Below are 57671 nucleotides of genomic sequence, written 5' to 3'. Positions count from 1 at the left end.
GTCGACTACCTGAGCTCGACCTCGACCCAGGGCAAGAGCGTCATCAGCGTGCGCCTGAAGCTCAACGCCGACTCCAACAAGGCCCTCACCGAGATCATGGCCGCCGTCAACCAGGTCAAGTACCGCCTGCCCGAAGGCGCCTACGACTCGGTGGTGGCCAAGTCCTCCGGTGAAGGCACGGCGGTGATCTACATCGGCTTCTCGAGCAAGGACATCGGCCTGCCGGCGATCACCGACTACATCTCGCGGGTGGTGCAGCCACGCGTGGCGGCCATCGACGGCGTCGCCGAGGCGCAGATCCTCGGCGGCCAGAAACTGGCCATGCGCCTGTGGCTGGACCCGGCGCGCATGGCCGCGCGCAACCTGTCGGCCAGCGACGTGGCCGAGGCCATCCGCCAGAACAACTTCCAGGCCGCCCCCGGGCAGACCAAGGGCCAGTATGTCTCGGCCAACATCAACATCAACACCGACCTGACCAGCGTCGACCAGTTCCGCCAGATGGTGGTGCGCCGCGACGGCGACACGCTGATCCGCCTGAGCGACATCGGCACCGCCGAGCTCGGCGCCACCTCCTACGACACCAGCGGCATCATGGACGGCGAGCCGGCGGTGTTCATCGGCCTGCACGCCACCCCCGCCGGCAACCCGCTGACCATCGTCGGCGCGGTGCAGGAGATGATGCCGCAGATCCGCGAGACCATGCCGCCGGGCATGACCGCCAACATCGTGTTCGAGGTGGCGCGCTTCATCCAGGCGTCCATCGACGAGGTGGTCAAGACCCTGATCGAGGCCGTGGTGATCGTCGCCGTGGTGATCTTCCTGTTCCTCGGCTCGCTGCGCAGCGTGCTGATCCCGCTGGTGACCATCCCGCTGTCGCTGATCGGCGCGGCGGCGATCATGAGTCTGTTCGGTTTCAGTATCAACCTGCTGACCTTGCTGTCGATGGTCCTGGCCATCGGCCTGGTGGTGGACGACGCCATCGTCGTGGTGGAGAACGTCCACCGCCATATCGAGGAAGGCAAGTCGCCCTTGCAGGCGGCGCTGGTCGGTGCCCGCGAGATCGCAGGCCCCGTGATCGCCATGACCCTGACCCTGGCCGCGGTGTACGCACCCATCGGCCTGATGGGCGGGCTGACCGGCGCGCTGTTCAAGGAGTTCGCCTTCACCCTCGCCGGCGCCGTGGTGGTGTCCGGCGTGGTGGCGCTGACCCTGTCGCCGGTGATGAGCGCCTTCCTGCTCAACCGCCAGGCCAGCGAAGGACCGATGGCCCGTGGCGCCGAGCGCTTTTTCCAGTGGCTGGGCAAGGGCTACGGGCGTGTGCTGGACGTCTCCCTGCACCACCGCTGGCTGACCCTGGCGATTGCCGCAGGAGTCTTCGTCAGCCTGCCGATCCTCTACCTCGGCGCCCAGCGCGAACTGGCGCCGGTCGAGGACCAGGCCCAGGTGCTGGCAGTGGCCAAGGCGCCGCAGTACGCCAACATCGACTACACCGAGATGTACGCGCACCGCATGGACCGCCTGTTCGCCACCTTCCCGGAAACCGACATCACCTGGGTGGTCAACGGCAACGACGGCCCGCGCACCGCGTTCGGCGGCGCCAACCTGAGCACCTGGGAAAAGCGCCAGCGCAGCGCCGACCAACTGCAGGCCGAGATCCAGAAAGCCGTCGGCGAGATCGAGGGCGTGGCCATCTTCGCCTTCCAGCTACCGCCGCTGCCCGGCTCCACCGGCGGCCTGCCGGTGCAGATGGTGATCCAGAGCTCCCAGGACCACCGCGTGGTGTTCGACGCCATGGACAAGATCAAGCAAGCGGCCATGGCCAGCGGCCTGTTCGCCGTGGTCGACTCCGACCTGGACTTCAACAGCCCGCTGGTCAACATCAACATCGACCGCAGCAAGGCCAACGACCTGGGCATCAGCATGCAGGCCATCGGCGACGCCCTGGCGGTGCTGGTAGGCGAGAACTACGTCAACCGCTTCGCCCTCGACGGCCGTTCCTACGATGTGATCCCGCAGGTGGCACGGGCCCAGCGCCTGTCGGCGGAAATGTTGGTCGGCCAGTACGTCAAGGCCGCCAACGGCGCCCAGGTGCCGCTGTCGACCCTGGTCAGCTTCGACATGTCGATCGAGCCCAACAAGCTGACCCAGTTCAACCAGCTCAACTCCGCCACCCTGCAGGCGGTGCCGGCACCGGGCGTGAGCATCGGCGACGCGGTGCAGTTCCTCGCCGCCCAGGCCAATGCCCTGCCCACCGGCTTCAGCCATGACTGGCTGTCCGATGCGCGCCAGTTCGTCCAGGAAGGCAGCGCCCTGGTGGTGACGTTCATCTTCGCCATCCTGGTCATCTACCTGGTGCTGGCGGCGCAGTTCGAAAGCCTGCGCGACCCGCTGGTGATCCTGGTCAGCGTGCCGATGTCGGTGTGCGGCGCGCTGATCCCGCTGTACCTGGGCTACGCCACGGTGAACATCTACACGCAGATCGGCCTGGTGACCCTGGTCGGCCTGATCAGCAAGCACGGCATCCTCATGGTCGAGTTCGCCAACGAACTGCAGCAGGCCGACCAGCTCGACCGCCGCACGGCCATCGAACGCGCCGCGCAGATTCGCCTGCGGCCGATCCTGATGACCACCGCGGCCATGGTGGTGGGCCTGGTCCCGCTGCTGCTGGCCAGCGGCGCCGGTGCCCACAGCCGCTTCAGCCTGGGCCTGGTGATCGTCATCGGCATGCTGGTCGGCACGCTGTTCACCCTGTTCATCCTGCCCACCGTGTACTCGCTGCTGGCCAAGGACCACCGCGCCAGCGAAGACCCACGCCTGCAGGAACTGGCCGCCTACACCCAGCCGGCCTGACCCCTTCGCCCGCCCTCCCCTGTGGCAGCCGTGATCGGCTGCCCCTGGGAGCGGCCGGCCCGAATTAAGAGAAACGACATGCTACGTAAGACCCTTCTGCCCCTGCTGCTCCTGGCGCCCCTGGCCCAGGCCGTTGCCGCCGAGCGTGCGACGCTGATGTCGGTGTACGCCCAGGTGGTTGAGCACAACAGCGACATGGCCGCCGCCCGCGAGAACTACCTGGCCCGCCGCGAGGCCGTGCCCCTGGCCCGCGCCCGCCTGCTGCCGCAGGTGGCCCTGGATGCCGAGGCCGGCGACGTGCGCAGCGACCGCCGCCAGGTCGAGCAGCGCAGCGGCAGCCTGTACCGCCTGAGCCTCGACCAGCCGTTGTTCGACCTCAGCCGCTGGTTCGACTTCAAGGCCGCGCAGTCCGAGAACGAACAGGCCGAACTGGACTTCTCGGCGTTCCAGCAACAGCTGATCCTCGACACCGCCAGCAGCTACTTCGACACCCTGCTGGCCGAGGACAACCTGGCCACCGCCAAGGCCGAGCTGCGCGCCTTCGACCGCCAGTTGCAGCAGACCCGGCTGAGCTATGACGCCGGCCTGTCCGACCAGAACGACATGCTCTCGGCCCAGGCCAGCTTCGACCGCGCCAGCGCCAACCTGATCGACAGCCAGCGCCGCAGCGAAGACGCCTACCAGGCGCTGATGCGCCTGACCGGCCAGGCGCAACCGGCATTGGCCGGGATCCGCCACAGCCTGCCGGTGCAGGCGCCGGTGCCCGAGCGCGCCGACGCCTGGGTCGAGCAGGCCATGGCGCAGAACCTGCGCCTGCGCGCCAGCCAGGCCGCCGTCAGCCAGGCCGGCCAGACCCTGCGCAGCAGCAAGGCCGATCACCTGCCGACCTTCAACCTGGCCATGGGCTACGCCGAGGGCGACAGCGACCTGATGGACTCCAGCGCGCACTTCGGCCAGCGCCCCGGCAACCAGCGCGACAGCTCGGTGATGGTGCAGATGAAGCTGCCGCTGTTCAGCGGCGGCGGCACCAGCGCGCGGGTGCGCCAGGCCACCCATGAGCTGGCGCGCACCGAGTACGGTCGCACCAGCCTCGAGCGCGAGGTGCTGGAAGGTTCGCGCAACGCCTTCCGCGCGGTGGTCAGTGATGTCGAGCAGGTGCGCGCGCGGCGCCAGAGCATCATCTCCAGCCAGGGCTCCTTGCGGGCGACCGAGGCGGGGTATGAGGTGGGCAGCCGCAACATCGTCGATATCCTCGATGCGCAGCGCGACCTGTACAACGCGGTGCGCGACTACAACGTCTCGCGCTATGCCTACATCGTCGACAGCCTGCGGCTCAAGCAACAGGCCGGCAGCCTGAGCCCGGATGACCTGCGCGAATTGGCGGGGTATCTGAAGCTGGATTACGAGCCGGAGCGGGACTTCCTGCCGAGTGATCTGCGGGGTTGACTGGGAGCACTGCCCAGTTCGATCTTTCACACGAAGTAGGTGGCCGCCGTACGCGGGGTGAGAAACCGACGCACTGAAGCCGGCCAGACCAAAGTCTGCCCGCGTACGGCAACCATGAAGCATTGACCTGGCAGCGCCCGAATCGCGGGGCAAGCCCGCTCCCACGACAGCACTTTGGAGCGAGAAACAAATGGTGGCAGCCGTGCACGGGGTGAGAAACCGAGGCGCAAGAAAAACTCGGCCAGACCGAAGTCTGCCCGGGCACGGCTGCCATAACTGGATTGCCGATACTTTACGCCTCGGGTTCTCACGCCCGGTCACCTGGTGTGGCGACCCAGTGAAGTTATCTGCGGGGTATTTCCCCGACAACGCGGCGGCTTCCGGCAAGCGCGTAGGGTAGATCCCAAGCTTTGCTGGCTGAAGCATTTGGTTTCAGGTTCGGAAAGATCTGACAGTCTTCGAGATGGCTGGGGGGCTGCCGCTTAGGGCGCAAAGTACCAGCGTGGGAGCGGGCTTGCCCCGCGATCACCGGCGAAGCCGGTGCCAAACACCGCATCGCGGGGCAAGCCCGCTCCCACGCTGCCCCAGTTAAATCAAAGAATTGTATTTTGCTTCATGAAAGCGGCCTTGTGCCGCGAAAGGGCTGCGCAGCAGCCCCGGCTACCGCCCCAACAATCACCCCGGCCGATACTCCCGACACCGCTCCCGCAATATCTGCGCCAGCAACCGCACCTCGGGACTGTGCCGGTACTCCTCGGGATACCCCATGTACATCGGCACCTCCCGCTCCCGCTGATGCTGCAGGTTGACCCGCACCAGCCGCCCTTGCGCCAACCCCTGCTGCACCCGATGCTCCGGCAACCAGGCAAAGCCCATCCCCCGTTCGACGAAGCTCTCGGCCGCCGCCAGGCTGCTCACCGTCCAGCGCTGCGAGGTCCCCAGCCAGCCACTGTTCTGCGAATTGCGCGTGCCGGAATCGCGGATCACCACCTGCCGGTGGTTCTTCATGTCGTCCAGGCTCAACTCCCCCTGCGCCTCGCTCAGCGGGTGGCTGGCCCCCACCACGCAGACCAGCGAGACATTGAGCAGGAACTCCTGCAGGTAGCCGGAAGGCAGGCTGCTGGCGATACCCAGCTCGACCTTGCCGTCTTCGAGCAGCTCGCGGGCCCCGGACAACGCCGTTTCGTACAGGCGGATACGGTGATCCTTGTACTCCAGGGCAAACTCCTGCAACGCCTGCTGCAGCAATTCGATGGGGAACAGCACATCCACCGCCAGCGCCTGCTCGGTGAACAGCCCGGGCTGGTACTGGTTGGCCAGGTGCTCGAGCTTCTGCGCCGCCCCCAGCAGGTGCTTGGCCTGGGGCAGCAGGGCCTTGCCCAGGGAGGTGAGCACGGCCTTGCGGCCTTCGATGATGAACAGCTCCTGGCCCAGGAGCATTTCCATGCGGTTGACCGAGTGGCTGATGGCCGACTGCGACTTGTACATGTGCTCGCCGGCCTGCTGGAAACCGCCGCACTCGACCGTGCAGACGAACGCGCGCCACTGATCGAGACTGATCTTGGAAAACACCACTACCTCCTTGTGTACCCGAAAGCCGGGCGACGAATCCTGTGTCCTGCGGCGTTGTACCACAGCTGTGCCCGACACATGAAGACCATGCCGCGATGCGCGCACTTTTTGTCACTATTCGCCCGGCGCGGTTCATGCGACAACAACCTCCCTCACGGTGCCCGGCACTAATGGATGAATAATGGACAAGGAAGTCCCGACCATGCAGATATGCACAAGCGATACGGCATAAATATATAGCCAAAACAACAGGTCAATCAGGCGATAACACCGCCATAAAATTTTCATATTAAAACAATTGAAAATTTTAATTGCCCAATTGTTCGACAATCCGCTCATCACCCCTTTGCACAAGCCTCGTGGAATCACGGGGCGCACGCCTGCGCGCGATAAATAAACGCCGAACTTTCCACCCTCAAAAAACCATGAACTGGCGTCATCAATCCCATCGGAATTATTCGCTTTTTTTGCCAAAAGCTTCAGCCGCAATAATTAAATGGCCAGCAGGGCCTGGCACCGGAACAACAAGACCGGTTGTGTATTTTGGGATTTTTTCAACAGTGAAAAATAATTGGGCATACACATGAAAATCGGCATTGATGATATTGGGCTGTCTGTACCGCAACACTTTTTCGCACTGGAAGAACTTGCCGAACGGCATGGTATCGATCCGCAGAAATACCTGGTCGGCATCGGCCAGGAGTTCATGGCCGTGCCGGCCCCGGACGAAGACATCGTGACCCTGGCGGCCAACGCCACCCTGCCGCTGCTCGATGACGCCACCCGCGCCTCGATCGCCACGGTGATCCTCGCCACCGAGAGCGGCATCGACCAGTCCAAGGCCGCCGGCCTGTTCGTCCACAGCCTGCTCGGCCTGCGTGCCGACTGCCGCGTGGTGGAGTTCAAGCAGGCCTGCTACGGCGCCACCGCCGGCTTGCAGATGGCCCGTGCGCTGGTCGCCCAGCGCCCTCACGAGAAGGTGCTGGTGATCGCGACCGACATCGCCCGCTACGAGCAGAACTCCGAAGGCGAATGCACCCAGGGCGCCGGCGCCGTGGCCATGATCGTGGCCGAAAACCCGCGCCTGCTGGAACTGCACCCGCACCAGGGCCGCTACAGCCTGGACGTCTCGGACTTCTGGCGGCCGAACCTGCGCAGCACCGCGCTGGTCGACGGCAAGCTGTCGATCGAGGTCTACCTGGAGTCGCTGCGCAACGCCTGGCAGAGCTACCGCGCCGACGGCGGCCTGGGCCTGGAAGACATGAGCTTCCTGTGCTTCCACCAGCCGTTCACCAAGATGGCGAAGAAAGCCTTCTCGGTGTTCGAGGCGATCGAGCCTGAAGCAGCCAAGGCCCTGGGCGAGAAGGCCTATTCCACCAGCCAGCTGTACGGCAAGGCCATCGGCAACTGCTACACCGCCTCGCTGTACATCGCCCTGCTGTCGCTGCTGGACAACAGCGACGAGGACCTGACCGGGCGCAACATCGGCCTGTTCAGCTACGGCTCGGGCAGCGTCGGCGAGTTCTTCAGCGCCACCGTGGTGCCGGGCTACCAGGCCCATTCGCGGCGCAAGGCGCATGCGCGCATGCTGGCCAGCCGCACCCGCCTGGGCCATGAGCAGTACAGCAGCTGGTTCTACGGCGACAACCACCCGGCCGTGGCCGACTACAGCACCCCGTACGTCACCGGCGGCGCGTTCCGCTACGGCGGTTGCGAGGGCTATCGCCGTCAGTACGAGAGCACCGCCCTGTCCCTGAAGATGGCGAGCTGACGACCATGAGCGACGTGCTGCTGAGCTGGCCGCAACCCGCGGTCGCCTGCCTGACCCTGAACCGTCCGCATGCCGGCAACGCCCTCGACGAGGCCCTGCTCGGGGCCTTGCACGAGCAGCTGCAGGCCCTCGCCGAGCACCCGGGGCTGCGCGCCCTGGTGCTCGACGGCGCCGGCGAGCACCTGTGCACCGGGGCGGACCTGGAGTGGATGCGCCGCAGCCGCGACTTCGACCATGCGCGCAACCTGGAGGACGCCAGCCTGCTGGCCAACGTCCTGCAGCGCCTGGACGACTTCCCGGTGCCGGTGTTGATGCTGGCCCGCGGCGCGGTGTTCGGCGGGGCCCTGGGCCTGCTGTGCTGCGCCGACCACGTGCTGGCCGCCGAGGATGCGCGCTTCTGCTTCAGCGAGGCGCGCCTGGGCCTGGCCCCGGCCTTGATCAGCCCCTACGTGGTGCGCGCCATGGGCGTGCGCCAGGCACGGCGCTACATGCTCTCGGCCGAGGTGTTCGGCACCGAGGATGCGCTGCGCCTGCAGCTGGTCCACCGCCTGGTGCCCGCCGCCGAGCTGGAGCAGGCCCGCGACCGCTGGCTGGCCACCCTGCTGCAGACCGGCCCCCAGGCCAGTCGCGAGATCAAGCAGATGCTGGCGCGCCTGGCAGGCCGCGACCACCTGCTCGACGAGCAGGGTTGCAACCTGCAGCTGATCGCCCGCCTGCGCACCTCCAGCGAGGGCCAGCACGGTCTTGCCGCCTTCTTCGAACGCAGCCGCCCCGACTGGGCGCAATGAACCCTGGGTGCGCGGACCACGAAGCCCGCGCCGTTCCGGCGTCGCCGACGACGCCCGACCTATGAGAAAAGGATTTTGCCATGTGTGGTTTCATCGGTGTCTACCAGTCCAAACGCAACAGCATCAGCGACCAGTCGATCCTCGACGCCCTGGCCGCCATCAATCACCGCGGCCCCGACGAGCACAGCCTGTGGCGTGACCCGGGCGAGCGCGCCGTGCTCGGCCACACCCGCCTGAGCATCATCGGCCTGGACAACGGCATGCAGCCGATCGTCGCCGATGAAGGCGACCTAGCGGTGATCGTCAACGGCGAGTTCTACGACCACGAACGCATCCGTACCGAACTGCAGGCCGAAGGCGCGATCTTCAAGACCGCCTCGGACAGCGAGATCGCCCTGCACCTGTACCGCCGCTCCGGCATGGCCGGGCTCAAGGAGCTGCGCGGCGAGTTCGCCATGGTCCTGTTCGACCGCCGTCGCCGCCTGATGCTGGCGGTACGCGACCGCCTGGGCATCAAGCCGCTGTTCTACACCCAGCACGAAGGCAACTGGTACTTCGCCTCCGAGATCAAGGCCCTGCTGGCCGCCGGCGTCAACCCGACCTGGGACGAGAACGCCTACGCCAGCCGCGCCTTCTACCTGCGCGACCACACCCTGTTCGAAGGCGTGCGCAGCGTGCAGCCGGGCTGCTGGGTGATGGTCGACCACGGCGGCCTGCACAGCGGCCGCTACTGGGACATGGAATTCGCCCGCCGCGACACCCCGGCGCCGAGCGACGAGGCCGGCATGATCGAATCCGTGCGCGCCGCCATCGAGGAAGCCGTGCGCCTGCGCCTGCGCGCCGACGTGCCGATGGGCGTGTACCTGAGCGGCGGCATCGACTCCTCGGCGATGCTGGGCATGGCCACCGCCCTCAAGGGCGAGCCGCTGGACGCCTTCAACCTGTCGTTCACCGACATGGACGACTACGACGAGAACCGTTTCGCGCGCATGGCCGCCGAGCACAACGGCGCGCGCTTCCACACCATCGAGATCACCCAGGACGACCTGGCGGACAACTTCGAGCAGGCGGTGTGGCACAACGAGACGCCATTCTTCAACGCCCACGGCGTGGCCAAGTACATCCTCAGCAAGGAAGTGCGCAAGGCCGGCCTGAAAGTGGTGCTGACCGGCGAAGGCGCCGACGAAGTGTTCGCCGGCTACCCGCACTTCCGCCGCGACATGCTGCTGTACAACAACGAACAACAAGACCCGAAAGTCATCGACCTGCTGCGCCAGCGCATCCAGGCCAACGAGCAGGGCTACACCAACGCGCACATGCCCCACGACATCCACTGGATGGTCGAGCAGCTCAAGCACGGCGTGTCGTGGCTGGACAACCAGGCCGGCTGGTTCAAGGCCCTGGAGAGCCTGTACCGCGGCGACTTCCGCGATCACTTCAGCGGTGTCGACCCGTACCGCCAGTTCTTCGACCGCCTCGACCACGGCAAGCTCGCCGACCGCGACCCGGTGCACAACTCCATGTACCTGTGGGCCAAGTCGTACCTGCCGAACTTCGTCCTCACCACCCTGGGCGACCGCATGGAGATGGCCAACAGCATCGAAGGCCGCGTGCCGCTGCTCGACCACCACGTGGTCGAACTGGCCTGCCAGCTGCCGGTGTGGATGAAGGTGCGCGGCGCCACCGAGAAGTACGTGTTCCGCGAAGCCATGCGCCCTTACCTGCCCAAGGCCCTGTACGAGCGCAAGAAGCACTATTTCCGCGCCCCGCCGGCCACCCTGCAGCAGCAAGGCCGCCTGTGGCAGCTGGTGCAGGACACCCTGCACAGCCGTGACCTGGACGCGCTGCCGTTCTTCGACGCGGCCAAGGTCCGCACCCTGCTCAAGCAGCTGCCGACCCTCAGCGCCCAGGAACAGGGCCTGCTCGACCCGATGCTGATGGAGCTGACCAGCCTGTGCCTGCTGCAGCGCCGCTACCGCATGAGCGGCCAGAGCTGGAACACCTTGAGCGAGGTGGCCGCATGAAGATCGCGATCATCGGCGCCGGCCTCAATGGTCTGGCCTGCGCCCTGATTCTCAAGCGCTTCGGCCTCGAGGCCACGGTGTACGAGCGGGCCCATGGCCCGCGCGACTCGGGCACCGGCATCTACGTCTGGCCCCAGGGCGTGCAGGTGCTGCGCTTCCTGTTCAACGACACCGGCTTCATCGGCCGCGGCAAGGCCATCGAGTTCCTCGACACCCATGGCCGCGACGGTCGCCTGATCCACAGCCAGCCGGTGCGCCCGGACGGCCTGGGGATCCCGGCGCCGGCGGTGATGTTCCCGCGTCCCGAGCTGTTCGGCCTGCTGCGCGAACGCCTGGCCCCCGGGCAGATCCGCTACCAGATGGGCTGCGAGAAGGTGGAGAAGGTCGGCGAACAGGCGCGGGTCACCTTCAGCAACGGCGAACAGGAAGACTTCGACCTGGTGATCGGCAGCGACGGCGTCGGCTCCACCGTGCGCCAGTGCCTGGAACCGGGCCTGACGCCCTACGACACGGGCCTGGTGGCCAGCCGCGGCATGGTCGAGTTCGACTCGCCGCTGCTGCTGCCCGACCGTTGCCAGATCTTCGCCTCGGAGTTCTCGCGGGTGGTCACCTACCCGCTGGCCGCCGACCGCCCGTACCGCTACTGGTTCGCCGCCTACCAGCACCGCAACCAGCCGCTGCTCGACCGTGACGGCCTGGTACAGCTGTTTGCCGACCTGCCGCCGGACGTGGTGCGGATGATGGAAGCCACCGAGCACGAGCAGATCCTCACCCACAAGATGATGGCGCTGACCGGCGCCGGTTGCTGGCAGAACGGCCGCGTGGTGATGCTCGGCGACAGCATCCACGCCATGCTGCCGACCCTCGGCTACGGCCTGACCCTGGGCCTGGAGAACGCCTTCATGCTCGCCCAGGCCCTGGTCGGCTGCTGCGACGAGCGCCTCGACAGCGCCCTGCAGCGCTACGAGATCCGCGCCGCCGAGCGTTCGCGGGTGATGCTGGAAGTGATGCGCGACATGACCGACCTGTACTACTTCGAGGAGGACAGCGCCATGACCTCCTCGCGGATCCGGCCGATCGTCGAGCGTTTCCACGACCTGGCCCTGACCACGGTGTTCTGAGGAGATCGCCATGAGTGACGCATACCGCCAGCGCCTGCAGGCCTTCGTCAGCGAGCGCATCACGCCGAACGTGGCGGCCTGGGAGCAGCTCGGCGCCTACCCGGCCACGCTCAACCGCGAGGCCGGCGCCGCCGGCCTGCTCGGCCTGGGCCACGACCACCGCCAGTTGCCGGACGACCCGCGGGCCGTGGCGGTGCTGATCGAGGAACTGACCCGCAGCGGCGCCCAGGGCATCACCATGGGCCTGGGCTCGCACTTCGTCAGCCTCAAGGCGGTGCAAGCCACCGGCCACCCGATCGTCCACGACCTGGTGCCGGCAGTGCTCGATGGCCGCCAGAGCATCGCCCTGGCGATCACCGAGCGCCAGGCCGGTTCCGACCTGCGCGCCCTGGAGTGCCGGGCCACGCGTCAGGCCGACGGCTACCGGCTGAACGGGCACAAGGCGTTCATCTGCAACGCCACCCGTGCCGACTGGCTGCTGATGGTCGGCCACTGCGAGGACGGCCTGGCGCTGTTCCTGGTCGAGGGTTCCGCCGCCGGCATCCGCCACACCCCGCGCCAGGCCCTGGGCTGGCGCTGCCTGCCGCTGGCCGACCTGGAGCTTGTGGACGTGCCAGCGCTGCGCCTGACCGGCAAGGGCGGTGTCGGCCGTCTGCTGCAGGCCAGCCTGCAGCAGGAGCGGCTGAACCTGGCGGTGATGGCCATCACCAGCGCCGACATGGCCCTGCAGGCCGCCATCGACTGGTGCAAGAGCCGCCAGGTCGGCGGCAAGGCACTGTTCGACAAATCGGTGATCCGCCAGCGCCTGGCCGAGCACTACGCGCAGCTGACGGTCAGCCGCCAGTTCGTCGACACCTGCGTGGCCCGCCAAGCCGAAGGCACCCTGGACGCGCACCAGGTGGCCATCGCCAAGAACAGCGCCGTGCAGACCCTGGAAACCCTGGCCCGCGACGCCGTGCAACTGCATGGCGCCCACGGCTGCGTCGAGCCCTCGCTGGTCGAACGCATCCACCGCGACGCCCGCCTGCTGGCCATCGGCGGCGGCACCCACGAAATCATGCTGGAAATCATTGCCCGGCACCTGTGAAGGATCACACCATGAGCACCATCAGCGACCACGCCGCCGCGCACTCGCGCGCGCTGCTCGAACACGCCTACCAGCGCTACTGCGGGCTGGAGATGCTGGAACAGTCCCCCGGCCAATGCACCTGCCGGCTGACCGTCACCGATGCCATCGACAACCTCAGCCAGACCCTGCACGGCGGGGTGATCTACTCGATGCTCGACGTCACCAGCATGCTCGCCACCCTGCCCTTGCTGGGGCCTGACGAGTACGCCCTGACCAACAGTTTCAACACCCTGCTGCTGTCGGCCACGCCACGGGACACCGAGGTGCTGTTCCACGCCAAGGTGATCCGTGATGGACGCAACCTGATGTTCACCCAGGCCGAGGCCTGGCGGGTCAACGCCGACGGCAGCCAGACGCGCATCGCCAGCGCGCAGCTGAGCAAGTTCAGGCTCAAGCGCGAGTGGTAATGGCGTAATAACTCATCACGTTCATCGCGGGGCAAGCCCGCTCCCACGCGATATCTGGGAGCGGGCCTGCCCCGCGCTCGTTCCGGCACAGAGCCCCTGGCGATACATGACAACCTTAAGGGTAATACCCTGATTATCTGCGCTTTTCACTCCCGCCCGATTGCTCAAGACTGGCTGTCACACACATCACTGAAAGGATTCTCGCAATGAATCACAAGGTCCTGGTCATCCGCTCCTCGATCAAGTCCGATGGCGGCTTCTCCGGCCAACTGGTGGACAACTTCCTCAAGCAGCTCAAAGAGGTCAACCCCGAAGCTTCGGTGGCGGTACGCGACCTGCACGCCCAGCCCATCCCGCACCTCAATGCGGTGACCATGGACGCCCTGTTCGGCGGTGACGCCAGCAGCATCGAGGCGGCCGCGGCACTGAAGCTGTCCAACGAGCTGATCGAAGAGATCCAGGAAGCCGACCGCGTGGTGATCGGCCTGCCACGCTACAACTTCGGCGCACCGTCGATCCTGCACACCTGGGTCGACTACATCGTGCGTGGTGGCGTCACCTTCACCTATGTCGACGGCGCCCCGGTCGGGCTGCTGGATGACAAGCCGGTGCACGTGCTCAACGCCAGCGGCGGCGTCTACAGCCAGGGCACCGATACCCTGGCCGGCTGGCTGTCGCAGACCCTGGGCTTCGTCGGCCTGAACAGCGTCGAATTCATCTACGCCGAAGGCCTGGGCATGGGCGAAGAAAGCCTGGCCGCGGGCCTGGCCGCCGCCAACCTGAAGATCCAGCACAGCATCGCCGCCCTCGGCGAGCGTCCATGCCCAAGCCTGGCCACCGCCGTAGGGAGGTAAGATGACCCGCAGCCAAGACAACCCGTCGGTCCAGGAACTGTTCCTCAGCGAACTGGTGGCCGAGCCCAATCGCTACCACCTGTACATCTCCCACGCCTGCCCGTTCTCGCACCGGGTGCACCTGGTGCAGAGCCTGCTGGGCCTGGAAGACGCGCTGGACGTCACCTCGGTGGCGGCCCGCCGCCACGACCAGGGCTGGGAGTTCGACGAACACGACCAGGACCCGCTGCACAAGGACGTCACCCTGCTGTCGAGCCTGTACGAGCGTTCGCGCCCGGGCTTCACCGGCAACCAGTCGGTGCCGGTCCTCTGGGACCGCCAGCAGAACCGTATCGTGCACAACGATTCGGCGGAGCTGGCGCTGCAGATGGCGACCCGCCTGCTGCCCCTGGCCAAGACCCCGATCGACCTGGTGCCCGACCGCTCCAGCTGCGACATCGTCGAGCTCAACCAGTGGCTGCACACCAACATCAACCGCATGGTCTACCACATGGGCTTCGCCCCGGACCAGGAGAGCTACGACCAGGCCTTCCAGCAATTCTTCGCGGCCATGGACACCCTTGAACACCGGCTGCGCAAGCAGCCGTACCTGGTGGGCGGCAAGCTGAGCCTGTCGGACCTGTTCCTGCTGCCCACGCTGATCCGCTACGAGGCGGTGTACTACGTGCACTTCAAGACCAACCACAAGACCCTGGCCGAGTACCCGGCGCTGTACCAGTACCTGGTGCGCCTGACGCAGATCCCGGCGATCTACCGCACCATCGACATGGCGCATATCAAGCTGCATTACTACTACTCGCACAACCACATCAACCCGACCCGGATCGTGCCCCAGGGGCCGGCGTTGAGCTGGTTGAACTGAGCAGTCGGCGTTTGCGGTCTTTTCGCGGCACAAGGCCGCTCCTACAGGAAGCGCATCCCCCTGTAGGAGCGGCCTTGTGCCGCGAAAGGGCTGCCTCGCAGCCCCGGCGGTTGAAGCCGAATACCGACTCCGGACGACTTCAACACCTTGAGGCTGTTACACGCCAAGACCACGCCGATCTTACAAACTGAACCTCATTCAGGCCTTGCCACGCCGCGGCCGCTGGCCGGCCGGAACCACCAGCCCTGCTGCATGCCCGCCGCCGCCAGCAGGATCAGCCCCACCCCCAGCCACTGCACCGCCGCCAGGCGATGGTCGAAGGCCACCCAGTCGACCAGGATCGCCGCGATCGGGTAGATGAACGACAGCGCCCCGGTCAACGCCGTGGGCAGGCGCTGGATGGCGCTGTACAGCAGCACGTACATCAAACCGGTATGCACGATCCCCAGCGTCACCAGGCTGCCGAGCGCCGGCAGTTCACCCGGCAGTCCACCGAGCTTCACCCAGGGCGCCAGCAGCAATACGCCGGTGCTCACCTGGATCAGCGCGATCAAGTGCGGTGGCGTGCCGGTCAGGCGCTTGATGATCAACGCCGCCACGGCGTACAGGAACGCCGCGCCCAATGCCAGGACAATGCCCAGCAGGTACTCGTCGCCACTGGCCTGCCCCGCGCCATGGGCGCTGACGATGGCCAGCATGCCGAGGAACGCCACGCTCAACCAGGTCAGCTTGGCCAGGGTGATCTTCTCGCCGAGGAACAGCGCGGCCAGCCCCACCAGCATGAACGGCTGGACGTTGTACACCGCGGTGCCGATGGCGATCGAAGCCCGCGAGTAGGAGGCGAACAGCAGCACCCAGTTGCCGACGATCGCCACGCCGCTGGCCACCGCCAGCAGGAAGGTGGCGCGGGTCAGCACACCCGGTTTGAGAAAGCCCATGGCCGCGCAGATCAGCAGCAAGGTGCCGGCGCCGAACACGCAGCGCCAGAACACCACTTCCAGCACCGGCTGCCCGGATACCAGCACGAACCAGCCGATGGTCCCGGAGATCAGCATGGCGGCGATCATTTCCAGCGAGCCACGGCGCAGCGAATTGTCCATCTCACACCTCCTGTCGATGATGGGCACAGTATGCGGAGGGTCGAGGGCGACCTTCCAGCGGATAACCAAGGCATATCTGTGCTTGCGCCTTTACTATCAAGGCAGATCTTGAAAATCACCTAACGAGGCTGCCATGACCGATGCCATCGACCAGTTGCTGATCAACGCCCTGATGGAAGACTCGCGCCGCTCGCTCAAGGCCCTGGCGCAGATCAGCGGATTGTCGGCGCCCAGCGTCAGCGAGCGCCTGCGCCGCCTGGAAGAGCGCGGCGTACTGCGCGGCTATACGGTGGAGGTGGACCCGCGCTGTTTCGGCTACCAGTTGCAGGCGATCGTGCGCATTCGCCCGCTGCCGGGGCAGTTGCAGGAGGTGGAGCGGCAAATCGTGGCCATTCCCGAGTTCACCGAGTGCGACAAGGTCACCGGCGAGGATTGTTTCATCGCCCGCCTGCATGTGCGCTCGATGGAGCAGCTGGACACGCTGCTCGACCGCCTCAACGTGCTGGCCGAGACCAATACGGCGATCATCAAGAAGACGCCGGTGAAGCGGCGGTTGCCGCCGATGGCGTGAGGGAGGTTTTGCAGTTGCAGGCCTTATCGCGGGGCAAGCCCGCTCCCACGCAGTCGGCCCGGCCAAAACTTGTACACATGAATGTCACCATAAGTGCCATTTTTGTGTGCACTTTTGACCGGTAACGCCCCATTAAGTTACATACTCCAATCAACTAAATCTGACCATTCGATCAACTAAAATGTCGAGCAAAAAATATTACCTGTTCATTTGGTCAGCTTATATTTCCTTTATTTCATCCACTTATCTTTCAAATAGATAGATTCAAAATAGTAGCAACCTGAAAGCGAGTTGATCGCTGGCATGGAACTGGCTTTTATGTGTTTGCGTTTTGTATACAAGTTTGACGAAACATAAATACACAAGAACCCGCAGCGTCGCCCCACCGGCGACCGTTGCGCCCAGAACCCAGTGATGCCAACGCCTGCACCGACGAGATGGCGAGCCCGTGCGCCAGCGCCCGCTCATCGCAGTCACACGCATCAGGAGCCGCCGGAATGAGTAGCAGCCTCCCCCTTGCCCCTGAACTTTCCGTTGCCAGCACCCATCCCTCGACCACCGCCCTCGAAGGCCTTCCGGCCGATCTCGAACTGAGCCCGCGCCTGCATAACCGCGACCTCGCCCCGACCAAACTGGCAGGCCGCCGCTGGGGCGGCTACAGCATCTTCGCGTTGTGGACCAACGACGTGCACAACATCGCCAACTACTCCTTCGCCATGGGGCTGTTCGCCCTCGGCCTGGGCGGCTGGCAAATCCTGCTGTCGCTGGCGATCGGCGCGGCGCTGGTGTACTTCTTCATGAACCTGTCCGGCTACATGGGGCAGAAGACCGGCGTGCCGTTCCCGGTGATCAGCCGCATCGCCTTCGGCATCCATGGCGCGCAGATCCCGGCGCTGATCCGCGCGGTGATCGCCATCGCCTGGTTCGGTATCCAGACCTACCTGGCCTCGGTGGTGCTGCGGGTGCTGTTGACCGCCGTGTGGCCGCAGGTGGCCGCCTATGACCACGACAGCATCCTCGGTCTGTCGAGCCTGGGCTGGGTGTGCTTCGTGGCGATCTGGCTGGTGCAGCTGGTGATCCTCGCCTACGGCATGGAGATGGTGCGCCGCTACGAGGCCTTCGCCGGGCCGGTAATCCTGCTGACCGTGGCCAGCCTGGCAGTGTTCATGTACTTCAAGGCCGATGCGCGCATCGCCTGGTCGGTCGCCGAGCCCCTGAGCGGCTACGAGATGTGGCGCAACATCTTCGCTGGCGGCGCGCTGTGGCTGGCGATCTACGGCACCCTGGTGCTCAACTTCTGCGACTTCGCCCGTTCCTCGCCGTGCCGCAGGACCATACGCGTCGGCAACTTCTGGGGCCTGCCGGTGAACATCCTGGTGTTCGCGGCGATCACCGTGGTGCTGTGCGGCGCGCAGTTCCAGATCAACGGCCAGGTCATCGACAGCCCGACGCAGATCGTCGCCAGCATCCCCAGCACCGCATTCCTGGTACTGGGCTGCCTGGCCTTCCTGATCGTCACCGTGGCGGTGAACATCATGGCCAACTTCGTCGCCCCGGCCTTCGTGCTCAGCAACCTGGCGCCGCGCCACCTGAACTTCCGCCGCGCCGGGCTGATCAGCGCCACCCTGGCGGTGCTGATCCTGCCCTGGAACCTGTACAACAGCCCGCTGGTGATCGTGTACTTCCTCTCGGGCCTGGGCGCCCTGCTCGGCCCGCTGTACGGCGTGATCATGGCCGACTACTGGCTGCTGCGTAAGGGCCGCATCAACGTGCCCGAGCTGTACAGCGAGAACCCCGCCGGCGCCTACCACTACACCCGCGGCATCAACCTGCGCGCCCTGGCCGCGTTCATCCCGGCCGCGCTGCTGGCCATCGTCCTGGCCCTGGTGCCCAACTTCCACGGCATCGCGCCGTTCTCCTGGCTGATCGGTGCCGGTATCGCCGCCGCCGTCTACCTGCTGATCGCGCCACGCAACCGCCAATACCTCGATGTCAGCGGCGAATGCATCGCCGTCGACCACAGCAGCCACTGATTTCAGGGAGATCCGTCATGCGTATTCTGATCGCCAACGTCAACACCACCGAGGCCATCACCGAGGCCATTGCCGAGCAAGCGCGCAGCGTGGCCGCGCCCGGTACCGAGATCGTCGGCCTGACCCCGTGGTTCGGCGCCGAGTCGGTGGAGGGCAACTTCGAGAGCTACCTGGCCGCCATCGCAGTGATGGACCGGGTGCTGGCCTACGACCAGCCCTTCGATGCCGTGATCCAGGCCGGCTACGGCGAGCATGGCCGCGAAGGCCTGCAGGAGCTGTTGGACGTGCCGGTGGTGGACATCACCGATGCCGCCGCCAGCACTGCCATGTACCTGGGCCACGCCTACTCGGTGGTGACCACGCTGGACCGCACCGTACCGCTGATCGAGGACCGCCTCAAGCTCTCCGGACTGTATGAGCGCTGCGCCTCGGTGCGCGCCAGCGGCCTGGCGGTGCTCGAGCTGGAAAGCGACCCACGGCGCGCGGTGGAAGCCATCGTCGAGCAGGCCGAACGGGCTGTGCGCGAGGACAAGGCCGAAGTGATCTGCCTGGGTTGCGGCGGCATGGCCGGGCTCGACGAGCAGATCCGCCAGCGCACCGGGGTGCCGGTGGTGGACGGTGTGAGCGCGGCGGTGACCATTGCCGAATCACTGGTGAGGCTGGGGTTGAGCACCTCCAAGGTGCGCACCTACGCTACGCCGCGGGCGAAGAAGGTGGTGGGCTGGCCGATGCGTTTCGGTCGCTGATCTGACCATCGCGGGGCAAGTCGCATCGGCGCACTGCCGCACCCACGCCTTCGTGGGAGCGGGCTTGCCCCGCGATCAGATCCGCACAGTCAGCGCAGCAACTGCGCCAGTCGCTCGCCACTGCCACAGGCCAGGGTAAACCCCAAGGCCCCATGCCCCAGATTCAGCCACAGGTTGCGATACCGTGTGGCCTCGATGATCGGCACTCCGGTCGGCGTCGCCGGCCGCATCCCAGCCCACTCCACCGCCTGCTTGTAATCAGCGGCCTCCGGCAGGGTCTCGCGCGCCAGCCGTCGCATGCTCGCGAGCCTGCCGGCATCCACCGACTCGTCGTAACCGACGATGTCCACCATCGCCGCCACACGCAGCTGATCCTCCAGCCGGGCATAGACGATCTTGCGCTCGTAGTCGGTGATACTCACATCGGGCGCCCGATGCACGGCGCCAATCAGCGCGGTCAGGCTGTAGCCTTTCAAGGGATAGACCGGCAAATTCAAGCCCGGCAATGCCAGGCCGGCGCTACGGTGCCCGGCGCTGAGCACCAGGCGCTGCACTTCCAGCCGTTCGTTGCCCAGCTCAAGGGCCAGCGCCTGATCATCGTGCGCTATCAGCCGTGTCACCGGTCGCCCCAACAGCAACCTGCATTGTCCCGACGCCTCCAGGCGCTCGGCCAGACGCAGGCAGAAACGGTGGCAATCGGCGACTTCCTCGCCTGGAGTGAACACACCACCAACGAAGGGTGCATCGACCAGCGCCGGATCGAGTCCACGCAGTTCGGCGGCATCCAGTGTTCGCTGGCTGTGGGGATCAAGCAAGTTTTGGCGCCCGTGGTCGAATGCACGCTGGGTACGGAATGCGACCAGCTTGCCATTGCGCCGCCAGGCGAAATCATCGAGGCCGTCCTCCTCGCGCCAGCGCTGCAAAGCCGCCTGGCTTTCGAGCGCCAGGCTCAACAGCCGAGCGGCATTACGGCGATTGACGGAGGTGCGGCAGGCCATGACGAAAGCCGCCAGCCAACGCCACTGCGCTGGGTCCAGACGCAACCGAAGGCGCAACGGCGAGTCCCCCTGCAACAACCAGCCAAGCGCCTGCCACGGCACACCGGCATCGGCCAGTGGAGCCACATAGTGATACGAAAGTTGCCCGCCGTTGGCAAAACTTGTGGCGCTGGCCAGGCTGTCGCGGGCCTCGACCAGGTCGACCTGCCAGCCGTCGCGCACCAGCGCATAAGCCGTCGCCAGGCCGACCACCCCGCCGCCGATCACTGTCACCCGCTGGTTCATGCGTCCATTCCCGTCCCGGCCTGATGGCCAGACAGTAACAGCAGGTCAGGTCGGGCAGCCAGGCTTGCATCCTTGGACAATAGAAAATGCCGCGGAAGCGACGCGAAGGCTTGAATCAGCGCACTGCGCGAACGCTGTCATTCCACATGCTTATAGCGGTCACGATAGACAACCAGGCACACACCCAGCACGATGGCGAAGGACTTCCACAACACCACATCAACCCCATTGAGCGTTTCACGGTGCAAGAACAGCATGCCGAGCGCCCCGGCAATGAGCAGACTCACGCCAAGCCAGGTACGCATGCGGGGTGACCTCAGCCAACGATCAATGGCGAAGCCTATGAATAGCGACAGGATGATCTGAACAGGATCCTCGTACATTAACGATTCTCACGCTGTGACGATCATCGAGATCGAAGTGTGTTGAGGGCCAATACCACCTTTGACCTTGGCATCGATTGAAACCAGAACATCACCCGAGTGATAGGTTGGCAGACGATCCGCCACAAATGCAGCAGTAGCGGTTTTGGCAAGACCACCCGATATGAAACCGCCAGCGAGCAACCCGACCGTCGAACCCACGGCCGCCGACACCAACCCGGTTACAGTCCAACGCTGAGCATTCAACGCATCGCCCTGAATGCGGTTCAGAGGCAGCGATATAGCGACTGAGACGAAACACGGAAGTACTCCCGCTTGCATCCGGTCATACACCTCCATCACCTTTCTGACGATTTGATAGTTGTGCTGACGTGCTGTCGAAAAGCACAGCTCATTGAGTCGACAACGCTCAAGAGGTTTTACGGTGAACTCGAATATATTGAATGCCACGCCGTGGTGTGCGACGACGTGATAGGTCCTTTCAAATGGCATGCGGAGCATTTCCTGCGTAAGGCTCTGGACAACGATCCAGGTGAACTTGCGACGATAGCTCCGGACATACCTCTTAAGGCACCAGTTGACGTCTGATATTCCGGTGGGAAACTTCCTAAATCAAACAATTAGCACCGCGGCGCCAGGCCTTCATAACCCGGTTCCTTGGCATGGCGCACATTGAAGGGCTGGATGCCCCAGATTTTCTACCTTTTGTTCAACCGGTAGGAATGCATTGGCTATACCGAAGACCGCCAGCCAACGCCACTGTCACCCGCTGGTTCATGCATCCGTTCCCGTCCAGGCCTGATGGCCAGACAGTAACAGCAGGTCAGGTCGGACAGCCAGACTCGCCGTGATCGAGCCCCTGGCGCAGGTTACGGCTGAGCAGGGTCGCCTTGCCATCGCGCCAGGTCAGCGTGAGCACGTACAAGGTATCGAAGTCGTCGCGATGCCAGTCTTCGGTGAGCACCCGCTCTTCGCCCAGGGCCTTGCCGGCCACGGTGTTGATCAGTTCCGGGAGATAACCGCGGGACCAGGCGGTGTAGACCGTCGCATTGCGGTATTTGCTACTAAGCAGCTCGTCCGCCAGATCCTCGGTGTCGTTGGCGCCATAGTCGATGTTCACCGGCAAGCCGAGGCGGATGGCGCTGGGGCTGATGGTCATCAGCGGGCGGATATAGCTGTAGCGCTCATCCAGGCTACCTTCCTCGACACCCCGCGAAGGGTTGGCGGCGAATACGTAGTCAGCCTCGCCAAAACGCTCGGGCAGCAAGGTGGCGAGATCCAGAGCGCGGTTGAGCCCCTGGCAGTTCAACTGCCCCAGCCCCTCGCCGGGCTTCTCGGCGTGGCGCAGGAAAACCAGGGTCTGGGTGCCATCCACGGGTTGCGCGCGGCTCTCGACCACTGCCAAGGCCAACGGCACGGCCGCAGCGGCGAGCGTCAGGCTCAACAACAGGTGACGACGACGGCGAAGGAAGGTGGGCAGCTTCATCTGGGACGGACTCTTGTGGCAAGGGGTACTGGGTTGCCCCGCCACATGGTCCGGCAGCCCTGGCTGCTGGTCGTCCCTGTCGTGAATGCCATCCGTGGCAGCGAGTGAGGCTCAGAGTGCCTTCGACCCGTTTGGTTCCTCCCTGGGCACACATGCCGTTCCATGGACAAGGCCACGTTAACGCCTGTGTGTTGCTGAATTATTGCTCGCAGCTCAATCGTCGCGGGTCAGTACTTCCAGCAACTCGATCTCGAAGGTGAGGTCCGAATTCGGTGGAATAGAACCGACCGAGCGCTCGCCATAGCCCAGGTGCGCCGGCACCAGCAACTTGCGTTTGCCGCCCACGCGCATGCCCATCAGGCCCTGGTCCCAGCCCTTGATCACCCGGCCGGTGCCGATCACGCACTGGAACGGCTTGCCGCGCGACCAGGACGAATCGAACTCGCTGCCGTCGGCCAGGGTGCCGCGGTACTGGGTGGTGATCAGCGCGCCCTTGACCACGGACTTGCCGTCGCCTTCGTGTAGATCGATGACTTGCAGCTCACTGCTCATGGCAGGTTCCTCGAGACGGTTTTGGTGGGCGCCCTTTTCTCAGGAATGCTTGAGTTTGGCAAGGCGGGTCGGCTCAGGACGGGGCGAACTGTTCGAAGATCTGTTGGCCGGTGAGGTTCTTGGTCTCGTTCTCGAAGCAATACCAGGCGGGTTTTTCGTCGATGAAGATCTGCTCGGTGAAGGTCCAGTTTTCCGTGCCGTCCAGCAGGCCGACCGGCACGACATAGAGGTTGCCCTCTTTCAAGCGGTAGAACAGGTGCGTACCGCACCGGCCGCAGAAGCCGCGCTGGGCCCAGGGGGAGGAATCATAGACGCTCGGGGTTGGGCCCTCGAATTTCGGGGGCTCGGTGCAATGGACCGCCAGCAGCGGGCCACCGGTCCATTTTCGGCACATGCTGCAATGACAGGCGCTGACATGGGTGTTGTCGATTGTTGCACTCAGGTGAATTGCACCACACAGGCAACTGCCTTGTTTTTCCACGGACATCTTGGGGCTCCTTGCGGTTGTTCCGGGGAGTTGCAGTATAGGCGCAGGCTCCAGGCATGTCCGGCATCACCCTGCCTCAGCCCAGCATCCTGGCCAGGCGCTCGTAGGCAAGTGTGCGTGGCCGTACCCCGGATAATTCAGGCCCGCTCGTGCCCATTCGACCTAGCATTTTTGCCAGTTGTTACATAGCAGCACAATTCCTAACTTGGAAGCTCCGGCAATGCCTGTCCCCCGCGCCGGCCAGGAGAAGCACCTATGAGCAGCACGTCCAATACACCCGCGAAAAACACTACAACATCCGCCACTCATATCACAACGACAACGACAACGACGTCAACACCAACCACAACTACAACTACAACTACAACTACAACTACAAGCACCACAAATTACACCAGCACCAACCCCACTCCCTACGCCAACTTGATGCCTCCGAAAATGGTGGATGCCGACGACGATGGCCAGGGGAATGGTGGACTCGGTTATTATGATTTGCTGCACAATCCGAGGAAGATTCTTGAAACGCGTGTGGGCCCGTACCTCGACGTAGCGGATGGCGATGACATCCAGTTATTTCTGGACGACACCATGATATACAGTCGATTCGTCAAAAAAGACGAGACCGGCGTCATAGTGTTAGAACCTACTGCAGAACACTTTATAAATAAAAAAGAAGGCTTGCATGGGCTCTGGTACAAGTTCATAAGCTTCCCAGGCGGAATAGAATTCCCCTCGGATAAAACCGAGCTCTTCATCAAGTCCACGATCCCCGGGGACCCTGATAAAGACCTGCCGCTCCCGGAGGAAAACTACAAGCTGGAAAAAGCCTCAATCGTCCCTGAATGGCTGGCAGGAGACACCGAGAAGGTCACCATAACGGTCCCCAAATGGACTTATCAATCCGGCTACGACACCTTGACGATAGATTGGTCCGGTTTCGAACACAGTATCCGAATTGATGATATCGATAATGACACGGTGATCGTCCTCGACGACTTGCAATCCAAGATCCCTGGCGGTAGAACTTCGCTGCGCTACAGTATTACCGACGATGCAGGCAATTACTCCCTCCTGGCCCCGTCCACGACGGTGGATGTAGACTTCGACTATCCCGAACAGCCCGCCGCGCCGCGCCTTCTTGTCGATGGGCATGAAGACGAAGAGATCGACATGAGGTACCTGTTGACCGCCGACCTGGCGGTGGTGGTGCCTGCGAATGAGAATCTGCAGCCGGGACAAGCTGTCGTCGTCGAGGCATACGGTCGGAACGCCGACGGCGAAGACATGCCTTTTACAAGTGAACCCCAGAACGTCGGCTCTCCGGTTGAAGACATGTTGTTCAAGATTCCCAATGGCTTCGTAAAAGCATTGGTAAAAGGTTCGATCCGTGTCGCCTACCACGTGGACGGTCAACATCTCTCGAAAAGTACTTCCCGGCCGGTCACCCACACCGTCATTGCAGCCCCAAAACTTCCCCAAGCCAAGAACGACAAGCTGGATTACCTACGTGATGTGCAACCCGATCAGCATCTCAAGGTCGATGTGGAGCCTTACCCCGGTATGCGAGCTGGACAAAAGGTCACTGTAGTGTGGAAGGCAACGGGCGTTGTTGAATGGCGCAGCGAGGAGAAAACAGTCCGTTCGCGGGAGACCCTGAATTTCTTGTTGCCGGACTCGCTGGCGATGGGGGGCTACTCAACTGAGGTCTTGGTGACCAGTTTCGTCAATGGCATAGCCTCGACGCCCCGCAAGGTGACTATCGAGCCCCAGGCTGTGGGTACACCGGCCATCAAGATCACCTCGAACGGCGACAAATACACCGCCGATGTGGACTTTCCGTACAGAAAGGATGGTGACCATGTCAACATCATTATCAATGGCCGCGTGAGAAAACAAATTTCTCCCTACCACCCACTTGAGGATACAGGCCAGGCAACAATCCAGGTCTCGGATTCCTGGATTACAGAGAACCGAGGCGGTGCCGTCCTGTTCAACTACAGTATCTGGCATCGCGAGGAGAGAACCTACTTATTCTCACCTCCCGAGTTCATTCAACTTTGAACCAGCGACCAGGGCCCAAGCCGGGCCCTGGCCATCCATGCTGCAGTCCTGGCACCTGAAAACTAGCATTTTTGTCAGGTTACTTCCCATCACCCTTGGCTCAAGCTACCCGCACGCATGAGCCAGGAAGTGACGCCCATGTTCACCTTTTCCCGCACCACGCTCAGACTATTCCTACAGCCTCAGTTCACTTCTTCCCGCACTCTTCAGCGCTCCCCGAATGCCTGTCCCACTTACTTATTCGCGTCGGAGTCCACGATGAAAAAAGAACTGCGCCTGCGTGTCCGCAGGCCGTATCGATTCGCCTGTGTCCTGCTGCTCGGCTGCACGCCCCTTGCCACAGCGGGCGTCCTTGAGGGTCGCAGTGAACAGGCTACTGTCGAGGCCGGCAGCCCTGCGGAGTCCTGGCAGGTGAGCAATGGCGCTACCCTGAACATGAACGCCGGCAGCCAGGCCGATGCCTCGGATTCGTCTTCGGGTGTGGCGATCTCACTGACCCAAGGCGGCAACCTCAACGCCACGGGCGCCACCATCAGTGCCGCCGGGCGTGCGATTCTCAACAACGACAGCAACGTCACCCTGGTCGGCAGCCGTGTGACCGCCACCGATGATGGCACCAGTGCCTTGTCCGGCGTCGCACTGCAGATGTACGGCGGCACCAGCACCGTCGTGGGCTCGGTGCTCGATGGCGCCCGTCACGCAATTGCCATCAGCTCGGACAGCCGGGGCGACAACGCCGGTGATCAAGTGGCCACCCTGGATATCGCCGGCAGCCAGCTGATTTCGACCACCGGCAGCGCCATCCATGTCGGCAAGGCCTTCGACGCGGAGCCGATTGCCCCAACAGCCCATATCACCCTGCGCGATGGCACCGTGGTGCATGCGAACAATGGCACCCTGCTCGAGGTGGAGGACGACGCCAGCGTGTTCCTGACCATCAAGACCAGCGAAATCGAAGGCGATATCATCTCTGCCGACACCGCCATGACCCATGTGGCACTCGGTGAAAAAGCCATCTTGCGTGGCGCAATGCAGGGTGTGGACCAGCTCGATGTCGGCGCCTCCGCGCAATGGATCGTCACCGCTGACTCCTCCATCGACGAGCTTCTCACCAACAGTGGCAGGATCACCTTTCAAAGCGATAGGGAAGGCGACGAAGCCGGCCGGATTCTGACCGTGCATGGCGACTATGTCGGCGATGGCGGCAGCATAGAATTCAACACCAAGCTGGAGGGCGATGCCTCGGTAACCGACAGGTTGATCATCGAAGGCGATACCAGCGGCACCACGTCAGTCAGCGTCAACAACCTCGGCGGGTCCGGTGCCAAGACCTTGAATGGTATCGAACTGATCACCGTCGGCGGCGCCTCCAACGGGGAATTCACCCAGGCAGGTCGTATCGTTGCCGGAGCCTACGACTATCAACTGGTACGGGGTGAAGGCGACAACAGCGGCAACTGGTACCTGCGAAATGAATTGATCGATCCGGGCAACCCTGACGCGCCGATCCTGATCGTCCGTCCCGAAGGCGGCGCCTACGCGGCCAACCTGTACGCGATGAGCACCTTGTTCGACGCCAGTGTCGGCCAGCGCGGCGGCGACACCGAACGTGCCGACACCCTGGCGGCCGACGGCCGTTCGACCAACCTGTGGATGAAGCACAGCGGCGGGCACCAGCGCAGCACCGACAGCAGCGGGCAACTCAACACCCACGTCAGCCGCAACGCCACGCTGTTCGGCGCCGACCTGGCCGGCGGCTCGACCCGTGCCGGCGGCGCCTGGCGCACCGGGGTCTTTGCCGGCTACGGCAACAGCCATGGCAACAGCACCTCGCAGCTGACCAATCACTCCGCCAGCAGTCAGGTCAAGGGCTATACCACCGGTGTCTATGGCACCTGGTTTGCCAACGGTAACAGCGAACAGGGCCTGTACACCGACGCTGTGCTGCAATACAGCTGGTTCGACGCCCAGGTCTCCGGCGACGACGTGGCCACCGAGCGCTACAGTGCCAAGGGCGTCTCCACGTCACTGGAAGCCGGCTATGTGTTCAGCGACCGCTTCGAAGACGGCGATGCCTGGTACCTGCAACCCAAGGCCAAGGTGGTCTGGTCGGGTGTGACCCCCGACGATCACCGCGAAGACAACGGCACCGTCGTCTCCACCCAAGGCAGCGATACCCTGAGCGTCAGTGTCGGCGCCCGCGCCTCGCTCAAGCTGAACTACACCGGCGATGACACCCTGGCCGACAGCTTCAAGCCCTTCGTCGAAACCAACTGGATTCACAACAATCGCCAGGCCGGCGTCAACCTCGACGGCGTTAGCGTGACCCAGGCCGGCACCCGCAACATCGCCGAATTCAAGGTCGGCGCGGAAGGTCGCATCAACCGCGACCTCACGATCACCGCGTCGCTGGCCCAGCAAGTGGGCAGCAACGACTTCTCCGACACCGCGGCTTCACTGGCCGTGCGCCTGTCCTTCTGATCGCCTGGGCATGCGTCGGCCAAACCGACGCATGCCCCCTCCCGCCAGCCCGACCTAGTAATTCTGTCAGCTTACAAGTTCGCGCTTTTTCCCGACTATGAACCTGCGTTCGTTTGCACCGTACTCGGTATCGGAACGACTTGGAACACTGCCGAGGCCCGTCACCGCCAGCCCCAAACCTGAAGCCCTGACAGCACAGGAAAACAACCATGTCTGAACGTTATTTCATCGCCGAGTATCGGCCTGCCACCCTGCCGGCCAAATCCATTGCCTCGCAATGTGGTTGCCATAGCCGGCACGCCTACAAGGCGGTTCGAAAACCTGCTCGCATTAACGCCACGTGGGGCTTTGATGAGGAACTGGTGTTTCCCAAGGATGCGCTCGCTCCGACCCTCCCGGGTGTCGAGGCAGACAACCTGTTGCTGGCAGACTTCAGGAACTACCCTATCACGCTACGGTTCAGAATCCCGGCTAAGGTTGTCGACCCAACCCGGGATGCCGTACTGCTTCTCGTGGACGGGAGCGCGTTCAGCATCCCCATCACCTTCGAGGGCTACAAGGCGGGGGACATCTTTTCCATCGAACTGCCCGCCAGCGCTCGCCAAGAAGGCATCCATACGATCCAGTACCGCATACATTACTCGAACAATCGATCGGAGGACGGTCCCCTCCAATCCTTCAAGGTCGATCTGACTGCACCTGGCCTGCCGTCACTGGCCGAATTGAACGTCGATAGCGACATCATCAAAGGCGGGGTCACCTCGGCCACCCTCGAAATCCACAATGGCAAGCACTATCTCAAAACGACCCTCAATGGCTACAACGGCCTTGGAATAGGCGACAGGATCCGTGGCGTGATCGCCGACCTCGACGGGTTCGGTAGCACAACGGATGTCGAGCAAGAATACGGGCCTGGAGACGAGATCATCTTGCGGTTCCTGAGGGAGGACATCGAACGTGCAGGGGATGGCCTTAAAACATTCGCCTATACCGTCACCGACCGCGCCGGCAATATTTCGCTCCCTTCGCGCCCCGTGACTCTCAAGGTACTGCTCGACGGCGAGCTGACCAATCTTCCGGCACCAGAAGTGGCAGACAGCGCCGATGGCATCATCAACGATGAAGAGGCGCGCAAACCGCTGGAAGTGATCATCCCCGCCTATTCGGACAAACCCATTCTGCCAGGCGACGCGATCGAGCTGATCTGGGGCGATGCCCACCACGAACCACTACCCATCCCCGATGGCGAGGAAGGTGCTCGCCTGCCGATCTACCCGGACTATGCAGCCCTTTACGACACCTGGAAGGCGCAATCGCAGGGGCGCGATGAAACCGCCCGCATCACCGTAAGCTATCGGATCATTCGCGAAGGCATGGTGGCCGGCACCTCCGCAGGGTTGGACGTGGTCATCAACCTGCACCAGGTGGGTGGCGATCCAGAGCCAGAGGTACCGACCCACCCGAACCTGCGTCCAGCCGTGCTGATGTCCTGGTCAGGGCAGCTCAACTACATCCCCAAAGATGACTATGCCAAGGACGCCAGGCTCTTCGTGCCATGGTTCGACCGGCACTCACCGACGGCACCGGTGCTGATCGAGGGCGATGTGGTCCAGCTCAGATACGGTACCTATGCGTTTCCCCCACGGACCGTCAGCGACGCTGACGTCGGCAAGAAGGCTGACCTCGAATTTCCCCTCACGGCCGACCTGATCGCAGAGCAAGCGGGTGGCACACAAGCCCTGGTCTATGAGGTGGAGCGCCCTGTCCAAGGCCCGACCCACAACACGTCACAGGGGCCGGTCCAACCAGTGCTCGTGGACGCTGATGAGCAACTGCCTGGCGATGGCGACCTGGGAGAAGGTGAATACGCGCCCCTCAAGTCCGCCTGCTGCATCATCCCGGCTGATCTCGAAGATGGCAAGATCGTGTATTTCGTGACGCCGCCGTACAAGCACAAGCGACCTGGCGACCTGATTGAAATCAATCTGGTCCAGGTGGAGACTGATAGACACACCGAAAATGAGGAGCCTATCGAGGTATCAAGAATCAAGGACTCGTACACGGTCGCCGATGCCAGTGAGGAGACCGAGGAGTACCGGTTTCCCCTTCCGCGCGCCCAACTAATCGCCCCCAGTAAACGTTGCCATATTCATTCCACATGGCAAGTCACTAGGAATGGGAAAACGGTAGCGAACGACACCACCGCCCTGCTCATCGTGGATCTGCGCGGCATGCGATGAGGAAGGCAGCACTGCAGCCCTAACCCACAGGCGCCCGTCGATTGATATCGAGGGGCTCCTCGAAGCGCGCGATGACAACTCGTCCCCTTGCGCCCATCCCGCCGACGGCCACCGCCTGCCAGTGGCGACCTGGCAATTCTGTCAGGTTACAAGCGCGCGCTTTTTTCCGACCATGACTCTGCGATCGCATCGGCTGCGCCAGGTACCGGGACAGCCAGTAGGACTGCTGTGGCAGTGCCTGACGGGGCACGTCGCCCAGCAGCAACCCTGTGAATCCCCTAGCCACTGGAATGCAACCATGTCTGACCAATCTTCTCGCATCGACGTGCACACACCCGGCAAGGTGCCAAGCCAATCCATTACCCACTCCGGGCGTTGCAAGTGCCCTATGGTCTACAAGCCAACACGCAAACGGTCGCCAGGCATACTGGGTTTTACTGATCCCTTGGTGTTCCCGGCAAACGCCCTGGCGGAATTGCCGCCGTCCGGCATTGCAGACAATTTACTGTTGGCAAGCGTCAGCTCCGACCCGCTCAAGCTCACATTTCCAGTGCCGGACTCGATCAAGGACCCGGACGGCGATAGCGTGCAACTGATAGTAGATGGTGCTCCATTGGATCCGGCCGTCACGTTCAAAGGTAAAAAACCTGGGGACACTTTTGAAATCGACCTTCCTGCGTCTGTTCGCACGGAAGGCACCCACACGATCATCTACCGAGTCATATACTCCGGCAGTGGTAACGAGAGTGGCCCAGCACAATCCTTCATTGTCGACCTGACCAAACCTGGCGAACCCTTGCTGGCCGAGTTGATTGTTGATGAGCTAATCAAAACGAACGGGCTGACCTCGGACAAGCTCAAGGAAGAGGACGGCGAGCAATACCTGGAATGCACCGTTGCCGGCTATGGCGGCCTAGCGCCCGGCGACATCATCGAGGGAGCGATCAGCAGCACGTTACGTTCTCGACGCATAGCCCGGGGGAGCATGCGTCGTCGTCCCAAGGACGGATTGACGCTGCGCTTCCTACGGGCAGATATCGAGGCCCTGGGGGATGGCACCCTCGTTTTCACCTACAAAATCACGGATCGGGCGGGCAATGTTTCGGATATGTCCCTCCCACTGACGCTGAAGGTACTCCTCAAGGGGGAACTGAAAGGCCTACTCGCGCCGCTGATTGCTGCACACACTGACGGTCTCATCATCGATGCGGAGGCACGCGAGCCTCTGGAACTGGTCGTACCCGCCCATACTGGCACGCCGGCTATCCAGCCGGGTGACAAGATCGAACTGGTGTGGGGTGACGCCGTGCATGAACTGGTACCTATCCCTGGTGGCGAAGAAGGCAACCCGCAGACTTTGTATCCCTCCTATGCAGCCCTCTACGATACGTGGAAGAAAGAAACGGCAGGTGCCAACCTGGTCGCCAGTATCGATGTGTTCTACCGCATTATTCGAAACGGTATTGTTGCCGGCACCTCGCAGATCACCACAGTGGCGGTTAACTTGTTCCAGGTTGGCGGCGATCCAAATCCAGATCCGGAAGATCCGGTGCATCCGAACCTGCGCCCCCCTTACCTGGAGACCGCAAGCAAACAATACAATGAAATCCCCAGTGAGGAATTCGACCAGGACGCCACGATCTACATACCGTTGTACGATCGAAAATTCCCACCCAGGAAGGTCTTGGAGAAGGACGACAAGGTCTTGGTCTTCTATGGTGAGATAAAGTTTCCTGTACGTACTGTCACCGAACAGGAAGCGAACGGCACGGACGATCTGCGGTTTCCGCTGACTGCCGACCAGATCGCGCAAGAAGGCTCTGGTACAAAACCGCTCCACTTCTTGGTAACCCGAGCGATCACAGGCGGGAAGGAGAATACTTCGCGGTCCTATGAACAACCGATCACAGTGCACGGAAACGATGAGCTTCCGGGTGAAGGAAGCCTCGATGATGGCCGATACTTCCCTGTCAGAGCGAGTGACGGCTGGATCACGAAAGAGCAGATTGCCCTGGGCGTCAAATTCATTACACCGCACTATGCGAACAAGAAGCCGGGTGACACTATTTCGATCGAGCTGTACCAGGCTGCTGGCCGTTCACACGACGCTGGCGAAACGCCAATCGACGGGAGCAGATACTCCTTCTTGAAAACCGTTGGTGAAGACGATAAAGACAAAGAAACAGAGTTTGAAATCCCGGCACATCACCTGTTGTTCCCAAATGACTTTTGCCATATGCATGCCACATGGACTGCGACAAATGAATTTGGGCCTGTATCAAATACCACGACTCCCCTGGTAATTGTCGACACCCGCGGCGATAACGCTGAGTCTGAAAACAAGTCCTGACTACAGTAGACAATGGCAAGCTTGCACCATCAGCGTACCCCTTCGGGGGTACGCCCTCCTCGTTACAGATTCACTAGGCCGCGCAAATACAACGCCGCATAACCACTGATGATTACCCGGCCATTGCCAGGTGACTCACAGACCAACTGCCCCTTGCGCGCACCACCCTGCTGGCAATGAAGCCGTGCCTGCCCGAGCCGCTCGGCCCAGTAAGGGACCAACGAGGTATGCGCCGAGCCGGTGACCGGATCTTCATTGACCCCGACCCGAGGCCCGAACCAACGTGTAACGAAATCGAACCCTCCCCCCGGCGCCGTCACCGCGATGCCACGCACGTCGAAGCGAGACAAAGCGACGAAATCGGGCTGCAAGGCCGCAAGCTCCGCTGGGTCATCGATCACCACGATGTAGTCGTCGGTACGATACAAGCCTCGCGCACTGGCCAAGCCCAAGGCCTCCAGCAACCCCGCTGGCATCTCCACTGCCAGCGGCTGCTTGGCCGGGAAGTCCATCGCCAGCAGGCCCTCGGTGCCGCGGCTGACCCGCAGTTCACCGCTGCGGGTGTTGAAGCGCAGCTCTTCGCGCTGCTCGCCCAACTGCTCGTACAGCACCCAGGCCGACGCCAAGGTGGCGTGGCCGCACAAATCAACTTCGACTGTCGGGGTGAACCAGCGCAGGTCGTAGCTTTCACCGTTGCGAACGAAATAGGCAGTTTCGGACAGATTGTTTTCTTCGGCGATACGCTGCAGCAGCGCATCGGGTAGCCAGCTGTCCAAAGGGATCACCGCCGCTGGATTGCCGCCGAACGGCTTGGCGGAAAAAGCATCGACCTGGAAGATCTCGAGTTGCATGCAGCACTCCTTGGATAAGTGAAAGCAAAGGCTATTCGTGTACTGGCGTGAGCACCGGCTCACCGGCAAAGAACGCCTGCAGGTTGCGCAGCACCAGGCTGACCGTGTCGCGGGCGGCCTCGGGGGACTGGCCGGCGACATGAGGGGTGAGCACGGTATTGCCGAGGGCCTTGAGGGCATCGGGCACGCCGGGTTCGCCATCGAACACATCGAGCGCGGCGCCGGCAATCCGTCCCTGAGCCAGGGCGGCGACCAGCGCCTGGGTATCGACCACGCTGGCGCGGGCGATATTCACCAGGTAGCCCTCGGCGCCCAGCGCGTCAAGCACCTGCGCGTCGACCAGGTGCTGGGTGCCGGCCCCGCCCGGGGTGGCGACGACCAGGATATCGACGGCATCGGCCAGGTGCAGCGGGCTGTCGTACCAGGTGTAGGGCGCATCGTTGCGCGGGGTACGGCTGTGATAGCTGACGGGCATGTCGAAGCCGAGGCTGGCACGCTTGGCGATTGCCAACCCCACCGCGCCCAGCCCCAGGATGCCCAGGCGTTTGCCGCTCACCGACGGGCTGATCACCCGCTGCCATTCGCCACGGCGGGTGCTGGCGTCGGCACGGGGAATGTCGCGCAACAGGGCCAGCAGCAGGGCCAGGGCGTGGTCGGCCACGGCGGCGGCATTGGCACCGGCGCCATTGGTGACGGTGATGCCACGGGCGGCGGCGGCGGCCAGGTCGACCTGCTCGTAGCCGGCACCGATCACGCAGATGATCCGCAGGTTGACCAATGTGGCAATTTCGCCGGCAGTCAGGCCAAGCGGACCACGAGTGAGCACGGCATCGATCTCCCCGGCATGACGGGCGATGGCGTCGGCGCGCAGTTGCGGCGACGGTGCGCGGATCAGGCGGTAGCCGGCCCGTTCCAATAACGGCAGGTAGTCATCGACGGTTTCCACCAGCACCAGGACTGTCTTGCTCATGCCACCCTCCGGTTGAATGCGAAGGGGGATTATGCCAGCTGTTGGCGCGGCCGGCCCTATCGCGGGGCAAGCCCGCTCCCACGCAATTGACGATGAGCATTACTGGCGTGGGAGCGGGCTTGCCCCGCGATAAGGCCTCAACGGCAATTATTGCCCAAACGCCCTGCCCAACCCGCCCGGCACACCACTGCTGTCGGTGTCCTGCCACGGCCCGTTGGGGCTCAGCGACCAGCTCCAGCCGTTGTTCCAACGGTAATAGGTGCGCTGGCGGTAGAAGGTGTTGGGCTGCTTCTCCAGCACATAGACCCCAAGCTTCGGGTCCCAGTGGCTGGCGCCCCCCGGCGGCGGCGCGAAGCTGGCGGAGGTGCGTGGCATCGGCTTGGGAATCGCCGCCGGCTTGCTCGGCTGGGTGCCGGGCTGGCCACCCGGCAAGGGCTTGACCACCGGTCCTTTGTGCGGCGGCGTGGTCTCGATCGGCGGCAGCGGCTCACGCTCCCCGGGCTGATGCACCGTACACGCGGAAAGACCCAGGGCCAGGGTGATCAGGGTCAGGCGGACGGTGCTGTTCATGGGGGGGCTCTCTTATGAGTCGGGGCTGTCGATGGTCACATGCTGGATGCCCCGGGTGCCGGTGGCCAGCGGGGCGCTCTGGCCCTTCCATTCACCGTGGGTGGGCTGCCCGGCGCGCGAGACTCGGGCAACCAGTTGGACTTCGGCAAAGTCCGACAGTTTCATCTGCGGCATCATCGCGTCGGCATCGGACAACTCCACCTCGATCGGCAGCTGCGCCACCGTCACCCGCTTGGCCGCCAGCGGCATGGGCGGGCCATTGCTGGCGCGGGCGAAGATGAACACGGTGTCGTCCGGACGCACCTTGTCCTTGAGCGCCGCGGCCAACTCTACGCGCACTTTCAGGCGCGCTGTTTCGGCCACCTTGCCGCCACCGGCCTTGAGTTTGTCGGCGGCGCGGTCGATGCCGCCCTGCAGCGCGTCGCGGGACGCGTCGCCCTGCGGCAACTGCGCCAGCAGACGCTGCCAGTAGTCGATGGCCTCCTGGTAGCGCTCGCCCTCGAAGGCGGCGATACCACGCAGGCCGAGGCTGGTGACCTCTTGCGGGTCGGCCTTGAGCGCCTCATCGGTGAGTGCCTGCAATTGCGCCGACCACTGTTTGTCGGCGGCGAAGTACAGCGACTGCGCCCACTGCCCGAGCAGCTCGGGCTGACGCCCGGCCAGGGCCACGGTGCGCTCGAAGGCCTTGGCCGCATCGGCCGGCCGTTGCTCGGCCATATAGGCACGACCGAGGAAGTAAAGGCCTTCGGCCGAGTCGGGCTGGGCCTGCACCGCACGCTCCAGGCGCGTGGTCATTTCCGCCATCGACTGCGGCGCGCTGGCGAACTCCTGGGTCAGCTCGACCTTGTCTGCGGCGCCGAAGTGCAGGTACAGCCCCAGGGCCATGGCCGGCACCAGCACCGCCGCCAGCAGCGGCACGGCCTTGCCCAGGTGGCCCTGACGCGTCACCTCGCCGCGCTCGGTGTCGGCCAGCAGCTCACGGGCGGCCTCGTCACGACCATTGGCCAGTTGTTGTTCATCAAGAACGCCGGCCGCCTGCTGGGCAACCAGTTCGGCAACGCGCTCTTCATAGAGCGCCACGTTGAGGGCGGTACGATCCTGCTCGGCCTGCTGGCGGCGGTGACCGCGCAGGATCGGCAACAGCAGGAAAGCCAGGGCGGCGAGCAGCAGCAGGCCCGCGCTAAGCCAGAATTCAGTCATGGGTACGTTCTTTATCCAGCAGTTTGGCCAGACGCTCGCGTTCGTCGGCGGACAGTTCGGTATTGCCGGCCACGGCCTGGCCACGGCGACGGCGCACGATCAGCGCCAGCACCACGAAGCCTGCGACCAGGAGGATCCCCGGGCCGAACCAGAGCAGCCAGGTGCGCCCGCTGAGCGCTGGCTTGTAGCGCACGAAGTCGCCATAGCGATCGACCATGAAATCGACGATCTGCTGGTTGTCCTTGCCCTCGCCCAGCATGCGGAAGATCTCGCGGCGCAAGTCGGCGGCGATGGGCGCGTTGGAATCGGCGATGTCCTGGTTCTGGCACTTGGGGCAGCGCAGTTCCTTGGTCAGTTGCTGATAGCGCTCGCGCTCGGCGTCGTCGCGGAACTGGTAGGTGTCGATGGCCGCCTTGGCCACGCCGGCCAGGCTCAGGCCGAGCACGGCGGCCGCCAGCCAGCGCCTCATGGCCGGGCCTCGTCGACCAGGCCCTGGTACAGCGGCGCCAGCTGCTCGCGCCACACCGTGGCATCGACCACGCCCACGTGCTTGTAGCGGATGATGCCCTTGGCGTCGATCAGGAAGGTTTCCGGCGCGCCGTACACGCCCAGGTCCAGGCCCAGCGAGCCTTGCTGGTCGGCGATGTTCAGCTGGTATGGGTTGTGGAACTCAGCCAGCCACTTCAGCGCGGCGGCGTTGTCGTCCTTGTAGTTGACCCCGTGGATCACCACGCCCTGCTCGGCCAGCTGGTTCAGGTACGGGTGCTCGACCTTGCACGACGGGCACCAGGTGCCCCACACGTTGACCAGCGCCGGGCGGCCGATCAGGTCGGCCTGGGTGAGGCTGCGATCGCCCTGCACGCTCGCCAGCGCGAACGTCGGGAACGGCTTGCCGATCATCGCCGAAGGCAGTTCGTCGGGTTTCAAGAACAACCCCTTGTAGAGAAAGACCGCCACCAGCAGGAACACCGCCAGCGGTACCACCATGATCCAACGCTTCATGCAGTTGCTCCAGACACGCCCAGGGCCTCACGCACCCGGGTCTTGACCTTGACGCGGTAGCGTCGGTCGAAGGCCGCCAGCAAGCCGCCCAGGCCGGTCAGCAGACCGCCCAGCCAGATCCAGCGGACATAGGGTTTGATATGCACCCGCACCGCCCAGGCGCCGTTTTCCAACGGCTCGCCCAGGGCGACATACAGGTCGCGGGTGAAACCGGCGTCGATGCCGGCCTCGGTCATCATCGACTGCTGCACGGTGTACAGGCGTTTCTCCGGGTGCAGCACGGACACTTCGCGGCCATCGCGCGAAACCCGCACGGTGCCCTTGTCGGAAATGAAGTTCGGGCCTTCGAAGTGCTTGGCGCCCTCGAACAGGAAGTGATAGCCCCCCAGCTCGACGGTCTCGCCCGGCGCCATGCGCAGGTCGCGCTCGGCGCTGTTGTTGCTCGACAGCACCACGCCCAGGGCGCACACCACCAGGCCCAGGTGCGCCAGGTGCATGCCCCAGTAGCTGCGGCTCAGACCCGCCAGCCCCTTGGCCAGGCCTTTGTGACGGGTCTTGTCGAGGATGTCGCGCACGCCGCTCAGGACCACCCAGGCGGCCAGGGCGAACACGCTCAGGGCCGGCCAGTCGAAGTCGTCGACGATCAGCCCGGCGACCGGCGCCAGCACTGCACTGCCGACCAGCACCGGGGTCAGCATGCCGGCCAGCCATTTGCCGGGAGTGTCCTTCCAGCGCACCACCACGCCCACGCCGAGCACCACCATCAGCAGCGCCATCAACGGCAGGAAAAGGGCGTCGAAGTAAGGCGGGCCGACCGACAGCTTGGCCCCGGTCAGGGCGTCGAGCACCAGCGGGTAGAGGGTGCCCAGCAGGATCATCGAGGCCGCCACCACCAGCACCAGGTTGTTGGCCAGCAGCAGGGTTTCACGGGACCACAGGGCAAAGCCCACCTGGCTCTTGACCACCGGCGCGCGCAGGGCGAACAGGGTCAGCGAGCCACCGACCACGAACAGCAGGAAGATCAGGATGAAGATACCGCGCGACGGGTCGGCGGCGAACGCGTGCACCGAGGTCAACACGCCGGAGCGCACCAGGAAGGTACCCAGCAGGCTCAGGGAGAACGCGGCGATGGCCAGCAGCACGGTCCAGCTCTTGAACACCCCGCGCTTTTCGGTGACCGCCAGCGAGTGGATCAGTGCCGTGCCCACCAGCCAAGGCATGAACGAGGCGTTCTCGACCGGGTCCCAGAACCACCAGCCACCCCAGCCCAGCTCGTAATAGGCCCACCACGAGCCAAGGGTGATGCCCACGCCGAGGAAGGCCCAGGCGACGATGGTCCAGGGCCGCGACCAGCGCGCCCAGGCGGCATCGAGGCGCCCGCCGAGCAAGGCGGCGATGGCGAAGGCGAAGGCCACCGAGAAGCCCACGTAGCCCATGTACAGCATCGGCGGGTGGACGATCAGGCCGAAGTCCTGCAACAGCGGGTTGAGGTCGCGACCATCGCCCGGCACCTGCGGCAGCAGGCGCGAGAACGGGTTGGAGGTGATGATCAGGAAGCTCAGGAAGCCCACGCTGATCATGCCCATCACCGCCAGCACGCGCGCCAGCATCACCTGCGGCAACTGACGCGAGAAGATCGACACGGCGAAGGTCCAGCCACCGAGGATCAACGCCCACAGCAGCAGCGAGCCTTCGTGGGCGCCCCACACGGCGCTGAACTTGTAGTACCAGGGCAAGGCGCTGTTGGAGTTGCTGGCGACGTAGGCGACCGAGAAGTTGTCGGTCATGAAGGCGTGGGTCAGGCAGGCGAAGGCGAACGCCAGGAAGGCAAACTGCCCCCAGGCCGCCGGCCGCGCCAGGCCCATCCACAGGCTGTCGCCGCGCCAGGCGCCGAGCAGCGGTACAGTGGCCTGCACGGCGGCGAAGCAGATCGCCAGGATCATCGCCAGCTGGCCGAGTTCGGGGATCACCAGGGCCGCATTCATGGTTTGGCTCCCGCGTCGCTGGCGGCCTGGCCGCTTTCCTTCAGGGCCTTGGTGACTTCCGGCGGCATGTATTTCTCGTCGTGCTTGGCCAGCACCTCGTCGGCCACCACCACGCCGTCGGCGTTGAGCTTGCCAAGGGCGACGATGCCCTGCCCTTCGCGGAACAGGTCGGGGAGGATGCCGCGGTAGGTGATCGGCACTGATTTTGTGTAGTCGGTAACCACGAAACGCACATCGAGCGAATCGGCCGAGCGCTGCACCGAACCTTTCTCGACCATGCCGCCGGCGCGGATGCGGGTATCCAGCGGCGCCTCGCCGTTGGCGATCTGCGTCGGGGTGTAGAACAGGTTGATGTTCTGCTGCAGCGCGCTCAGGGCGAAGCCCACGGCGACGCCGACACCGGCCAGCAGGCCGAGGATGATGAACAGGCGTTTCTTGCGCTGCGGATTCACGGTTTGCTCTCCCGGCGCAGACGACGCGCCTCTTCTTGCAGGTAGCGGCGACGGGCCAGCAGGGGCGCGGCGACATTCAGCGCCAGCACCGCCAGGCAGATGCCGTAGGCCGACCAGACGTACAGGCCATGGTGGCCCATGGCGAGAAAATCACTGAAGGACGCAAAGCTCATCGTACCGCCTCCCGTCCGAGTTGCCCCAGCACCTCATCCTTGACCCAACTGGCGCGGGCTTCGCGTTTGAGCACTTCGAGGCGCATGCGCAGCAGCAGCACGGCGCCGAAGAAGCAGTAGAAACCCAGCGCGGTGAGCAGCAGCGGCAGCCACATTTCCACCGGCATGGCCGGCTTTTCGGTCAGCGTGAAGGTGGCGCCCTGGTGCAGGGTGTTCCACCACTCCACCGAGTACTTGATGATCGGGATGTTGACCACGCCGACGATCGCCAGCACCGCACAGGCCTTGGCCGCGCTGTCGCGATTGCTGATGGCCTGGCCCAGGGCGATGATGCCGAAGTACAGGAACAGCAGGATGAGCATGGACGTCAGGCGCGCATCCCAGACCCACCAGCTACCCCAGGTGGGCTTGCCCCAGATCGCCCCGGTAACCAAGGCTACCGCGGTCATCCAGGCGCCGATGGGCGCCGCGCACTGCAGCGCGACGTCGGCCAGTTTCATCTTCCACACCAGCCCCACCACCCCCGCCACCGCGAGCATCACGTAGCACGACTGGGCGAGCATGGCCGTCGGCACGTGGATATAGATGATGCGGAAACTGTTGCCCTGCTGGTAGTCCTGGGGGGCGAAGGCCAGGCCCCAGGTGATGCCGACCAGCAGCAGCACGACAGAGGAAACGGTCAGCCACGGCAGCATGCGGCCGCTGATGGCATAGAACCATTTGGGGGAACCCAGCTTGTGGAACCACGTCCAACTCATTTTCATCAGGGTACATCCAGGGTATTGGCCGGGCTGCGGTGCCCGAGACTCGTTATTCGCCGACGCTGATCTTCAGGCCGGCCGCGATCGCAAAGGGTGCCAGTGTCACCGCCAGGGCCGTCAGGCTGGCGAGCCAGAGCAGATGGCCGGTGGCCGGCATATTCTGCAACGCCGCCTGCAACGCACCACTGCCCAGGATCAATACAGGGATATACAACGGCAGAATCAGCAACGCCAGCAGCAGGCCGCCGCGCTTCAGACCGACCGTCAGCGCCGCGCCCACCGCGCCCAGCAGGCTCAGCACCGGCGTGCCCAGCAGCAGTGAGGCGAGCAGCACCGGCAGGCAGGCGCTCGGCAGGCCCAGCATCAGCGCCAGCAGTGGCGCCAACAATACCAGCGCCAGCCCGGAAAAGATCCAGTGCGCCAGCACCTTGGCCAATACCAGCAGCGCCAGCGGGTGCGGCGAAAGCACCCACTGTTCGAGCGAACCGTCCTCGAAATCGCTGCGGAACAGCCCGTCCAGCGACAGCAACACCGCCAGCAGGGCCGCGACCCAGACCAGTCCCGGCGACAAGGTTTGCAACAATTGTGTCTCAGGACCGACCGCCAGCGGAAACAGGGCGACGACAATGGCGAAGAACACCAGCGGATTGGCCAGCTCCGCCGGGCGGCGGAACAACAGGCGCGCCTCGCGGCGCAACAGCAGAAGGAATACGCTCATGCCGCCCATTGCCCCAGGTTCAGCTCACGGTAGCCGGATGGCTTGCGCTCGAGCGTATGGTGGGTGGTCAGCACCACGGTGCCGCCCCGCTCGCAGTGGGCCGCGAGGTGAGCTTCCAGCTGGGCCACGCCCTGCTTGTCGAGGGCGGTGAAGGGTTCGTCGAGGATCCACAGCGGCGGGCTGTCCAGGTACAGCCGTGCCAGGGCGACCCGGCGCTGCTGGCCGGCGGACAGGGTGTGACAGGGCACGTCCTCGAAACCGCGCAAGCCGACAGCCTCCAGTGCCTGCCAGATCGCCTCGCGGCCGGCCGGCCGGTGCAGGGCGCAGAGCCAGGCGAGGTTCTCTTCGGCGGTAAGCAGGTCCTTGATCCCGGCGGCATGGCCGATCCACAGCAGGATGCTGGCCAGGGCATGGCGTTGTTCGGCCAACGGCTGGCCACCGAGCAGGATCTGCCCGGCGGTGGGTTGCATCAGCCCGGCCAGCAGGCGCAGCAGGCTGGTCTTGCCGCTGCCGTTGGGGCCGCTGATCTGCAGCATGTCGCCAGCGCCCAGCTCGAAATCGAGCTGCTCGAACAGCAAGCGCCAGTCGCGCTCGCAGGCCAGGCCTGCGGCTTGGAGGTGAAGGGTCACGGTTTCGCCTTATCTATGTAGGGCTTCGGGGCGGTGTCGCCTGCTTCGCGGGTGAACCCGCTCCCACAGGGTCTTGCGCGGCATCTGAAAGCTGCGCCGTACCTTGTGGGAGCGGGTTCACCCGCGAAGCAGGCAACGCCGCTCCAAAGCCCCTATGTCTCAAGTCGCCCGCCGCGCTGCCGTTATACTGGCAACAATGGGCGGTCGGCATTATTACACGCGTCACCGCGCTGCCAAGAGGCCGAGTTCGACAGGTTGTATACAATCATGACTGAAATCAATAGTCTCGGCGCACAAACCGTGCCAGGGCCCCAGGCGGCCAAGGCGGCCATGACCGGCGAGCTGCTGCGCCTGCTGCAAGCGCAACCCGGCCTGCTGGCCCCGGGCGAGACGGCACGTGCCGAGGTCATGTCGATGCGCCAGGTCGGCGTGGATTTCCAGCTGTTGCTACGCCTGACCCAGGGCAACGGCAACCAGACCCAGTTGCAGGCCAATGCCAGCCAACCCCTGCCCCAGGGCAGCCAGATCACGGTCACGCAGACTGAAAGCAACCGCCTGGCGGTCATGGTGCAGCAGGTCAACGCCAACAACATCACTACCCTCACCCGCCTGGACACCAGCCAGGTTCCAGTCGGCACACTGCTGCAAGGCAAGGTCCTGACCAGCCAGCCCCTGGTTCAGAACGCCGGCGAGATCGCCAGTTTCCGCTCGCTGGTAAGCCTGCTCAACAGCAGCCAGGCCGGCGCCACCCTGGCCATCGACAGCCCGCGGCCACTGCCGATCGGCAGCCTGCTCAGCGCGCTGGTACAAGGTGACCAGTCGCTGCGCTTCGTTCCCTTGAGCGGCCGCCAGGATCAACTGGCCATTGCCCAGCAGCTGGCGACCCAGCAAGGCCGCCAGGCCTCGCTGCCTGGCTTGCTCAATGCCCTGCAGCAGGTCGCCACCTCCGGCGACGCTGGCACGCAACTGCGCGCCAGCGCCGAACGCCTGCTGGCCAGCCTGCCCGATGCCCGCCAACTGGGTGATGCGAAGAATCTGGCCCAGGCCCTGAACAACAGTGGCGCCTTCCTTGAAGCCAAGCTGCTGGGTGGCCTGGCAAGCGGCGTGGCGCCCGACCTGAAGACGCAACTGGTCAGGCTGATCGCACAGTTGCCCAATCCTCCCACGGGACAGATGCTCACGCCCGCACAGACCAGTACGTTGGCCCATGCCCTGCCCGGTTTCGCCCGCAGCGCCCTGGGCATGCTCGGCCAGGTCAGCCCGCGCCCGCAACCTGGAGCCTTCCCCCTGCCCTCGCGGCTGTTGCAGAGCCTGGAAAACGAAGGCGACCTGCAGCAATTGCTGCGCCTGGCCGCCGCCGCCATCTCGCGCCTGCAGAGCCATGCGCTGTCCAGCCTGCAGCAATCCGGACCACTGGAGAACGGCAACCAACAGACCACCTGGCAGACCGAGATCCCCATCCGCCATGGCCAGGAGTTCATTCCCCTGCAGGTCAAGCTGCAGCGCGAGGAAACGCCGGAGCAGCAAGCCGATCGCGAACGTGAAGGGCGTGATCCGCTGGAGGCCATATGGCGGATCGAACTGGCCTTCGACCTGTCACCACTCGGTCCGCTGCAGGTCCAGGCGCAACTGCTGCAAGGACGTCTGTCGGGACAGCTGTGGGCAGAGCAGGAACAGACCGCCCGCCTGATCGACAGTCAGCTCGGCACGCTGCGCGAGCGCCTGCTGGCCCGCGGCCTGGATGTCGGCGACCTGGAGTGCCACCCCGGCACGCCACCGCAAGGCCCCCGCACACGCCTCGAACAACGCTGGGTGGATGAGACCGCATGAAGCACAAGCAGCCACGCCAGGCCATTGCCCTGAGCTACGACGGCCAGCAGGCCCCGACCCTGAGCGCCAAGGGCGACGACGAACTGGCCGAGGCCATCCTCGCCCTGGCCCGTGAACATGAAGTGCCGATCTACGAGAACGCCGAGCTGGTACGCCTGCTGGCCAGGCTGGAACTGGGCGAGCAGATCCCCGAGGCGCTGTACCTGACCATCGCCGAGATCATCGCCTTCGCCTGGCAATTGCGCGGCAAAGTGCCGGTGGGCTTCGACGACCAGCCTGCGCCGCCACGGGATATCACGCCCGAGCAGCTGTTCCTGCCGGCAGGCGTGGATACACGCTGACCCTGCGTGTGGCACCACTCCCAAAGGGGCAATGCCATGCTTGCGCGATAATTCATTACCGCTCCCCGACATAAGGGTTGAGTCACCGTTGTGCCTGGTTTCTCCACACAGGTCGACTCAATCATGCCTCCAACCTTCATCACCAACCTGGGCGTACAGCTCGTTCGCGATCACCTGCAGACCATCCCCCGCCCCGACAAGCACGCCGCACAAGCCATCCGTGACTGGGCCAAACGCCAGGGATCGGACCTGGATCCGGATCAGACCGACGTCGTCACCCTGCACTACCGAGGCCACCAGGCCGTCATCGTCCAGCGCCTGTCACTGACCGAAGCGGTGCTCTCGAACTGGCAAGGCGAGACCGACAAGAACCTGATCGGCCAACTGCTCCCGGGTCATTGGTCCGGTACCCTGCCATCCGGCCCGCTGCAGATCGTCGATCGATTGCCTGCTCGTGAGCCATGGGCGAACGGTGCCGATCATTCGGTATTCAATGGTCTGTTCCGCCGGACCGGTAACGGCCAATACGACAGCACAACGCATCTTGCCGTGGATGTCGAAGCCCTGCAGCGCTTCATCTGGAACCTGGATTTTCACGCCCGCTTCACCGACATGCTGGACAACTACTGGCAGCGCGCCCTGCATGGCCACCAGCTGTCCATGCGGATCAGCTTCATCACCGCCTGCAACAAGCAGGTAAGCGAAGGCTCATTGAGCGATGGGGCACGCCAGCTGGCCTGGCAGGCTGCCGGCTTGGCCCCTCGGGCGGTTGGCCTGCGAATCAGGCCACTGAACGTCTACGGTTACAGTGCCACCGATCTGCTGTGCATCACCGACAAATCCCAACCGCTCACCGTGCTCTACCTGCCAGGCAACGCCTCCCCCCTTCACGAGTTCGCCAACATGGCGGCGCTTCAGGACTGGTTCGCCAGACAGTGCCAGAACCCCGATAAACGTCAGCGCCTGCGCCAGCATTTCAACTTGGCCGACACGCCAGATGGACTGGACTTCAGCGGCCTGGACACCGCCCTCGAAGGCCTGGGCGCCTACCCGGGCATCCACTATCGCTCGCCAAACCGACCGGGATTCACCACCGACGGCCGCTGGTCACCCAGGGACTACGTCAACTACCGTCCGGACAAATACAGCCCGAAGCTCGACGGCGATCTGTTCGAAGCCCTGAGCCTGCGTCAGCGCAAGCGCAGCTATGCCAACGCTGACTTCATCGTTACCAGCAATCAGGAGGTGAACAAGGCGCGCTGGCGCGGCTATGTGGTCAATACCATCAATCTGCTGGCCCCCTTGGCCGTGGTACTGCCAGAACTGGCGCCGCTGCTTGCTCTGGGTGGCATTGCCCAGTTCGCGGCTGGGATCGATCAGGCACTCAACGGCAAGTCACTTGAAGACAAGGCCGAGGGCGTGACGAACATCGAGTTCGGGCTAATGAACGCTGCACCACTTGCCTTGCGCCCATTGGCGCGAGCGCGAGTGCTGTACCCCGCCAAAGACAGGTGTTTTATCTTCCCCAGTCGGGTGAACGACCAACTGGGCTACCCATTGAGCCCGATGACGCCCCCGGCACTGCCCGAACGCCAGCTGGCCGGTCTGTTCGGCTCGACAGTCCCCCCCTTGCCCGGCGGCGACACCGCCATTGCCCAATGGCTGGCGCACGTGCCGGTCTCTGCGGACTCGCAAGCGCAGCTTCAATCCCTGTTGAATGGCTACAACACACTGGTCCTCTACGACAGTGAACATGATGCTTTCATCCTTGAGTCCGAGGCCAACGAGATAAGGCCAAGCTACTACCAGGTATCGCCAGAAGGCCATGGGCTTGTCGAGATGCCCCTGAACGCACGCACAGTCACCGACCCGATGCGCATAAGCAGCCTGCGAGCCATGGGCGTGGATGTGCAACTGCCTTTGGAAATCCCGCCCTTCGAGGCACACCTGCGCCAGCCGATCCCACGGAAGATCTCGAGCCTCTGGGTAGGCGACAAGGTGATCGCACCCAAACTGTTGACCACGCTGGTCCGCAATCAGCAACGCCTGACGAACAGCCAGTATGCCTACCGACTGTTCCTGTCCAACGCCAATGCCCAGGCCTTCGGCGCGAACCTGAGGCTACTGGCCGCACACGCACCGCATCTCGATGTGCTGACCCTGGAGGAGCAGCCGTTCTTCGCAAGGTTGCGCGAAACCAAATACTTCGAGCAGTATCAAGATGCCGTTGGCGGCGCAGGTGCAAATTTCTCTTCGGCATCCGACATCCTGCGCTATCCCCTGCTCGCCGAGGAAGGCGGATTGTACCTGGACGTCGACGATACCTTGCTTGCCGACCCGGTTCATCCGGACAATCCCAACCGCGCCGCGATCGACTCGGTGACCCTGGCCACCACACCGGACAGCCTCATTTTAGGTGGCCCGATGAACAACGACGCCCTGGGGATGCACTGCCAGTACAACACCAACATGATCGCCAGCCATGCTGGCAACCCGACGCTGCAGGCGATCTCGGACACCATGCACGAGCGCTACCTGGCCAACCGTGACTTCTACGGCAACAGGCCAGTAGTGAAGGGCCCCGAATTCGATGCCTATGCCTTGCGCCTGAGCCACATGACCGGGCCCGGCCTGCTAAATGATGTCATCGACCAGCGCCTGCCACGGCTGCGGGCACTACGGCGGATCATCAACCTGCACGCCTTGCCGCAACACAATCCGATGTACCTGGTGACCCCGATCGAACAGGCCTTGCGGGAAGCCGCGACCGGCGACATTCCGCTCAATCAGGTAGCCGAAGTCGGAAACTACCACTCGTGGGCCAAGCCCTGATGTAACAAGGGCGGCCTGACGGCCGCCCTTGTCTTCAGGTGGTAAACATATACGCAAGCTTGGGACATCGCCGTCGCTACCGTGGAGCCTCATTAATCCACACGGATCGATTCCAATGGCTTCCACTTTTGTAAATAACGCGGGCAAACAGTTCATCCGCCGCCACCTGCAGAATATTCCCAGGCCTAGCCTATTTGCCGCCAAGGCAATCCGTGAATGGGCTGGGCAAGAGCAACATCAACTCGACCCCGACCAGACCGACGTCGTCACCCTGCACTACCGTGGCAATCAGGTCATGATTGCCCAGCGCCTTTCACTCACCCAGGCGGTGCTCTCGAACTGGCAAGGTGAAAACAACAAGGACCTGGTTGGCCAGCTATTCCCGGGTAACTGGGCAGGTACCTTGCCAGACGGCCCGCTGACCATTGTCGAACATCTGCCAGCGCTCGGACCGCTCGACAACAGCGCACGTTTCTCGGTCTTCGACGGTGTCTTCCGCAGGTCCACCCCGGCCCGCTACGACAGCACCACGCACCTGCCAGTGGATGTCGAGGCCATGCAGCGGTTCATCTGGGATCTGGACGTTCACACCCGCTTCGTCTCGATGCTGGACGAGTATTGGCAAAAGACCAGCAAAACCCATCCACAGTCTCTGCAAATAAGCTTTATCGCAGCCTGCAACAAACAGGTCCAGGAAGGTTCCCTGAGTGACGCTGGCCGTCAGTTGGCCTGGCAAGCGGCGGGACTCATGCCGAGAGCTTCCGGCCTGGAAATCAGGCCTCTGAATGTCTATGGCTACGCCGCCACCGACATCATCCAGATTGCTGACCCAGCACATCAGCCAGTACTGCTGTACCTGCCGGGAAATTCATCACCCTTCCATGAGTTCGACGGCATGAATGCCCTGAAGGACTGGTTCGCTGAACAGTGCCGCACCAGCGAAAAACGCCAGCGCCTGCGTCAGTATTTCAAAGCGGCAGACACCCCCGACGGCCTGGACTTCAGCGGGCTGGATACCGCGCTGGATGGCCTTGGCACCTTCCCGCGCTTCCACACGCGATCGCCCAACCGGCCAGGCTTCACCGTCGATGGTCCATGGCCTCCCAGGGACTACGTCAACTACAAGCCCCACAAGTACAGCCCATTGATAGAAGGCGACTTGTTCGAAGCCCTCACGCTGCGCCAGCGCAAACGCAGCTATGCCGACGCCGACTTTCTCATCACCAGCAGGACGCAAGTGACCAAGGCCCACTGGCGTGACTACCTGGTGACCTCGATCAATCTGCTGGCGCCCCTGGCGCTGGTGGTGCCCGAACTCATACCACTGCTGGCCGTCGGTGGCATCGCGCAATTTGGCCTGGGGATCGACCAGGCAATCAACGGCAAGACACTGGAGGACAAGGCCGACGGCGTAAGCAACATCGAGTTCGGCCTGCTCAATGCCGTCCCGCTGGTCTTGCGAGAAGCGACTCGCGTGAAAATCCTGTTCCCTGGCAAAAGCCCACGATTCGTCATGCCAACGCGAGTGAACGATCAGTTGGGTTACCCTCTTAGCCCCATGGATCCGCCCAGGCTACCCGAAGAGGGGGCCGCGCAATTCTTCGCCCCACCTCCAGAGCCAATAGCACTTCCACAAGATAGCCATCTAGGCAACTGGATCACTCGATTCATTGATGGCAATGGCGTAAAGCATATGGAGGCAACCCTGGAAGAAGCGAGGTTCGAAGTACGCTACGACAGTGAACACGATGCATTCGTCCGCAGGCCGAATAGCAAGAATGAATCGCCAACCTATTATCAGGTTTCCGAGCAGAGCAACGGCCTGGAAGTCATCGATGTCACAAACCGCCCAGTCACTGACGCCATGCGCATGAGGACATTGCGCGCACTGGGCGTCGACCTGCAACTGCCCATCAAAATCCCAACGCCCACCAGCGAAATGTTCGAACTTCCCAAGCAGATCCTGAATATCTGGGTCGGTGACAAAATCATCCCCGACAATCTGCTGAAGACCGTGGAAGCCAACGCCAGGGGGTTGCTGCATTCCAGAACCTCCTACCGGATATACCTGTCCACTGCCGATTCGAATGTATACAGCATCAACCATGCCGCGCTGCTCAAGCATGCTGAGAATCTGCAGATACTGCCGCTGGAAGAGCAAGCCTTCTACGATGACTTCCAGGACAGTCCTTACTTTGGGCAATACGAGAAGGCCATCAAAGGTGGAAATTATGCTTCGGCCTGCGACGTGCTTCGCTACCAACTACTCAACAGCGAAGGCGGCGTTTATATAGACATCGACGACACCCTGCGCACCCTTGGCGATCATCCGGACGCCGATGCAATGATCGCCTCGACGCCCTTGAAAGCGACGCAAAATGGTCTTGTGCTGGGCGCCCCGATGGACAATGCACGCCTGGGCATGCATTGCGCCTACTCGAACAGCTTGATTGGCAGTCATGCGGGGAACGATACGCTGGACGCTATCTCCGATGAGATACTCAAACGCTTCGAGGACAACCCGAACTTTTATGACAGCAGACCGTTGTATGGCGCCCCCGATCATGAGACCTACGCCAAGAAACTGAACGAGATGACCGGTCCTGGCGTCCTCAACGATGTGATTGACGATGAGGACTACGAGGATCTGTCCAGGCTGCGTATCTTGCGACAAATCACCAAGCTGGAGTCAGTCCCTCAGAAAGACTTCACCTTCCTCACAAGTCCAGCCCACGCCGGCATTTCCGAGGCGCAGCGTGGCGACCAGGCGCTGAGAGACCTTGTGACGGTAGGCAACAACAATTCGTGGGCGAAACCCTGATACAAGCCGGGCGACTTGCGTCGCCCGGATCATCACTCGCCGCGGTGCAGCTTGCTCATCAACTGCGCCTCGGCCTGGGTCAACCCGCAGGTCTGGGTCAGTTCCTCGACGCTCGCGCCCATCCCCACCAGCTTGGCGGCCTGGGCGAAGGTGACGCTGTTGGGGTCGCGCTGCTCCAGTTGCTGCAGTTTCTCGGGCAACGGCGCCACCACCGCGCGCAGTTCATGGATCGCCTCGCCCATGCGCACGGTGCCGTTCTGGTAGTCGTCCAGGCGCTTGGCCAGGTCCTTGATGCGCTGGTCACGCAGCGCATCGCCCTGGGCCTGCTGGGCGGCCAGCTCGCGCTGGCGTTTGCTGTAGTTGAGGAAGAACCACAGGCTCAGCGCCCAGAGCAGCGCCAGGAAGATGACAGCAACCTCGAAGATCAACTCAAATGTTCTCCAGCTCGGACCACTCTTCCTCGGTCATCATCTTGTCCAGCTCGACCAGGATCAGCAGTTCGCCGTTCTTGTTGCAGACGCCCTGGATGAACTTGGCCGACTCTTCGTTGCCGACGTTCGGTGCGGTCTCGATCTCCGACTGACGCAGGTAGACCACTTCGGCGACGCTATCGACCAGGATACCGACCACCTGCTTGTCCGCCTCGATGATGACGATGCGGGTATTGTCGGTGACTTCGGTCGGCATCAGGCCGAAACGCTGGCGGGTGTCAATCACCGTCACCACGTTGCCGCGCAGGTTGATGATGCCCAGGACGTAGCTGGGGGCGCCCGGAACCGGGGCGATCTCGGTGTAGCGCAGGACTTCCTGCACCTGCATGACGTTGATACCGTAGGACTCGTTGTCCAGACGGAAGGTTACCCACTGCAGGATCGGATCTTCGGAACCTTGTGCAGACGACTTTTTCATTCCCCTAGCCCTCAAAATCCGCCATCGGCGGTGTGCTCTGTGTTGCCGCGGCAGTAGCGGCGTTGATTCAGTTGTGTTTGGTGTTCATCTGCTTGACCGCGCCACTGGCGATCAGCTCGGCCAGTTCGGCGACATCGAGCAGCGCGCACATGTGTTCGATCACCGTGCCGGCCAGCCACGGGCGTTGACCACGCTGGCTGCGCCACTTGATCTCGTTCGGGTCCAGGCGCAGCGAGCGGCTGACCTGGTGCACGGCCAACCCCCACTCGTAGCCCTGGACCGAAATCACGTACTGCAGACCCTGGCGGAAGTCGTCGCGGTAGCGATCCGGCATCACCCAACGGGCCGTGTCGAGCACCTTGAGGTTGCCCGCCTGGCAGCTGAGGATGCCGAGGAACCAGTCCGGCTGGCCGAACAATGGTGTCAGCTCCTGCCCGGCCAGTGTATAGATCGAGCCCAGGCACACCAGCGGTACCGCCAGGGTCAGCCCGGCGACATCGAACAACAGGCATTCGAACGGTTCGGCGGCCCAATCCGGACGGCCATCGACGCTGGCCGGCGGTGTAGGCGCGGCGGGTGCCACCGTCACATTGAGCTCCACCAGCGGCGCCACGGGCTCGATGGCCTGGGTTTCACTCAGGACCGGGATGCTGGCTTCAGCCACCACCTCGGTCTCGACCACGGCGACCACCGGTTCCACCACCGGCGCGGCAGGCGGCAGCACGGTCGGCAGGACCTTCGCCTGCGGCTCGGCAAAGGGCCGCGCCGCAGGCAGGGCCGGGGCCACCTGACGCTGGGCGTCTCGCGCCTGTTCCTCGCGGACCGCGGCTTCGAAGTCATCGCCGGGGGCCTGCTCGACAGGCTCCTCGACAGGTGCCTCCAGCTCCGCCGGCAGCTCGAACGACTCGGTGGCCTCCTGCAACAGCCCATCGAGATAGGACTGCAAGGCCATCTGTGGCTTGGTGGTGATGTGCCGTGCCTGGTTCATCACGCCACCTGCAATGCGGAACGGTAGGTGAGCATATGCTTGAGCAGCGCCCGGTAGGCCACCACGCCACGGCTCTTGCCGTCGAACTGCGAAGGCGTGACGCCATTGCGGCTGGCGTCACGCAGGCGCGTGTCCACCGGAATGTAGCCCTGCCAGACCTGGTCGCCATAGGTGTCACGCAGCACCTTCAAGGTGCCCAGCGACGCCTGGGTGCGGCGGTCGAACAGGGTCGGCACGATCTGGTAGGGCAGCGCCTGCTTGCGCGAACGGTTGATCATGCCCAGGGTGCTGACCATGCGTTCCAGGCCCTTGACCGCAAGGAACTCGGTCTGCACCGGGATCACCAACTGCTGGCTGGCGGCCAGGGCGTTGACCATCAGCACGCCCAGCAACGGCGGGCTGTCGATCAAGGCGAAGTCGAAATCCTGCCACAGCTGCGCCAGACTCTTGGCGATCACCAGGCCCAGGCCACTCTGCCCCGGCGATTGGCGCTCCAGCACCGCCAGTGCGGTGCTTGACGGCAGAAGCGAAATACGTTCGTCGCTGGTCGGCAGCAGCAATTGGCCCGGCAAGCCCTCGGGCACCGTGCCCTTGTGCAGGAACAGGTCGTAGCAACTGTGCTCGAGCGCATCGGGGTTGTGCCCGAAGTAGCTGGTCATCGAGCCGTGCGGGTCGAGGTCGACCACGACCACGCGCTTGCCCGCCTCGGCCAGCAGGCCGGCCAGGGCGATGGTGGTGGTGGTCTTGCCGACACCACCTTTTTGATTGGCTACTGCCCAGACTCTCATCGTGCGTTGCTTCCTCCCGGTATGGCCGCCTGCCCTGCCGGGAACGGTGTGAAATTCAGTGACGGGGATTTGACGAAATCAGCCCCCGGTCGACGGCGCTGGCGAGGCTGGTGCACTTTGTGTGCCAGCCCGACGCATCGCCGCATCCGGGGTGGCATTGGCGCTGCCGCTGCCAGTCAGGCTGCGGCGCACCTCCAGGTTGCGCGAGATCACCAGCACCACCCGGCGGTTGCGCGCACGGCCTTCGGCGGTGTCGTTGCCAGCCACCGGCTGGTACTCGCCATACCCCACCGAGGCCATGCGCCCCGGGCTGACCCCTTCCATGGCCAGCAACCGGACAATGCTCGCCGCCCGCGCCGACGACAGCTCCCAGTTGGTCGGGTACTGGGCGGTGCGGATCGGCAGGTTGTCGGTGAAGCCCTCGACGTGCACCGGGTTGGCGAACGGCCTGAGGATCTTCGCCACCTTCTCGATGATCTCGAAGGCGACATCGCTGGGCATGGCGTCGGCGCTGGCGAACAGCAGCGAGGAGTTGAGCTCGATCTCCACCCACAGTTCGTTGCCGCGCACGGTCATCTGGTTGGACTTGATCAGGTCGCCAAAGGCGTCGCGGACATCGTCGGTGATGGTCTTGAGCGGGTCGGCGCTGGTCTGGGCCAGGCCCGCATCGGTCTGCTCGCTGTCCTTGATCAGCGGCTCGGCGGGCTTGACGCTCAACGGCCGCTCGTCACCGATGGGGATCGGCTTCATGCTGCGCTCGGGGTCGTTGAATACCCCGATCAGTGCCTGGGAAATCTGCTTGTACTTGCCCTCGTTGATCGACGAGATCGAGTACATGACCACGAAGAAGGCGAACAGCAGGGTGATGAAGTCGGCATACGAGACCAGCCAGCGTTCGTGGTTCTCGTGCTCTTCGATCTTGCGACGACGGGCCATGGCTTACTCCATGAAGCCTTGCAGCTTCAGCTCGATCGAGCGTGGGTTCTCGCCTTCGGCGATCGACAGCAGGCCTTCGAGCAGCATCTCGCGGTAACGCGACTGGCGCAGGGTGATGGCCTTGAGCTTGTTGGCGACCGGCAGCAGGATCAGGTTGGCGCTGGCCACGCCGTAGATGGTGGCGACGAAGGCCACGGCAATGCCGTTGCCCAGCTGCGACGGGTCGGCCAGGTTGCCCATCACGTGGATCAGGCCCATCACCGCACCGATGATGCCGATGGTCGGCGCGTAGCCGCCCATGCTCTCGAACACCTTGGCGGCCTGTATGTCGCGGGCCTCCTGGGTCAGGAAGTCGACTTCAAGGATGCTGCGGATAGCCTCGGGCTCGGCGCCGTCGACCAACAGCTGCAGGCCTTTGCGTGCATAGGGATCGGGCTCGGCGTCGGCCACTCCCTCCAGCCCCAGCAGGCCTTCCTTGCGTGCGGTCAGGCTCCAGTTCACCACCCGGTCGATACCACCGGGCAGGTCCACCCGGGGCGGGAAGAAGATCCAGCGCACGATCTGCAGCGCGCGCTTGAACGACGACAGCGGCGACTGCAGCAACGCAGCTGCCAGGGTACCGCCCAGCACGATCAATGCCGCCGGGCCGTTGATCAGCGCACCGACGTGGCCACCCTCGAGGAAGTTGCCGCCGACAATGGCGACAAAGGCGAGGATCAGGCCGATAAGACTCAACACATCCATCAGACGCAGGCCTCGACCAGGTGCTTGCCGATCTCGTCCAGGCTGTACACGGCATCGGCCAGGTTGGCCTTGACGATGGCCATGGGCATGCCATAGATCACGCAGCTGGCTTCATCCTGTGCCCACACGGTGCTGCCACCCTGCTTGAGCAGGCGCGCGCCTTCGCGACCGTCGGCGCCCATGCCGGTGAGCACCACCGAGAGCACCTTGTCGCCATAGGACTTGGCGGCGGAGCCGAAGGTGATGTCGACGCAAGGTTTGTAGTTCAGGCGCTCGTCACCCGGCAGGATCTTCACCGTGCCACGACCGTCGACCATCATCTGCTTGCCACCCGGGGCCAGCAGCGCCAGGCCGGGACGCAGCACGTCACCGTCCTCGGCTTCCTTGACGCTGATCTTGCACAGTTTGTCCAGGCGCTCGGCGAAGGCCTTGGTGAACGCCGCCGGCATGTGCTGGATCAGCACGATCGGCGCCGGGAATCCGGCAGGCAACTGGGTCAGCACCCGCTGCAGCGCCACCGGACCACCGGTGGAGGTGCCGATGGCGACCAGCTTGTACGGCTTGCGCTTGGGCGCCGGCGAATGCGCGGTGGCCGGTGCCGCGGTACGCACCGGGGCGGTCGTGCGCGCAGGTGCGGTGCTGGCGAAGCTGCTGGCCGGCGCATGACTGCTGGCTGGAGCTGGCGCGGCAGTCGGCGCCGGGCTGGAATAGGCGCTGAAACGGCGATTGCTGCGCGAGATGGTGTGGACCTTCTCGCAGAGCATCTGCTTGACCTTTTCCGGGTTGCGCGAGATGTCCTCGAAGTTCTTCGGCAGGTAGTCGACCGCGCCGGCGTCCAGGGCGTCGAGGGTGACGCGGGCGCCTTCGTGGGTCAGCGAGGAGAACATCAACACCGGCGTCGGGCAGCGCTGCATGATGTGCCGCACCGCGGTGATGCCGTCCATCATGGGCATTTCATAGTCCATGGTAATGACATCGGGCTTGAGCGCCAGCGCCTGGTCGATCGCTTCCTTGCCGTTGGTCGCGGTACCCACGACCTGGATCGTCGGGTCCGCCGAGAGAATTTCCGAGACACGGCGGCGGAAGAAACCGGAATCATCCACCACCAGGACCTTGACTGCCATAAACACTCCATTAGGCGGCGCACCCGCCAGGGCGCGCCACCGAAATCAAATACGCCGGGCGGCGTAACGCTTGAGCATGCTCGGGACGTCGAGGATCAGCGCGATCCGGCCGTCACCGGTGATGGTCGCGCCGGACATGCCCGGGGTGCCCTGCAGCATCTTGCCCAGAGGCTTGATCACCACCTCTTCCTGGCCGACCAGCTGGTCGACGACGAAGCCGATGCGCTGGGTGCCGACCGACAGGATCACCACATGGCCTTCGTGCTGCTCCTCGTGCTCGTGGTCCTGGACCAGCCAGCGCTTGAGGTAGAACAGCGGCAGCGCCTTGTCGCGCACGATCACCACTTCCTGGCCGTCGACCACGTTGGTGCGCGACAGGTCGAGGTGGAAGATCTCGTTGACGTTGACCAGCGGGAAGGCGAACGCCTGGTTGCCCAGCATCACCATCAGGGTCGGCATGATCGCCAGGGTCAGCGGCACCTTGATGACGATCTTCGAGCCCTGGCCCTTGGCCGAAAAGATGTTGATCGAGCCGTTGAGCTGGGAAATCTTGGTCTTCACCACGTCCATGCCGACGCCACGGCCGGATACATCGGAGATCTCGGTCTTGGTCGAGAAGCCCGGGGCGAAGATCAGGTTGTAGCAGTCCGACTCGCTCAGGCGATCGGCCGCGTCCTTGTCCATCAGGCCCTTCTCCACGGCCTTGGCGCGCAGGATGCTCGGGTCCATGCCCTTGCCGTCGTCGGAGATCGACAGCAGGATGTGGTCGCCCTCCTGCTCGGCGGACAGCACCACCCGGCCCATGCGTGACTTGCCGGAGGCCTCGCGCTCATCGGGCATCTCGACGCCATGGTCGACGGCGTTGCGCACCAAGTGCACCAACGGGTCGGCCAGGGCCTCGACCAGGTTCTTGTCGAGGTCGGTCTCTTCACCGACCAGCTCGAGGTTGATCTCTTTCTTGAGCTGGCGGGCCAGGTCGCGGACCAGGCGCGGGAAGCGGCCGAAGACTTTCTTGATCGGCTGCATGCGGGTCTTCATGACCGCGGTCTGCAGGTCGGCGGTGACCACGTCGAGGTTGGACACGGCCTTGGACATGGCCTCGTCGCCGCTGTTGAGCCCCAGGCGCACCAGGCGGTTACGCACCAGCACCAGTTCGCCGACCATGTTCATGATCTCGTCCAGGCGCGCGGTATCGACCCGCACGGTGGTTTCCGCCTCGCTGGCGCCGTGCTTCTCGGCGGCAGGCGCCGGAGCGCGGGCCGGTGCGGCAGGCTTGGCGGCGGCAGCCGGAGCTGCGGCGGGCGCGGCGGCCGGTGCCGGCTTGGCAACTGGTTTGACCTCGGCCTTGGCCGCGACAGGTGCGGCAACGGCAGCGGCAGGCGCTTCGGCGGTGACTGCGTCACCGGAGAACTTGCCCTTGCCGTGCAACTGGTCGAGCAGGGCCTCGAATTCGTGTTCGCTGATGCTCTCGTCGCCCGCAGCGGGTGCCGCGCTGGCCGCTGGCGCGGCGGCGCCTGGCAGTGCGTCGACGGCGAAGGTGCCTTTGCCGTGCAGCTGGTCGAGCAGCGATTCGAACTCGTCGTCGGTGATCTCATCGCTGGCCGGGGCGGCTGCCGCAGGCGCGCTGACGGCGGCATCGGCCGAGAACTGGCCCTTGCCGTGCAGCTGGTCAAGCAGTGACTCGAACTCGGCATCGGTGATCTCGTCACCGCCGCCGCTGATTTCTTCACCCTGCAGTTGCTCATGAGCCTGGGCTTCGGCCTTGACCGCATCGAGCGAGTCGAGCAGCTGCTCGAACTCGGTATCGGTGATGTCGGGCTCGGCAGCCGCAGCTTCAACCACGGGCGCGGCTTCGACCACCGGGGCCGGCGCTTCGGCGCCACCGGGCTCGGCCAGGCGCGACAGCGCCGCCAGCAGCTCCGGCGTGGCCGGCGTGACGTCGGTACGTTCGCGCACCTGGCCGAACATGCTGTTGACCGTGTCGAGGGCCTCGAGCACCACGTCCATCAGTTCCGCGTCAACCCGGCGCTCACCTTTGCGCAGGATGTCGAACACGTTCTCGGCAATGTGGCAGCACTCCACCAACTCATTGAGCTGAAGGAAGCCGGCGCCCCCTTTTACAGTGTGGAAACCGCGGAAAATCGCGTTGAGCAGGTCCGCATCATCGGGCCGGCTTTCCAGCTCGACCAATTGCTCGGACAGTTGCTCGAGGATTTCGCCGGCTTCTACCAGGAAATCCTGAAGGATTTCTTCATCGGCGCCGAAGCTCATTAAACGTGCTCCTTAAAAACCCAGGCTGGACAACAGATCGTCGACATCGTCCTGGCTGGACACGACGTCTTCACGCTTATCGGCATGAATCTGCGGACCTTCACCCCGAGTCGGATGTTTTTCTTGATCTTTTTCAGCGCGCAGCTGCTGGTGGTCATGTTCGATCCCGGCAAAGCGGT

General features: G+C 63.9%; 52 protein-coding genes (2 of these 52 cut by a window edge). 21 read left to right on the top strand and 31 right to left on the bottom strand.

Annotated features, from left to right (window positions below):
* Together LU671_RS19185 and LU671_RS19180 are read left to right on the top strand one after the other, a co-directional pair.
* Positions 1–2850: the 3' portion of a MexW/MexI family multidrug efflux RND transporter permease subunit gene (locus LU671_RS19185; protein ID WP_186732917.1), read on the top strand. 228 nt of this gene lie to the left of the window's left edge; the window shows 2850 of its 3078 coding nt (coding positions 229–3078); the start codon falls outside the window, past its left edge; its stop codon occupies positions 2848–2850.
* Positions 2851–2928: 78 nt separating this feature from the next.
* On the top strand, positions 2929–4296 hold the full coding sequence (locus tag LU671_RS19180; RefSeq protein ID WP_232856565.1) for a TolC family outer membrane protein: 1368 nt from the start codon (positions 2929–2931) through the stop codon (positions 4294–4296).
* A gap of 675 nt (positions 4297–4971) precedes the next feature.
* On the opposite strand, the gene LU671_RS19175 is transcribed toward LU671_RS19180, so the two are convergent.
* The 3 genes from LU671_RS19175 to LU671_RS19165 form a co-directional block, all read right to left on the bottom strand.
* Complete coding sequence (locus LU671_RS19175; protein ID WP_203651719.1) at positions 4972–5868, bottom strand: LysR family transcriptional regulator; 897 nt, start codon at positions 5866–5868, stop codon at positions 4972–4974.
* Positions 5869–6000: 132 nt separating this feature from the next.
* A complete protein-coding gene (locus tag LU671_RS19170) occupies positions 6001–6357 on the bottom strand; it encodes a hypothetical protein (protein ID WP_232856564.1) in 357 nt (118 codons plus the stop codon).
* A complete protein-coding gene (locus tag LU671_RS19165; RefSeq protein WP_232856572.1) occupies positions 6323–6529 on the bottom strand; it encodes a hypothetical protein in 207 nt (68 codons plus the stop codon). Before LU671_RS19165 ends, LU671_RS19170 begins: the two co-directional genes overlap by 35 nt.
* Here LU671_RS19165 and LU671_RS19160 point away from each other — a divergent pair.
* From LU671_RS19160 to LU671_RS19125, 8 genes are all read left to right on the top strand, one after another.
* Positions 6452–7639: a hydroxymethylglutaryl-CoA synthase gene (locus LU671_RS19160; RefSeq protein WP_232856563.1), complete on the top strand. Its 1188-nt coding sequence runs from the start codon at positions 6452–6454 to the stop codon at positions 7637–7639. The genes LU671_RS19165 and LU671_RS19160 overlap by 78 nt on opposite strands.
* Positions 7640–7644: 5 nt before the next feature.
* Positions 7645–8427, top strand: coding sequence for an enoyl-CoA hydratase-related protein (locus LU671_RS19155; protein ID WP_110739294.1), 783 nt, complete (start codon positions 7645–7647; stop codon positions 8425–8427).
* 80 nt (positions 8428–8507) lie between these two features.
* Positions 8508–10451, top strand: coding sequence for an asparagine synthase (glutamine-hydrolyzing) (gene asnB, locus LU671_RS19150; RefSeq protein WP_232856562.1), 1944 nt, complete (start codon positions 8508–8510; stop codon positions 10449–10451).
* On the top strand, positions 10448–11572 hold the full coding sequence (locus tag LU671_RS19145) for an FAD-dependent oxidoreductase (RefSeq protein ID WP_046856510.1): 1125 nt from the start codon (positions 10448–10450) through the stop codon (positions 11570–11572). Before asnB ends, LU671_RS19145 begins: the two co-directional genes overlap by 4 nt.
* A 10-nt stretch (positions 11573–11582) precedes the next feature.
* Positions 11583–12659, top strand: coding sequence for an acyl-CoA dehydrogenase family protein (locus tag LU671_RS19140; RefSeq protein ID WP_232856561.1), 1077 nt, complete (start codon positions 11583–11585; stop codon positions 12657–12659).
* An 11-nt stretch (positions 12660–12670) separates the two neighbouring features.
* Positions 12671–13108, top strand: a complete 438-nt coding sequence (locus tag LU671_RS19135; RefSeq protein ID WP_028692820.1) for a PaaI family thioesterase — start codon at positions 12671–12673, stop codon at positions 13106–13108.
* A 206-nt stretch (positions 13109–13314) separates the two neighbouring features.
* Complete coding sequence (locus LU671_RS19130; RefSeq protein WP_023629104.1) at positions 13315–13962, top strand: FMN-dependent NADH-azoreductase; 648 nt, start codon at positions 13315–13317, stop codon at positions 13960–13962.
* Position 13963: 1 nt separating this feature from the next.
* Positions 13964–14824 (top strand): glutathione S-transferase C-terminal domain-containing protein, encoded by an 861-nt coding sequence (locus LU671_RS19125; protein ID WP_051555768.1) that lies wholly within the window; start codon positions 13964–13966, stop codon positions 14822–14824.
* A 194-nt stretch (positions 14825–15018) separates the two neighbouring features.
* Here LU671_RS19125 and LU671_RS19120 read toward each other — a convergent pair whose 3' ends face one another.
* Positions 15019–15924 (bottom strand): DMT family transporter, encoded by a 906-nt coding sequence (locus LU671_RS19120; RefSeq protein WP_232856560.1) that lies wholly within the window; start codon positions 15922–15924, stop codon positions 15019–15021.
* A 133-nt stretch (positions 15925–16057) separates the two neighbouring features.
* On the opposite strand from LU671_RS19120, the gene LU671_RS19115 reads away from it, so the two are divergent.
* The 3 genes from LU671_RS19115 (at position 16058) to LU671_RS19105 (ending at position 19274) form a co-directional block, all read left to right on the top strand.
* A complete protein-coding gene (locus LU671_RS19115; RefSeq protein WP_028692812.1) occupies positions 16058–16495 on the top strand; it encodes an Lrp/AsnC family transcriptional regulator in 438 nt (145 codons plus the stop codon).
* 497 nt (positions 16496–16992) lie between these two features.
* Positions 16993–18528, top strand: coding sequence for an NCS1 family nucleobase:cation symporter-1 (locus tag LU671_RS19110; protein WP_203651711.1), 1536 nt, complete (start codon positions 16993–16995; stop codon positions 18526–18528).
* 17 nt (positions 18529–18545) lie between these two features.
* Positions 18546–19274, top strand: a complete 729-nt coding sequence (locus tag LU671_RS19105) for an aspartate/glutamate racemase family protein (RefSeq protein WP_028692810.1) — start codon at positions 18546–18548, stop codon at positions 19272–19274.
* 89 nt (positions 19275–19363) lie between these two features.
* On the opposite strand, the gene LU671_RS19100 is transcribed toward LU671_RS19105, so the two are convergent.
* The 6 genes from LU671_RS19100 to LU671_RS19075 form a co-directional block, all read right to left on the bottom strand.
* A complete protein-coding gene (locus LU671_RS19100; RefSeq protein ID WP_232856559.1) occupies positions 19364–20557 on the bottom strand; it encodes a D-amino acid dehydrogenase in 1194 nt (397 codons plus the stop codon).
* Positions 20558–20694: 137 nt separating this feature from the next.
* Positions 20695–20862 carry a hypothetical protein gene (locus tag LU671_RS19095; protein WP_232856558.1) on the bottom strand — a complete coding sequence of 56 codons (168 nt, stop codon included), beginning with the start codon at positions 20860–20862 and terminating at the stop codon, positions 20695–20697.
* 87 nt (positions 20863–20949) lie between these two features.
* A complete protein-coding gene (locus tag LU671_RS19090; RefSeq protein ID WP_232856557.1) occupies positions 20950–21432 on the bottom strand; it encodes a hypothetical protein in 483 nt (160 codons plus the stop codon).
* A gap of 331 nt (positions 21433–21763) precedes the next feature.
* On the bottom strand, positions 21764–22426 hold the full coding sequence (locus LU671_RS19085) for a histidine phosphatase family protein (protein ID WP_232856556.1): 663 nt from the start codon (positions 22424–22426) through the stop codon (positions 21764–21766).
* Between the two features lie 213 nt (positions 22427–22639).
* Positions 22640–22978 carry an FKBP-type peptidyl-prolyl cis-trans isomerase gene (locus LU671_RS19080; protein WP_203651705.1) on the bottom strand — a complete coding sequence of 113 codons (339 nt, stop codon included), beginning with the start codon at positions 22976–22978 and terminating at the stop codon, positions 22640–22642.
* Between the two features lie 73 nt (positions 22979–23051).
* Complete coding sequence (locus tag LU671_RS19075; protein ID WP_232856555.1) at positions 23052–23465, bottom strand: GFA family protein; 414 nt, start codon at positions 23463–23465, stop codon at positions 23052–23054.
* Between the two features lie 255 nt (positions 23466–23720).
* Here LU671_RS19075 and LU671_RS19070 point away from each other — a divergent pair, with 255 nt between their 5' ends.
* From LU671_RS19070 to LU671_RS19055, 4 genes are all read left to right on the top strand, one after another.
* Positions 23721–25526, top strand: a complete 1806-nt coding sequence (locus LU671_RS19070) for a hypothetical protein (RefSeq protein WP_232856554.1) — start codon at positions 23721–23723, stop codon at positions 25524–25526.
* 258 nt (positions 25527–25784) lie between these two features.
* Positions 25785–28007 carry an autotransporter outer membrane beta-barrel domain-containing protein gene (locus LU671_RS19065; protein ID WP_232856553.1) on the top strand — a complete coding sequence of 741 codons (2223 nt, stop codon included), beginning with the start codon at positions 25785–25787 and terminating at the stop codon, positions 28005–28007.
* A 209-nt stretch (positions 28008–28216) separates the two neighbouring features.
* Entirely contained in the window at positions 28217–30247 is a 2031-nt protein-coding gene (locus tag LU671_RS19060; RefSeq protein WP_232856552.1) for a hypothetical protein, read from the top strand.
* Positions 30248–30545: 298 nt separating this feature from the next.
* The gene (locus tag LU671_RS19055; protein WP_232856551.1) at positions 30546–32597 is read left to right on the top strand and encodes a hypothetical protein; all 2052 of its coding nucleotides are present in this window, start codon (positions 30546–30548) and stop codon (positions 32595–32597) included.
* Positions 32598–32659: 62 nt separating this feature from the next.
* Here the strand turns inward: LU671_RS19055 and LU671_RS19050 are convergent, their stop codons facing one another.
* The 12 genes from LU671_RS19050 to ccmA all read right to left on the bottom strand — a co-directional run bounded on the left by LU671_RS19050 (position 32660) and on the right by ccmA (position 41908).
* A complete protein-coding gene (locus LU671_RS19050; RefSeq protein WP_232856550.1) occupies positions 32660–33448 on the bottom strand; it encodes a PhzF family phenazine biosynthesis protein in 789 nt (262 codons plus the stop codon).
* Positions 33449–33479: 31 nt separating this feature from the next.
* Positions 33480–34418 carry an NAD(P)-dependent oxidoreductase gene (locus tag LU671_RS19045; protein WP_232856549.1) on the bottom strand — a complete coding sequence of 313 codons (939 nt, stop codon included), beginning with the start codon at positions 34416–34418 and terminating at the stop codon, positions 33480–33482.
* A 147-nt stretch (positions 34419–34565) separates the two neighbouring features.
* Positions 34566–34988, bottom strand: coding sequence for a hypothetical protein (locus LU671_RS19040; protein ID WP_203651691.1), 423 nt, complete (start codon positions 34986–34988; stop codon positions 34566–34568).
* Between the two features lie 12 nt (positions 34989–35000).
* Positions 35001–36188: a c-type cytochrome biogenesis protein CcmI gene (gene ccmI, locus LU671_RS19035; protein WP_232856548.1), complete on the bottom strand. Its 1188-nt coding sequence runs from the start codon at positions 36186–36188 to the stop codon at positions 35001–35003.
* Positions 36181–36657, bottom strand: coding sequence for a cytochrome c-type biogenesis protein (locus LU671_RS19030; RefSeq protein WP_232856547.1), 477 nt, complete (start codon positions 36655–36657; stop codon positions 36181–36183). Before LU671_RS19030 ends, ccmI begins: the two co-directional genes overlap by 8 nt.
* The gene (locus LU671_RS19025) at positions 36654–37190 is read right to left on the bottom strand and encodes a DsbE family thiol:disulfide interchange protein (protein WP_232856546.1); all 537 of its coding nucleotides are present in this window, start codon (positions 37188–37190) and stop codon (positions 36654–36656) included. The genes LU671_RS19030 and LU671_RS19025 overlap by 4 nt, the downstream gene beginning before the upstream one ends.
* Positions 37187–39160 carry a heme lyase CcmF/NrfE family subunit gene (locus LU671_RS19020; RefSeq protein ID WP_232856571.1) on the bottom strand — a complete coding sequence of 658 codons (1974 nt, stop codon included), beginning with the start codon at positions 39158–39160 and terminating at the stop codon, positions 37187–37189. The genes LU671_RS19025 and LU671_RS19020 overlap by 4 nt, the downstream gene beginning before the upstream one ends.
* An 11-nt stretch (positions 39161–39171) precedes the next feature.
* A complete protein-coding gene (gene ccmE / locus LU671_RS19015; protein WP_028691020.1) occupies positions 39172–39627 on the bottom strand; it encodes a cytochrome c maturation protein CcmE in 456 nt (151 codons plus the stop codon).
* The gene (ccmD, locus tag LU671_RS19010) at positions 39624–39800 is read right to left on the bottom strand and encodes a heme exporter protein CcmD (protein WP_011534872.1); all 177 of its coding nucleotides are present in this window, start codon (positions 39798–39800) and stop codon (positions 39624–39626) included. Before ccmD ends, ccmE begins: the two co-directional genes overlap by 4 nt.
* Positions 39797–40564 (bottom strand): heme ABC transporter permease, encoded by a 768-nt coding sequence (locus tag LU671_RS19005; protein WP_232856545.1) that lies wholly within the window; start codon positions 40562–40564, stop codon positions 39797–39799. Before LU671_RS19005 ends, ccmD begins: the two co-directional genes overlap by 4 nt.
* Positions 40565–40610: 46 nt before the next feature.
* Positions 40611–41279 (bottom strand): heme exporter protein CcmB, encoded by a 669-nt coding sequence (ccmB, locus tag LU671_RS19000; RefSeq protein ID WP_028691018.1) that lies wholly within the window; start codon positions 41277–41279, stop codon positions 40611–40613.
* On the bottom strand, positions 41276–41908 hold the full coding sequence (ccmA, locus tag LU671_RS18995) for a cytochrome c biogenesis heme-transporting ATPase CcmA (protein WP_232856544.1): 633 nt from the start codon (positions 41906–41908) through the stop codon (positions 41276–41278). Before ccmA ends, ccmB begins: the two co-directional genes overlap by 4 nt.
* Before the next feature lie 267 nt (positions 41909–42175).
* Here ccmA and fliK point away from each other — a divergent pair, with 267 nt between their 5' ends.
* From fliK to LU671_RS18975, 4 genes are all read left to right on the top strand, one after another.
* Positions 42176–43738: a flagellar hook-length control protein FliK gene (fliK, locus tag LU671_RS18990; RefSeq protein WP_232856543.1), complete on the top strand. Its 1563-nt coding sequence runs from the start codon at positions 42176–42178 to the stop codon at positions 43736–43738.
* Entirely contained in the window at positions 43735–44079 is a 345-nt protein-coding gene (locus LU671_RS18985) for an EscU/YscU/HrcU family type III secretion system export apparatus switch protein (RefSeq protein ID WP_203651676.1), read from the top strand. Before fliK ends, LU671_RS18985 begins: the two co-directional genes overlap by 4 nt.
* A 123-nt stretch (positions 44080–44202) precedes the next feature.
* Positions 44203–46911, top strand: a complete 2709-nt coding sequence (locus LU671_RS18980; protein WP_232856542.1) for a dermonecrotic toxin domain-containing protein — start codon at positions 44203–44205, stop codon at positions 46909–46911.
* A 115-nt stretch (positions 46912–47026) separates the two neighbouring features.
* Complete coding sequence (locus LU671_RS18975) at positions 47027–49732, top strand: dermonecrotic toxin domain-containing protein (RefSeq protein WP_232856541.1); 2706 nt, start codon at positions 47027–47029, stop codon at positions 49730–49732.
* Positions 49733–49764: 32 nt separating this feature from the next.
* Here LU671_RS18975 and LU671_RS18970 read toward each other — a convergent pair whose 3' ends face one another.
* The 9 genes from LU671_RS18970 to LU671_RS18930 all read right to left on the bottom strand — a co-directional run.
* Positions 49765–50160, bottom strand: coding sequence for a DUF2802 domain-containing protein (locus LU671_RS18970; protein WP_023630608.1), 396 nt, complete (start codon positions 50158–50160; stop codon positions 49765–49767).
* Position 50161: 1 nt separating this feature from the next.
* Positions 50162–50641 (bottom strand): chemotaxis protein CheW, encoded by a 480-nt coding sequence (locus LU671_RS18965; RefSeq protein ID WP_003254393.1) that lies wholly within the window; start codon positions 50639–50641, stop codon positions 50162–50164.
* 67 nt (positions 50642–50708) lie between these two features.
* Positions 50709–51629: a CheW domain-containing protein gene (locus tag LU671_RS18960; RefSeq protein ID WP_232856540.1), complete on the bottom strand. Its 921-nt coding sequence runs from the start codon at positions 51627–51629 to the stop codon at positions 50709–50711.
* Entirely contained in the window at positions 51629–52417 is a 789-nt protein-coding gene (locus tag LU671_RS18955) for a ParA family protein (RefSeq protein ID WP_203651672.1), read from the bottom strand. The genes LU671_RS18960 and LU671_RS18955 overlap by 1 nt, the downstream gene beginning before the upstream one ends.
* Before the next feature lie 78 nt (positions 52418–52495).
* Positions 52496–53353 carry a flagellar motor protein MotD gene (gene motD / locus LU671_RS18950; RefSeq protein ID WP_203651670.1) on the bottom strand — a complete coding sequence of 286 codons (858 nt, stop codon included), beginning with the start codon at positions 53351–53353 and terminating at the stop codon, positions 52496–52498.
* 3 nt (positions 53354–53356) lie between these two features.
* On the bottom strand, positions 53357–54097 hold the full coding sequence (locus LU671_RS18945) for a flagellar motor protein (RefSeq protein WP_186735477.1): 741 nt from the start codon (positions 54095–54097) through the stop codon (positions 53357–53359).
* The gene (locus tag LU671_RS18940; RefSeq protein ID WP_203651668.1) at positions 54097–55221 is read right to left on the bottom strand and encodes a protein-glutamate methylesterase/protein-glutamine glutaminase; all 1125 of its coding nucleotides are present in this window, start codon (positions 55219–55221) and stop codon (positions 54097–54099) included. Before LU671_RS18940 ends, LU671_RS18945 begins: the two co-directional genes overlap by 1 nt.
* A 45-nt stretch (positions 55222–55266) precedes the next feature.
* A complete protein-coding gene (locus LU671_RS18935) occupies positions 55267–57492 on the bottom strand; it encodes a chemotaxis protein CheA (protein WP_232856539.1) in 2226 nt (741 codons plus the stop codon).
* 12 nt (positions 57493–57504) lie between these two features.
* Positions 57505–57671, bottom strand: partial view of a protein phosphatase CheZ gene (locus tag LU671_RS18930; protein ID WP_203651664.1) — the 3' end only. It continues 622 nt past the right edge of the window; the window shows 167 of its 789 coding nt (coding positions 623–789); its start codon lies beyond the right edge, outside the window; it ends in the stop codon at positions 57505–57507.

Source organism: Pseudomonas sp. NMI760_13 (genome assembly GCF_021283245.1).
GTDB lineage: Bacteria > Pseudomonadota > Gammaproteobacteria > Pseudomonadales > Pseudomonadaceae > Aquipseudomonas > Aquipseudomonas peradeniyensis.
This window is presented reverse-complemented; position numbering and strand designations above follow the sequence as displayed.

Coding starts and splice junctions, on each gene's coding strand:
- asnB (WP_232856562.1), top strand. CDS start 8,508: ATGTGTGGTTTCATCGGTGTCTACCAGTCCAAACGCAACAGCATCAGC.
- LU671_RS18965 (WP_003254393.1), bottom strand. CDS start 50,641: ATGAAAAAGTCGTCTGCACAAGGTTCCGAAGATCCGATCCTGCAGTGG.
- LU671_RS18945 (WP_186735477.1), bottom strand. CDS start 54,097: ATGGATGTGTTGAGTCTTATCGGCCTGATCCTCGCCTTTGTCGCCATT.
- motD (WP_203651670.1), bottom strand. CDS start 53,353: ATGGCCCGTCGTCGCAAGATCGAAGAGCACGAGAACCACGAACGCTGG.
- LU671_RS19165 (WP_232856572.1), bottom strand. CDS start 6,529: ATGCCGTTCGGCAAGTTCTTCCAGTGCGAAAAAGTGTTGCGGTACAGA.
- LU671_RS19145 (WP_046856510.1), top strand. CDS start 10,448: ATGAAGATCGCGATCATCGGCGCCGGCCTCAATGGTCTGGCCTGCGCC.
- LU671_RS19030 (WP_232856547.1), bottom strand. CDS start 36,657: ATGAGGCGCTGGCTGGCGGCCGCCGTGCTCGGCCTGAGCCTGGCCGGC.
- LU671_RS19155 (WP_110739294.1), top strand. CDS start 7,645: ATGAGCGACGTGCTGCTGAGCTGGCCGCAACCCGCGGTCGCCTGCCTG.
- LU671_RS18980 (WP_232856542.1), top strand. CDS start 44,203: ATGCCTCCAACCTTCATCACCAACCTGGGCGTACAGCTCGTTCGCGAT.
- LU671_RS19050 (WP_232856550.1), bottom strand. CDS start 33,448: ATGCAACTCGAGATCTTCCAGGTCGATGCTTTTTCCGCCAAGCCGTTC.
- LU671_RS19120 (WP_232856560.1), bottom strand. CDS start 15,924: ATGGACAATTCGCTGCGCCGTGGCTCGCTGGAAATGATCGCCGCCATG.
- LU671_RS19045 (WP_232856549.1), bottom strand. CDS start 34,418: ATGAGCAAGACAGTCCTGGTGCTGGTGGAAACCGTCGATGACTACCTG.
- LU671_RS19065 (WP_232856553.1), top strand. CDS start 25,785: ATGAAAAAAGAACTGCGCCTGCGTGTCCGCAGGCCGTATCGATTCGCC.
- LU671_RS19085 (WP_232856556.1), bottom strand. CDS start 22,426: ATGAAGCTGCCCACCTTCCTTCGCCGTCGTCGTCACCTGTTGTTGAGC.
- LU671_RS19005 (WP_232856545.1), bottom strand. CDS start 40,564: ATGAAAATGAGTTGGACGTGGTTCCACAAGCTGGGTTCCCCCAAATGG.
- ccmB (WP_028691018.1), bottom strand. CDS start 41,279: ATGAGCGTATTCCTTCTGCTGTTGCGCCGCGAGGCGCGCCTGTTGTTC.
- LU671_RS19105 (WP_028692810.1), top strand. CDS start 18,546: ATGCGTATTCTGATCGCCAACGTCAACACCACCGAGGCCATCACCGAG.
- LU671_RS19130 (WP_023629104.1), top strand. CDS start 13,315: ATGAATCACAAGGTCCTGGTCATCCGCTCCTCGATCAAGTCCGATGGC.
- fliK (WP_232856543.1), top strand. CDS start 42,176: ATGACTGAAATCAATAGTCTCGGCGCACAAACCGTGCCAGGGCCCCAG.
- LU671_RS19095 (WP_232856558.1), bottom strand. CDS start 20,862: ATGCGTACCTGGCTTGGCGTGAGTCTGCTCATTGCCGGGGCGCTCGGC.
- LU671_RS19040 (WP_203651691.1), bottom strand. CDS start 34,988: ATGAACAGCACCGTCCGCCTGACCCTGATCACCCTGGCCCTGGGTCTT.
- LU671_RS18975 (WP_232856541.1), top strand. CDS start 47,027: ATGGCTTCCACTTTTGTAAATAACGCGGGCAAACAGTTCATCCGCCGC.
- LU671_RS19090 (WP_232856557.1), bottom strand. CDS start 21,432: ATGCCATTTGAAAGGACCTATCACGTCGTCGCACACCACGGCGTGGCA.
- LU671_RS19055 (WP_232856551.1), top strand. CDS start 30,546: ATGTCTGACCAATCTTCTCGCATCGACGTGCACACACCCGGCAAGGTG.
- LU671_RS18985 (WP_203651676.1), top strand. CDS start 43,735: ATGAAGCACAAGCAGCCACGCCAGGCCATTGCCCTGAGCTACGACGGC.
- LU671_RS19115 (WP_028692812.1), top strand. CDS start 16,058: ATGACCGATGCCATCGACCAGTTGCTGATCAACGCCCTGATGGAAGAC.
- LU671_RS19080 (WP_203651705.1), bottom strand. CDS start 22,978: ATGAGCAGTGAGCTGCAAGTCATCGATCTACACGAAGGCGACGGCAAG.
- LU671_RS19140 (WP_232856561.1), top strand. CDS start 11,583: ATGAGTGACGCATACCGCCAGCGCCTGCAGGCCTTCGTCAGCGAGCGC.
- LU671_RS18940 (WP_203651668.1), bottom strand. CDS start 55,221: ATGGCAGTCAAGGTCCTGGTGGTGGATGATTCCGGTTTCTTCCGCCGC.
- LU671_RS19160 (WP_232856563.1), top strand. CDS start 6,452: ATGAAAATCGGCATTGATGATATTGGGCTGTCTGTACCGCAACACTTT.
- LU671_RS18935 (WP_232856539.1), bottom strand. CDS start 57,492: ATGAGCTTCGGCGCCGATGAAGAAATCCTTCAGGATTTCCTGGTAGAA.
- LU671_RS19075 (WP_232856555.1), bottom strand. CDS start 23,465: ATGTCCGTGGAAAAACAAGGCAGTTGCCTGTGTGGTGCAATTCACCTG.
- LU671_RS18955 (WP_203651672.1), bottom strand. CDS start 52,417: ATGAGAGTCTGGGCAGTAGCCAATCAAAAAGGTGGTGTCGGCAAGACC.
- ccmD (WP_011534872.1), bottom strand. CDS start 39,800: ATGAGCTTTGCGTCCTTCAGTGATTTTCTCGCCATGGGCCACCATGGC.
- LU671_RS19100 (WP_232856559.1), bottom strand. CDS start 20,557: ATGAACCAGCGGGTGACAGTGATCGGCGGCGGGGTGGTCGGCCTGGCG.
- LU671_RS19070 (WP_232856554.1), top strand. CDS start 23,721: ATGAGCAGCACGTCCAATACACCCGCGAAAAACACTACAACATCCGCC.
- LU671_RS18960 (WP_232856540.1), bottom strand. CDS start 51,629: ATGAACCAGGCACGGCACATCACCACCAAGCCACAGATGGCCTTGCAG.
- ccmI (WP_232856548.1), bottom strand. CDS start 36,188: ATGACTGAATTCTGGCTTAGCGCGGGCCTGCTGCTGCTCGCCGCCCTG.
- LU671_RS19110 (WP_203651711.1), top strand. CDS start 16,993: ATGAGTAGCAGCCTCCCCCTTGCCCCTGAACTTTCCGTTGCCAGCACC.
- LU671_RS19180 (WP_232856565.1), top strand. CDS start 2,929: ATGCTACGTAAGACCCTTCTGCCCCTGCTGCTCCTGGCGCCCCTGGCC.
- LU671_RS19135 (WP_028692820.1), top strand. CDS start 12,671: ATGAGCACCATCAGCGACCACGCCGCCGCGCACTCGCGCGCGCTGCTC.
- LU671_RS19060 (WP_232856552.1), top strand. CDS start 28,217: ATGTCTGAACGTTATTTCATCGCCGAGTATCGGCCTGCCACCCTGCCG.
- LU671_RS19125 (WP_051555768.1), top strand. CDS start 13,964: ATGACCCGCAGCCAAGACAACCCGTCGGTCCAGGAACTGTTCCTCAGC.
- LU671_RS19025 (WP_232856546.1), bottom strand. CDS start 37,190: ATGAAGCGTTGGATCATGGTGGTACCGCTGGCGGTGTTCCTGCTGGTG.